The sequence below is a fragment of the Chitinivorax sp. PXF-14 genome (assembly GCF_040812015.1).
Lineage (GTDB): Bacteria > Pseudomonadota > Gammaproteobacteria > Burkholderiales > SCOH01 > JBFNXJ01.
Genome location: NZ_JBFNXJ010000005.1, coordinates 114,422 through 172,092 on the forward strand (window position 1 = coordinate 114,422; position 57,671 = coordinate 172,092).

48 protein-coding genes (2 of these 48 running past the window's edge) are annotated in these 57,671 nt (G+C 64.9%); 18 read left to right on the top strand and 30 right to left on the bottom strand.

Going from position 1 to position 57,671, the window contains the following annotated elements; translation table 11 throughout:
- A protein-coding gene (gene earP, locus ABWL39_RS08265) for an elongation factor P maturation arginine rhamnosyltransferase EarP (RefSeq protein ID WP_367788944.1) crosses the window boundary here: on the bottom strand, positions 1-1,004 show its 5' portion. It extends 127 nt beyond the left edge of the window; 1,004 of the gene's 1,131 nt are visible here — the first part of the coding sequence; the start codon lies at positions 1,002-1,004; the stop codon falls past the left edge of the window.
- 253 nt (positions 1,005-1,257) lie between these two features.
- On the opposite strand from earP, the gene ABWL39_RS08270 reads away from it, so the two are divergent.
- From ABWL39_RS08270 to ABWL39_RS08280, 3 genes are all read left to right on the top strand, one after another.
- Positions 1,258-3,045, top strand: a complete 1,788-nt coding sequence (locus tag ABWL39_RS08270) for a monovalent cation:proton antiporter-2 (CPA2) family protein (RefSeq protein WP_367788946.1) — start codon at positions 1,258-1,260, stop codon at positions 3,043-3,045.
- Positions 3,046-3,143: 98 nt separating this feature from the next.
- On the top strand, positions 3,144-3,845 hold the full coding sequence (locus ABWL39_RS08275; protein WP_367788948.1) for a pirin family protein: 702 nt from the start codon (positions 3,144-3,146) through the stop codon (positions 3,843-3,845).
- 125 nt (positions 3,846-3,970) lie between these two features.
- Entirely contained in the window at positions 3,971-6,010 is a 2,040-nt protein-coding gene (locus ABWL39_RS08280) for an ATP-binding protein (RefSeq protein WP_367788950.1), read from the top strand.
- Here the strand turns inward: ABWL39_RS08280 and ABWL39_RS08285 are convergent.
- Together ABWL39_RS08285 and ABWL39_RS08290 are read right to left on the bottom strand one after the other, a co-directional pair.
- A complete protein-coding gene (locus ABWL39_RS08285) occupies positions 5,985-6,749 on the bottom strand; it encodes a hypothetical protein (RefSeq protein ID WP_367788952.1) in 765 nt (254 codons plus the stop codon). The genes ABWL39_RS08280 and ABWL39_RS08285 overlap by 26 nt on opposite strands.
- Positions 6,750-7,080: 331 nt before the next feature.
- Positions 7,081-7,908 (bottom strand): ferritin-like domain-containing protein, encoded by an 828-nt coding sequence (locus tag ABWL39_RS08290; protein WP_367789302.1) that lies wholly within the window; start codon positions 7,906-7,908, stop codon positions 7,081-7,083.
- A gap of 291 nt (positions 7,909-8,199) precedes the next feature.
- On the opposite strand from ABWL39_RS08290, the gene ABWL39_RS08295 reads away from it, so the two are divergent.
- Positions 8,200-9,282, top strand: coding sequence for a DNA/RNA non-specific endonuclease (locus tag ABWL39_RS08295; RefSeq protein ID WP_367788954.1), 1,083 nt, complete (start codon positions 8,200-8,202; stop codon positions 9,280-9,282).
- Between the two features lie 67 nt (positions 9,283-9,349).
- Here the strand turns inward: ABWL39_RS08295 and ABWL39_RS08300 are convergent, their stop codons facing one another.
- The 6 genes from ABWL39_RS08300 to ABWL39_RS08325 all read right to left on the bottom strand — a co-directional run bounded on the left by ABWL39_RS08300 (position 9,350) and on the right by ABWL39_RS08325 (position 16,646).
- Positions 9,350-10,021 (bottom strand): TetR/AcrR family transcriptional regulator, encoded by a 672-nt coding sequence (locus tag ABWL39_RS08300; RefSeq protein ID WP_367788956.1) that lies wholly within the window; start codon positions 10,019-10,021, stop codon positions 9,350-9,352.
- 241 nt (positions 10,022-10,262) lie between these two features.
- A complete protein-coding gene (locus ABWL39_RS08305; protein ID WP_367788958.1) occupies positions 10,263-11,894 on the bottom strand; it encodes a methyl-accepting chemotaxis protein in 1,632 nt (543 codons plus the stop codon).
- A gap of 246 nt (positions 11,895-12,140) precedes the next feature.
- The gene (locus tag ABWL39_RS08310) at positions 12,141-13,043 is read right to left on the bottom strand and encodes a carbohydrate kinase (protein ID WP_367788960.1); all 903 of its coding nucleotides are present in this window, start codon (positions 13,041-13,043) and stop codon (positions 12,141-12,143) included.
- Between the two features lie 78 nt (positions 13,044-13,121).
- The gene (locus ABWL39_RS08315) at positions 13,122-14,084 is read right to left on the bottom strand and encodes a ribose ABC transporter permease (protein ID WP_367789304.1); all 963 of its coding nucleotides are present in this window, start codon (positions 14,082-14,084) and stop codon (positions 13,122-13,124) included.
- 95 nt (positions 14,085-14,179) lie between these two features.
- The gene (locus ABWL39_RS08320) at positions 14,180-15,676 is read right to left on the bottom strand and encodes a sugar ABC transporter ATP-binding protein (RefSeq protein WP_367789306.1); all 1,497 of its coding nucleotides are present in this window, start codon (positions 15,674-15,676) and stop codon (positions 14,180-14,182) included.
- Positions 15,677-15,764: 88 nt separating this feature from the next.
- A complete protein-coding gene (locus tag ABWL39_RS08325; protein ID WP_367789309.1) occupies positions 15,765-16,646 on the bottom strand; it encodes an ABC transporter substrate-binding protein in 882 nt (293 codons plus the stop codon).
- Between the two features lie 453 nt (positions 16,647-17,099).
- Here ABWL39_RS08325 and ABWL39_RS08330 point away from each other — a divergent pair, with 453 nt between their 5' ends.
- Positions 17,100-18,179, top strand: coding sequence for a LacI family DNA-binding transcriptional regulator (locus ABWL39_RS08330; RefSeq protein WP_367788962.1), 1,080 nt, complete (start codon positions 17,100-17,102; stop codon positions 18,177-18,179).
- A 240-nt stretch (positions 18,180-18,419) separates the two neighbouring features.
- Here the strand turns inward: ABWL39_RS08330 and ABWL39_RS08335 are convergent, their stop codons facing one another.
- On the bottom strand, positions 18,420-19,934 hold the full coding sequence (locus ABWL39_RS08335; RefSeq protein WP_367788964.1) for a methyl-accepting chemotaxis protein: 1,515 nt from the start codon (positions 19,932-19,934) through the stop codon (positions 18,420-18,422).
- A 179-nt stretch (positions 19,935-20,113) separates the two neighbouring features.
- Between ABWL39_RS08335 and ABWL39_RS08340 the strand changes: the two genes are divergently transcribed.
- Positions 20,114-20,842, top strand: a complete 729-nt coding sequence (locus tag ABWL39_RS08340) for a substrate-binding periplasmic protein (protein WP_367788966.1) — start codon at positions 20,114-20,116, stop codon at positions 20,840-20,842.
- A gap of 392 nt (positions 20,843-21,234) precedes the next feature.
- Positions 21,235-21,552 (top strand): hypothetical protein, encoded by a 318-nt coding sequence (locus tag ABWL39_RS08345; RefSeq protein WP_367788968.1) that lies wholly within the window; start codon positions 21,235-21,237, stop codon positions 21,550-21,552.
- Between the two features lie 293 nt (positions 21,553-21,845).
- On the opposite strand, the gene acnB is transcribed toward ABWL39_RS08345, so the two are convergent.
- Positions 21,846-24,434 (bottom strand): bifunctional aconitate hydratase 2/2-methylisocitrate dehydratase, encoded by a 2,589-nt coding sequence (gene acnB, locus ABWL39_RS08350; protein WP_367788970.1) that lies wholly within the window; start codon positions 24,432-24,434, stop codon positions 21,846-21,848.
- Between the two features lie 153 nt (positions 24,435-24,587).
- Here acnB and gcvA point away from each other — a divergent pair, with 153 nt between their 5' ends.
- Together gcvA and ABWL39_RS08360 are read left to right on the top strand one after the other, a co-directional pair.
- Positions 24,588-25,511: a transcriptional regulator GcvA gene (gene gcvA, locus ABWL39_RS08355; RefSeq protein ID WP_367788972.1), complete on the top strand. Its 924-nt coding sequence runs from the start codon at positions 24,588-24,590 to the stop codon at positions 25,509-25,511.
- A gap of 126 nt (positions 25,512-25,637) precedes the next feature.
- Positions 25,638-27,725 (top strand): TonB-dependent receptor plug domain-containing protein, encoded by a 2,088-nt coding sequence (locus tag ABWL39_RS08360; RefSeq protein WP_367788974.1) that lies wholly within the window; start codon positions 25,638-25,640, stop codon positions 27,723-27,725.
- Between the two features lie 41 nt (positions 27,726-27,766).
- On the opposite strand, the gene tehA is transcribed toward ABWL39_RS08360, so the two are convergent.
- The 7 genes from tehA to ABWL39_RS08395 form a co-directional block, all read right to left on the bottom strand.
- The gene (gene tehA / locus ABWL39_RS08365; protein WP_367788976.1) at positions 27,767-28,717 is read right to left on the bottom strand and encodes a dicarboxylate transporter/tellurite-resistance protein TehA; all 951 of its coding nucleotides are present in this window, start codon (positions 28,715-28,717) and stop codon (positions 27,767-27,769) included.
- A 209-nt stretch (positions 28,718-28,926) separates the two neighbouring features.
- A complete protein-coding gene (locus tag ABWL39_RS08370; RefSeq protein ID WP_367788978.1) occupies positions 28,927-29,685 on the bottom strand; it encodes a TonB family protein in 759 nt (252 codons plus the stop codon).
- Entirely contained in the window at positions 29,682-30,068 is a 387-nt protein-coding gene (locus ABWL39_RS08375) for an ExbD/TolR family protein (RefSeq protein ID WP_367788980.1), read from the bottom strand. Before ABWL39_RS08375 ends, ABWL39_RS08370 begins: the two co-directional genes overlap by 4 nt.
- Positions 30,058-30,483: a TonB-system energizer ExbB gene (gene exbB, locus ABWL39_RS08380; protein WP_367788982.1), complete on the bottom strand. Its 426-nt coding sequence runs from the start codon at positions 30,481-30,483 to the stop codon at positions 30,058-30,060. The genes ABWL39_RS08375 and exbB overlap by 11 nt, the downstream gene beginning before the upstream one ends.
- A 33-nt stretch (positions 30,484-30,516) precedes the next feature.
- On the bottom strand, positions 30,517-32,211 hold the full coding sequence (locus tag ABWL39_RS08385; RefSeq protein WP_367788984.1) for a ShlB/FhaC/HecB family hemolysin secretion/activation protein: 1,695 nt from the start codon (positions 32,209-32,211) through the stop codon (positions 30,517-30,519).
- Between the two features lie 88 nt (positions 32,212-32,299).
- Entirely contained in the window at positions 32,300-33,307 is a 1,008-nt protein-coding gene (locus ABWL39_RS08390; protein ID WP_367788986.1) for a substrate-binding domain-containing protein, read from the bottom strand.
- A 63-nt stretch (positions 33,308-33,370) separates the two neighbouring features.
- Entirely contained in the window at positions 33,371-36,727 is a 3,357-nt protein-coding gene (locus ABWL39_RS08395) for a filamentous hemagglutinin N-terminal domain-containing protein (protein ID WP_367788988.1), read from the bottom strand.
- A 562-nt stretch (positions 36,728-37,289) separates the two neighbouring features.
- On the opposite strand from ABWL39_RS08395, the gene acnA reads away from it, so the two are divergent.
- A complete protein-coding gene (acnA, locus tag ABWL39_RS08400; RefSeq protein WP_367788990.1) occupies positions 37,290-40,106 on the top strand; it encodes an aconitate hydratase AcnA in 2,817 nt (938 codons plus the stop codon).
- A gap of 249 nt (positions 40,107-40,355) precedes the next feature.
- Complete coding sequence (locus tag ABWL39_RS08405; RefSeq protein ID WP_367788992.1) at positions 40,356-41,075, top strand: substrate-binding periplasmic protein; 720 nt, start codon at positions 40,356-40,358, stop codon at positions 41,073-41,075.
- Between the two features lie 136 nt (positions 41,076-41,211).
- Here the strand turns inward: ABWL39_RS08405 and ABWL39_RS08410 are convergent, their stop codons facing one another.
- Both ABWL39_RS08410 and ABWL39_RS08415 read right to left on the bottom strand, forming a co-directional pair.
- Positions 41,212-42,258, bottom strand: coding sequence for a DUF4129 domain-containing protein (locus ABWL39_RS08410; RefSeq protein ID WP_367788994.1), 1,047 nt, complete (start codon positions 42,256-42,258; stop codon positions 41,212-41,214).
- Positions 42,255-42,656: an AAA family ATPase gene (locus ABWL39_RS08415; protein WP_367788996.1), complete on the bottom strand. Its 402-nt coding sequence runs from the start codon at positions 42,654-42,656 to the stop codon at positions 42,255-42,257. Before ABWL39_RS08415 ends, ABWL39_RS08410 begins: the two co-directional genes overlap by 4 nt.
- A 358-nt stretch (positions 42,657-43,014) precedes the next feature.
- Between ABWL39_RS08415 and ABWL39_RS08420 the strand changes: the two genes are divergently transcribed.
- Positions 43,015-43,761, top strand: coding sequence for a DUF2189 domain-containing protein (locus tag ABWL39_RS08420; protein ID WP_367788998.1), 747 nt, complete (start codon positions 43,015-43,017; stop codon positions 43,759-43,761).
- Between the two features lie 24 nt (positions 43,762-43,785).
- Here the strand turns inward: ABWL39_RS08420 and ABWL39_RS08425 are convergent, their stop codons facing one another.
- On the bottom strand, positions 43,786-44,460 hold the full coding sequence (locus ABWL39_RS08425) for an META domain-containing protein (RefSeq protein ID WP_367789000.1): 675 nt from the start codon (positions 44,458-44,460) through the stop codon (positions 43,786-43,788).
- 176 nt (positions 44,461-44,636) lie between these two features.
- Here ABWL39_RS08425 and nudK point away from each other — a divergent pair, with 176 nt between their 5' ends.
- Positions 44,637-45,230: a GDP-mannose pyrophosphatase NudK gene (gene nudK / locus ABWL39_RS08430; protein WP_367789002.1), complete on the top strand. Its 594-nt coding sequence runs from the start codon at positions 44,637-44,639 to the stop codon at positions 45,228-45,230.
- A 121-nt stretch (positions 45,231-45,351) separates the two neighbouring features.
- On the opposite strand, the gene ABWL39_RS08435 is transcribed toward nudK, so the two are convergent.
- Together ABWL39_RS08435 and ABWL39_RS08440 are read right to left on the bottom strand one after the other, a co-directional pair.
- A complete protein-coding gene (locus tag ABWL39_RS08435; RefSeq protein WP_367789004.1) occupies positions 45,352-46,020 on the bottom strand; it encodes a hypothetical protein in 669 nt (222 codons plus the stop codon).
- A gap of 16 nt (positions 46,021-46,036) precedes the next feature.
- Entirely contained in the window at positions 46,037-46,528 is a 492-nt protein-coding gene (locus ABWL39_RS08440) for an ester cyclase (RefSeq protein WP_367789006.1), read from the bottom strand.
- Positions 46,529-46,614: 86 nt separating this feature from the next.
- Here ABWL39_RS08440 and ABWL39_RS08445 point away from each other — a divergent pair, with 86 nt between their 5' ends.
- The 3 genes from ABWL39_RS08445 (at position 46,615) to ABWL39_RS08455 (ending at position 49,251) form a co-directional block, all read left to right on the top strand.
- Positions 46,615-47,685: an AraC family transcriptional regulator gene (locus ABWL39_RS08445; protein WP_367789008.1), complete on the top strand. Its 1,071-nt coding sequence runs from the start codon at positions 46,615-46,617 to the stop codon at positions 47,683-47,685.
- A gap of 98 nt (positions 47,686-47,783) precedes the next feature.
- Entirely contained in the window at positions 47,784-48,854 is a 1,071-nt protein-coding gene (locus ABWL39_RS08450) for a M4 family metallopeptidase (protein ID WP_367789010.1), read from the top strand.
- A gap of 49 nt (positions 48,855-48,903) precedes the next feature.
- The gene (locus ABWL39_RS08455) at positions 48,904-49,251 is read left to right on the top strand and encodes a protealysin inhibitor emfourin (RefSeq protein ID WP_367789012.1); all 348 of its coding nucleotides are present in this window, start codon (positions 48,904-48,906) and stop codon (positions 49,249-49,251) included.
- Between the two features lie 7 nt (positions 49,252-49,258).
- On the opposite strand, the gene corA is transcribed toward ABWL39_RS08455, so the two are convergent.
- The 3 genes from corA to ABWL39_RS08470 are packed head-to-tail and all read right to left on the bottom strand — an operon-like array spanning position 49,259 to position 52,630.
- Positions 49,259-50,230, bottom strand: a complete 972-nt coding sequence (gene corA, locus ABWL39_RS08460) for a magnesium/cobalt transporter CorA (RefSeq protein ID WP_367789014.1) — start codon at positions 50,228-50,230, stop codon at positions 49,259-49,261.
- Positions 50,231-50,281: 51 nt separating this feature from the next.
- Positions 50,282-51,412: a YbdK family carboxylate-amine ligase gene (locus tag ABWL39_RS08465; protein ID WP_367789016.1), complete on the bottom strand. Its 1,131-nt coding sequence runs from the start codon at positions 51,410-51,412 to the stop codon at positions 50,282-50,284.
- A 3-nt stretch (positions 51,413-51,415) separates the two neighbouring features.
- Positions 51,416-52,630 carry a cation:proton antiporter gene (locus ABWL39_RS08470; protein WP_367789018.1) on the bottom strand — a complete coding sequence of 405 codons (1,215 nt, stop codon included), beginning with the start codon at positions 52,628-52,630 and terminating at the stop codon, positions 51,416-51,418.
- A 236-nt stretch (positions 52,631-52,866) separates the two neighbouring features.
- Here ABWL39_RS08470 and ABWL39_RS08475 point away from each other — a divergent pair, with 236 nt between their 5' ends.
- Positions 52,867-54,021, top strand: coding sequence for an iron-containing alcohol dehydrogenase (locus tag ABWL39_RS08475; protein WP_367789020.1), 1,155 nt, complete (start codon positions 52,867-52,869; stop codon positions 54,019-54,021).
- Positions 54,022-54,150: 129 nt separating this feature from the next.
- Here the strand turns inward: ABWL39_RS08475 and ABWL39_RS08480 are convergent, their stop codons facing one another.
- The 4 genes from ABWL39_RS08480 to ABWL39_RS08495 all read right to left on the bottom strand — a co-directional run bounded on the left by ABWL39_RS08480 (position 54,151) and on the right by ABWL39_RS08495 (position 56,589).
- The gene (locus ABWL39_RS08480) at positions 54,151-54,609 is read right to left on the bottom strand and encodes a DUF3592 domain-containing protein (protein ID WP_367789022.1); all 459 of its coding nucleotides are present in this window, start codon (positions 54,607-54,609) and stop codon (positions 54,151-54,153) included.
- A 96-nt stretch (positions 54,610-54,705) separates the two neighbouring features.
- Entirely contained in the window at positions 54,706-55,347 is a 642-nt protein-coding gene (locus ABWL39_RS08485; protein ID WP_367789025.1) for an alanyl-tRNA editing protein, read from the bottom strand.
- Between the two features lie 76 nt (positions 55,348-55,423).
- Positions 55,424-56,194, bottom strand: coding sequence for an N-acetylmuramoyl-L-alanine amidase (locus ABWL39_RS08490; protein WP_367789027.1), 771 nt, complete (start codon positions 56,192-56,194; stop codon positions 55,424-55,426).
- Positions 56,195-56,196: 2 nt separating this feature from the next.
- Entirely contained in the window at positions 56,197-56,589 is a 393-nt protein-coding gene (locus tag ABWL39_RS08495) for a lysozyme inhibitor LprI family protein (RefSeq protein ID WP_367789029.1), read from the bottom strand.
- Between the two features lie 391 nt (positions 56,590-56,980).
- Between ABWL39_RS08495 and fusA the strand changes: the two genes are divergently transcribed.
- Positions 56,981-57,671 carry the 5' end (the start) of an elongation factor G gene (fusA, locus tag ABWL39_RS08500; protein ID WP_367789031.1) on the top strand. 1,355 nt of this gene lie beyond the right edge of the window, so only the first 691 of its 2,046 coding nucleotides appear in the window; the start codon lies at positions 56,981-56,983; its stop codon lies beyond the right edge, outside the window.

Below are 57,671 nucleotides of genomic sequence, written 5' to 3' on the forward strand. Positions count from 1 at the left end.
TGGTCGACCTCGCCGTCGCCATTCCACGCATGCCACATGCGCCTGACCGTCTCGGCCTGCCCTGCCGGTAGGGCGGCGCAATAAAGCGCGAGGAATGCATCGAGCTTGGCGCGATGCGCGTCGTCTTCCTGCGGATAGATGTGCCAGACGAAGGGGCGCCCGGCCCACTGCGCGCGCACGAACGAGTCTTCGCCGCGAACGAAGTTGATGTCGCAACACCATAGCAGCCTGTCGTAATCGGGCTGCTCGACAAAGGGCAGGATATGCGCCGTCAACGCCCCGAGCCGCCAGCAGTCACCTGCCTGCGACGGTGCGCCAAAGCGCGCGGCCAGCCGCTCGGCGGCCCTACCTTCCGGGATCAGCGCGCGAACGGGCCGCGGCGAATGGCGCCAGGCATCGAACAGCGCGTCCAGCGCCGGGTTGGCATAGGAGAACAGGGACACACACAGCTCGCCGGCCATCAACGCAGGTACACCCAGGCGCGCCAGGAAGGCTTGCCTGGCGGCGTGGTCGAAGCCGGCACGAGCCCGCTCCAGATCGCCCTCGCACAGCAGGCCGCCGGTGCCGGCCTCGAAGCCGGGGAAGAAGAAATACTTGGTCAGCGGCAGGCGCGGATGGCGCGAGACCATGGCGTGACAGTCGCGCACCCAGGGCTCGGCGCTCAGGTATTCGAGGTTGATCCAGAGCGGTGGCACGCCCCGCGCGGCCATGGCCTCGACGAAACCGGCCGGCAGCTCGCAGGCGAACGCCTCGATCACGACATCACCGGGCTGCCGCGCCGGCAAGGGCTCTGCCCAATGCAGCACCTCGACGCCCTGCACCATCTGCTCGCGCGATTCTGGCGCCACGTCCGGGCAGATGCGCGCGAAGCTCGCCAGATCGTCCACCCACAGCCTGGCCGCAACGCCGTGCTCACGCTCTAGCTGGCGCGCGAGCCGCCAGCACACGCCGATATCGCCGAAGTTGTCGACGACGGCGCAGAAGATGTCCCAGACCGGTTTCATGGCTCGGCACGATAGCACTACCCTCCTGCTGCGAGAAGACATCCGCGCGCCGCGCAGCCCCTGCGACACGGGCACAGTCCTGAGCCGGCCATTCACCAATGCCTTGCGCAGTCATCTGACACGCGCCCGGCCTGCCCAGTTTGCCTGGCTTTCACGCACCAGCCGCGCTCGATGCGCCCATTCGCGCCGGGGCCGCTTACACGGCGCCCCGCTTGCCGTTACACTGCGCCCAGTCCCCCTTTGCTTGCCTGCGATGAATTACCTGAGCCAGACCCTGCTTTTCCTGACGGCCGCCGTGGTGGTGGTGCCGCTGTTTCGCCGACTCGGGCTCGGCGCCGTGCTGGGCTACCTGATCGCCGGCGTCATCATCGGCCCCTGGGGCCTCAAGCTGATCGGCAATGTCGATGCCATCCTGCACCTGTCGGAACTCGGCGTGATCCTGCTGCTGTTCGTGATCGGCCTCGAGCTGCAGCCCTCGCGCCTGTGGGTGTTGCGGCGCCCGGTGTTCGGGCTCGGCGCGGCGCAGGTCGCACTCAGCGGCCTGGCACTCGGCGCGGCCGGCATGTGGCTCGGCCTATCGTGGAAAGCAGCGCTGGTGGCCGGGCTTGGGCTCGCCATGTCGTCGACCGCCTTCGTGCTGCAGACGCTCGCCGAGCGCGAGGAGCTGACCGCGCGCCACGGCCGCGACGCCTTCGCCATCCTGTTGTTCCAGGATCTGTCGGTGATCCCGCTATTGGCGCTGCTGCCGCTGCTGACGCCGATCCGCGAGGTGGACAACAGCAACGACCTGGTCGATGCCGCACGTGCCATCGGCACCGTGCTGGCGGTCGTCATCGGCGGGCGCCACCTGCTGCGGCCGACCTTCAAGATCGTCGCGCGCAGCGGCAGCCGCGAGCTGTTCACCGCCGCGGCCTTGCTGGTGGTGATCGGCAATGCGGCGCTGATGGAATGGGCCGGCCTGTCGATGTCGCTCGGGGCCTTTCTCGCCGGCGTGCTGCTGGCCGACTCCGAATATCGCCACGAGCTCGAAGCCAATATCGAGCCGTTCAAGGGGCTGCTGCTCGGGCTGTTCTTCATGGCGGTCGGCATGTCGGCCAACCTCGGCGTGGTGCGGCATCACCCGCTCGGCATCCTGGCGATCACGCTCGGGCTGATGCTGATCAAGACACTGATCCTGATCGTCGTCGCACGTATCAGCGGCGCCAACCGCGACAGCGCGGTCAAGCTCGGTTTCGCCATGGCCCAGGGCGGCGAATTCGCCTTCGTGCTGTTCGGCGTCGCCGAGCAGTTCAAGATCCTGTCGTCGAACCTCGCCGACGTGCTGGTGGTGGCCGTCACCGCCTCGATGCTGCTGGCGCCCTTCCTGTTCATCGCCTACGACAAGCTACTGGCCCGTATGATCAGCAAGCCCGCCGCGCCAGAATTCGACGCGATCCAGGACGACGGCCGGCCGGTGATCATCGCCGGCTTCGGCCGCTTCGGGCAGATCGTGGCGCGCGTGCTGGCGACGCATCACATCCCCTTCACTGCGCTCGAAAAGAGCCCGCAGCAGGTGGACTTCGTGCGCCGCTTCGGTAACCAGCTGTATTACGGCGACGCCTCGCGCCTCGATCTGCTCGAAGCGGCTGGCGTGGGCCGGGCGCGGCTGTTCGTGCTGGCCATCGACGATGTCGAGGCCTCGATCAAAACTGCCGAGCTGATGCGCCGCCATTTCCCGCAGGTGCCAGTGCTGGCGCGCGCGCGCAACCGTTTTCATGCCTACAAGCTGCTCGATGCCGGCGTGCAGACGTTCTACCGCGAGACATTCGGCTCGAGCCTCGACATGGCGCGCGACGTGCTCGTCGGGCTCGGCTTCGAGAGCGCGCACGCGCGCCGCATCATCCGCACCTTCCGCAAGGCGGACCTGGCGCTGCTCGAACGCCAGCACGCGGTGTACCAGGACGAGAACCTGCTGATCCAGACCTCGCAGCAGGCGATGGAAGAGCTCAAGCACCTGTTCGAAACCGATGCTGCCGCGCAGGAAAATGATTCAAAAAACTGACTGACTCAGACCAATCTCTTCGCTATCAACCGCCATGCGCTTAGGCTAATCTGCTTGCAAGCGCCAATACGTGCGCCGAACTCACTGAGGAACGCAACGTGATCATCATCAGAAAAGCAGAAGAACGTGGCCATGCAAACTTTGGCTGGCTCGACAGCCGCCACAGCTTCTCTTTCGGCAGCTATTACGACAAGCGCTACATGGGCTTCTCGGACCTGCGCGTGATCAACGACGACCGCATCAACGCCGGCTCGGGTTTCGACACGCACCCGCACAGCGATATGGAGATCATCTCCTACGTGCTCGACGGCGCGCTCGCGCACCGCGACTCGGCCGGCAACGGCTCGGTGATCGAGCCGGGTGACGTGCAGCTGATGAGCGCGGGCTGGGGTATCGCGCATAGCGAGTTCAATCACGCGGAACAGGCGCAGACGCACTTCCTGCAGATCTGGATCATGCCCAATCAGCGCGGCACGCGCCCGGGCTACCAGCAGCAGCGCTTCAGCGACGCCGACAAGCGCGGCCGGCTGCAGCTGATCGTGTCGCCCGATGGTGCCGACGGCTCGTTGACCATCCGACAGGACATGCGGCTCTATGCGGCACTGCTCGACGGCGACGAGGCCATCGACTTCCCCCCGGCGCCGGGACGCAAGCTGTGGCTGCAGCTCGCGCGCGGCAGCGCACGCGTCAACGGCCAGATGCTGCAGGCTGGCGACGGCGCCGCGCTCATCGACGAGGCAACCGTGCGGCTCGATGCCGGGCAGGACGCGGAGCTGCTGCTGTTCGACCTGGCCGGCTGAGCTTGCGGCGGCATGGCCGGGCAGCCTATAACCCATAGGGTATGTATTGCCGTCGCTGTGCCGGCCGGTCCCCGCGACAGGCCGGCACAGCGGGTGACACCGCTTTCGGAACAGGCCACCCCGACATGCAAGCGCAAGACGACTCGCCGGAACTGGAAACGCTGCGCGCACGCAACGAGCGGCTGCAGGCGGTGCAGCAGTCGCTATTCCATATCAGCGAGCTAGCCAGCTCCTGCCGGCAGCTCGACACCTTTTTCCCCAAGGTGCACGCCGAGCTTGCGAGCCTGATCTACGCCGAGAATTTTTACATCGCGCTGTACGACAGCCGGCAGCGGGCGCTGCGCTACCCTTATTTCATCGACATCCAGGAAGACCACCCACCGCCGCCGGGCAGCCTGTTTCCGATCGGCGACGAGCGCGATTCGCCGACCGCCGTGGTGATCAAGCGTGGCGCGCCGCTGATGATGAGCCGCGCCGAGGATGAGGCCATGACGCGCGCCGATCTGCTCGGCGGCTCCGGCCCCGTCGCCGAGTACTGGATGGGCATCCCGCTGCGCAACGCTGCCGGCGAGGTCATCGGCGCCGTGGTGGTGCAGACCTACAGCGCCGAGCACATGTACAGCGACGAGGACAAATCGCTGTTCGCGGTGTTCGCGAGCCATATCGCACTGGCGATCGACCGCGTGATGCGCATGGCGACACTGGAACAGGAGGTGGCGGAACGCACCGCCGCGCTCGCCAGCGAGGTGGCGCAACGGAAGCGCGCCGCCACCCTGCAGGCCGCCATGTACCGGATCGCCTCACTGAGCACCGACGACATCTCGCTGCCGGAATTCTTCACCAGCGTGCATCGCGTGATCGCCGAGCTGATGTACGCGCGCAACTGCTATGTCGCGCTTTATGCACCCGAGACGCAGACGGTCAGCTTTCCCTACTATGTCGATGAAAAGGGTGCGCCGACGCGCCCCGGCAGCGACCGCCCGCTCGGACGCGGCATGATCGACTATGTGCTGCGCACCGGCGTCGCCCGGCGCGTCGACCAGGCCGGCTTCCGCGCGCTGCTCGATGCGGGTGAGCTGGCCGATGTGAAAGGCAGCCTGGCATTCCGCCGCTGGCTCGGTTGCCCGCTGCTGATCCACGGCGTGGTGCGCGGGGCGGTGGCCATCCAGAGCTATGACGACGAGCACGACTACAGCGACGAGGACCTGGGCCTGCTCAGCTTCGTCGCCAGCCACATCGCCCGCGCCCTCGAACGGCGCCAGGCGGCGGACCAGCTGCAAGCGGCCAACCGCGAGCTGGCCACGCGCACGGTGAAGCTGGAGGCATCGAATCGCGCGCTGGAAGACACACTGGCCACGCTGGAGATGACGCGTGACGAGCTGGTGCGCAGCGAGCGGCTGGCGTCGCTCGGGGCGATGGTGGCCGGCATCGCGCACGAGCTCAACACGCCGATCGGCAACGCCGTCACCGTGTCGAGCGTGCTCGATGCCACCGCCAAGGCGCTGTCGGGCTCGCTGAACGCGGGCACCATCCGTAAATCCGAGCTGATGACCAGGCTCGCCGACATCGAGCACGCGGCCGAGCTGCTGGCGCGCAATCTCGAACGCGCGCAGGAGCAGATCGCCAGCTTCAAGCAGGTGGCGGTCGACCAGACCAGCGAGAAGCGCCGTCCCTTCGACCTGCTCACGCTGGTCAACGAGATCCTGTTGACGCTGCACCCGACGCTTCGCCGCACGCGCCTCGACATCGGCATCGACGTGGCACCGGGGATCGTGATGGACAGCTACCCAGGGCCGCTCGGGCAGGTGCTGTCGAACCTGATCAACAACGCGGTGCTGCATGCCTTCGATGAAGGCGCACCGGGCCACGTCCAGATCAGCGCCAGCCGGCACAACGGGCAGGTGACGCTGAGCGTGGCCGACAACGGCAAGGGGATACTGGCCGAGCACCTGCCGCGCGTCTTCGACCCGTTCTTCACCACGCGCCTGGGCTCGGGTGGCTGCGGGCTCGGGCTGCACATCGTCTATTCCATCGTCCGCACCGTGCTGGGCGGCAGCGTGCGGGTGGAAAGCACGCCCGGTGCCGGCACGCGCTTTACCTTCGAATTGCCGATCGACGCCCCGGCGGCACAGGCGGCGCTCAGTCCGGCAGCCGCTCGACCCTGAGCCGGATAAGCGACGAGGCCTGGGCACGCCGGTTGTCATGCCCGCCCAAGCCGCTGGTTTGGCTCGCGGCCAGCTGCTCCAGCCCGCCGATGCTGATCCACTCGCCGAGCCGGCCCCGCACCGTGGTCGTGAGCTGCTGCCCCGACACACCGCCCAGCCGGTTCAGCGCCTCCCGGCTCACCGCCAGCTCAAGCGTAATCTGCGCGCCCTGCAGCTGCGGGCGCACATAGAAGCCGGTGCTGGCCTGCACCAGCATCGAGCCAGTCGGCCCCCGCGACGGCACGACACGGCTGGCGCCGAGCTGGATCTCGGCGATGCCGCCATCAACGGCCTGCACGCGCTGGGTGATGCCATCGCGGCTCAGGCTGTCGCGGTCGCGGATTTCCGCCAGCAGCGCGCCGCCGGCACCGCGCTCGTGGATCACCAGCGAGCCGTCGACACCGACACCGCGCTCGCGCAGCCTGGCGTCTTCATCCTGCGTCACGCTGATCATCAGGCGCGCCGGCAGCGTATCGAACTGCAACACCAGCCGCTCCAGCTCCTGCAGGCGGACGGGCGAGGCGCTCAGCACCAGCTGCCCCGCCAGCCCGCTGACGCGCTCGTCGGGCTGCAGCAGCGGGCTGAGCAGGGCGACGATGTCGTCGGCCGAACGGTAGTGGATCGGCAATACATACAGCGTGTCCGCGAAACAGGCTGTCGCGGCCAACAGGGCGATGGCGAAAAGGCGGCGAAGACGCATGGCAAGACGGGCGGAGGGGTCAGCCCTCATCATAGCAGGCCCACCGGCCCGGCAGCAGGCAGGGGACCAGTGCCACGGCCCAGCGAGGCGCAGGGACCGCCAACGCGTCGCACGGCCTCGATCAAGGCTGATCGGGCACTGCCTCGATAACGGGGGTGGGACACCTGGCGAGGTGTGCTGCCGCATGGAGAAAAAGTGGCCGCGTGGGAGCGCGGCCGGAGATGGGGGGGCGGTTCACTGGCGAGATCGAACCGGGCCGGGCCTGCTGCTGCCCTACCCGATCCGGCTAAACAGCATCAGCCGCCCGCCGGCAGCCCGATGCCCTGCGCCGTCAGGCGGCGGCCAGCGACTTGCGGAAGCGGTTCAGGTCACCCACCGTCTTGAACTCCGAGCCGAACAGGCTGGACAGGTTGCGCAGGATGCCGCCGATCACGCGCTCTTCCCATTCCTTGCCGAACTGGATCTGCTTGTCGAGCCAGCGTTCGAGCCAGTCCGGATCGGGCAGGCGGCTCTGGATGGTGTCGTTGGGGAACAGCGATTCGTTCACATGCAGATTGGTCGGGTGCAGCGGCTTGCCAGCACGGCCGCCGGATGCCATCAGCACGCCGATCTTGGCGAAGGCGCGCTTGGCCTCGATGCCGAACTGCTCGATCGAGCGCTTCATGTACTTGAGGTAGGCACCGCCATGGCGCGCCTCGTCGCGCGAAATCGTCTCGTAAATGAACTTGATGACGGGCTCGGTGTGCCATTCCGACGCACGCCGATACCATTGCGTCAGACGCACCTCGCCGCAGAAATGCAGCATCAGCGTCTCCAGCGCCGGCGCGGGGTCGAACTGGAAGCGCACCGCGTGCAGCTCCTCTTCCGTCGGGTAGAGGTCGGGGCGGAAGCGGCGCAGGTATTCCATCAGCACCAGCGCGTGCTTCTGTTCTTCATAGAACCACACCGACATGAAGGCGGAGAAGTCGCTGTCGTTCTGGTTGTCACGCAGGAACATCTCGGTGGCCGGCAAGGCAGACCATTCGGTGATGGCGTTCATCTTGACCGTCTGCGCTTGCTCGTCGGTCAGCTTGGCGGCCTCGAACTGGCCCCAGGGAATGTCTTCTTGCAGGTTCCAGCGCGCCTTTTCAAGGGACAGGAACAGATCGGGATACAGCATCATCTCACTCCACTGGTGTTATCAACCCGGAACTATACCGCGCAAACAAGACAAGCACATGACGCAAATACTTCAAGCAAACGATTGATTAATATCAACAATCCCACGTTCAAGCAGACTGTTCGACAAGCCGTGGGTAGCGGGCGGCCACAGATCGACGCGACCGGACGGCCCTCTTTCCGGCAAGCTGGCCGGCTGCCGCGCCGCGTCGCGCCCCGTGGGCTATAACCCAGATGGGGCGCCCTGCCCCGCCTCACGCCGACCGCCAGTGCGCATGGAGGATAGCCCCAGATGAACCAACGCGAGATACGTACCGTCGTCATTCCGCTGGAAATCACGCTTCACATCGATGGTCCGGGCAACGCCACGGTCAGCGCCGATCTGGCCCCCGGCCTGGCTGCGCCGGCGCTCGCCGCAGCCGCCATCACGCCCAGCGCACCGCCATTCGACGGCGATTATGAAAAGCGCCAGGGTTACGACCCGGATTTTCTCGGCGCGCGCTGGCGTGTGGGCTTGCCGCAGCTGTCGAGCCAGCTCGCGCAACAGGCGGCCAGGCTGATCCACCCCAGGCCCGACAACAGCCACATCCTGCACTACCACCATTTCAGCGTGGTGATGCACGCCGAGCGCCGCTTTGCCGTCTATAGCGCGGCCAACGTCAGTTTCACCCAGCGCTACAGCATGAACCGCCCCCGCGATGTATGGCGCATCGATCCGCGCATCGCCGCCAGCGCCCAGGTGGGCGCCGATTATTACGCGGACAATCAGTTCGATCGCGGGCACCTGAGCCGGCGCGAGGATCTCGAATTCGGCGACACGCCACTGATGGCGCTGCAATCGGCGGCCGACACTAACCATTTCACCAACTGCACGCCGCAGCACAAGCTGTTCAATCAAGGCAAGGCGCTGTGGCAGGGCATCGAGCGCCACATCCTGGAAGACGCCATCCTGAGCGGCCGTTTCAAGGCGCAGGTGATCACCGGCGCGGTGTTCGACAACGCCGACCCGCTCTACCGCCAGCTGCAGTATCCATTGCAGTTCTGGAAAGTCGTCGCCGCGGTCAACGACAAGGGCACGCTGTTTGCCACGGCCTATCTGGCAAGCCAGCGCGACACGATCGCGCAATCGGGGCTGGAGGCCGCGCCCGCGCTGCCGTTCACGCCCTACCGCACGTTTCAGCTGAAGATCGCCGAGGTGGAGCGGCTGACCGGCCTGCGCTTCGTCTGCGGCGCAAAAGACAGCAAGCCGCTGCGCCAGTACGACCCGCTGGAGCACCCGCTGCCGCCAACGGCCAGCGGCAACGCACCGGCACTGGCCGCGGGCGCGGCCCCCGTCTATATCGAGCTCCACAGCCTGGCGGACATCGTCCGCTGAGGCCGGTGGCCGAGCCATGAAAAAGAGCGCCCCGCGGGGCGCTCTTCATGCTCGGGATGTGCGGCACTCAGGCCTTCGGTACATCGCTGCCGGCGAGCAAGTCCTGGTAATCGTAGCGGAAACGCTCGTAGATGGCCTCGAACTGGAGCCGGTACTGGCTCGTCACATACGGCCGCATCGCGATCAGCACCTGCCCGATCGCGCGCTTGCAGGCAGCCTCGGTAATCGGTGTATTGGGCCGCAGCGCCCGCTCGAAGCTGAACCAGTTGTTGCTGATGACCTGGGCATTGAGCACCACGCCGATCAGGTCCTCGCTCGGCCAGTTGAACCAGCCGAGCCCCGACAGCTGATGGTGGATGCGGATCAGCGAGGGCACGATGACATCGCGCTGGAAGTCGTGATGCAACTCGGCGAGCTTTGGGTCGCGCTCGACAAAGCCGGGCAGATCGTAGAACAGGAAGCGGTAGCGCCACAGGGTATCGAACACGGCATCGAGATAGTTCGACAGGAAATCCGAGGTGACTTCCGCTGCCATCGGCGCCTGCAGGCGCTTGCTCATGTAGTCGCGATACTCGGTGAAAATATCGCGGATGATCTCTTCCTTGTTGCGGAAATGGTAATACAGGTTACCCGGGCTGATGCCCAGGTTCGCCGCGATATGGTTGGTGGTGACCAGACGCTCGCTGTGCTCGTTGAAGAGCTGCAAGCCGCTCTGGATGATGCGGTCGCGTGTCTTCATTATCCAACTCTCCCAAGGGGTTATTCGTTTCCGCCGGTGCCAGGAAGCGCGCGCGGCCTGGTGGCTGGCGGCGATTCCCGGGTTTTATTGCATAGCAGCATAGACGAAGGATAAGGGAGTTGCCGGGACTTTGGCTAGGCAAAACGCGCCAAATGACATTCGCATTTTTTGATATATCGCCACCGTCCCGGCCCCCGCGTCGGGCCACTGCAGCAGCGGCTCCGCGGCGGCGCCTGCCGCACTAGACCTCGTATTGCGTCACCGCCTTGCGCATGCGCAGCACCATCTGGTCGAGCACCGCCGCCATCTGCTGTGTTTGTTGCACCGACACCACATTGCGCTCGGTCATCGCGGCAACGCGCTCGACATTCTGCGCCATCACGTTCATCGCGCTGCTTTGTTCGGCCGACGACAGCGAGATGTGGGCCACCCTGGAGATCGCGTGTTCCATCTGCTCGTTGATCCGCTGCAAGGCGCCCTGGGCGTCGCGTACCAGCGTGACGGCATGGCCCACCTGGCCGGCACCGGCACGCATGCCGCTGACGGCACGCTCGGAATCGCGCTGGATCGCCACGATCAGCTTATCGATCTCCTGCGTCGCCTTACCGGTCCGCTCTGCCAGCTTGCGCACCTCGTCCGCCACGACGGCGAAACCGCGCCCCGATTCGCCCGCGCGCGCCGCCTCGATGGCCGCATTGAGCGCGAGCAGATTGGTCTGCTCGGCAATCTCCTTGATCGCGGCGGCAATCGCCCCGACCTCGGCCGAGCTGCGCCCCAGCGCCTCGACCTCTTCCGACGACGCCTTGACGGTTTCCGCCAGGCGCTCGATTTCCCGGCTGGCGCGCTCGGACAGCGTCGCCCCCTCCACCGCCGCCTGGCCGGTCTGCGACACACTATCCGAGGTAGTGCCGGCATTGCTGGCGACTTCCTGCACCGACACGCTGATCTGTTCGACCGCCGCAGCCGTCGAGGCCGTGGCCTCGTTCTGGATCTGCGCAGCCTGATGGATTTCCGACACGCCGCAATTCACCTCGCCGGTGGCCACGTGCACCTGCGATACCGCGTCGCCGATGCCTTGCACCGTCGCCTGTACCGACGACACGAAAGTACCGACCTGCCGCCCGATGGTGCCCACCACGTCGCGCCGCGACAGGTCGAAGCCGGATTTCAGGTTGCCCGACTCCAGCACATCGTCGAGATAGCCGCGCACCTGCCCCAAATCACGCTTGAGCCGTGGGACGAAGCTGAACAGCAGGTAGACACCGAACAGCAGGTTCAGCACCAGCAGCGTGTTGATCGCCGTCGCCCAGTCGGCGTGGCGCCATTGGGCCAGCGCCACGATCGCAGCCGTCAGCATCGGCAGCAGCGCGGCGCAGCTCAGCTGCACATGCAGGGCACCGAGCCAGTTGCGCCAGGCGGCCCGCTTGACAATGACGCGGCCGTTCTCGATGGCAAGCCGACTGTCGCCCTGCTTGATGCGCCGATAGGCGTCGGTCGCCGCCTCGATCTCGTCCCGTGTGGGCCGTGTGCGCACCGACTGGTAGCCGACGATCTGACCGTTTTCGCGCACGGGCGACGCATTCGCCACCACCCAGTAATAGCCGCCGTCCTTGCGCAGGTTCTTGATCACGCCGCGCCATGGCCTGCCGGCCTTGAGCGAGTGCCAGAGGTCGGCAAACGCTTCTTTCGGCATGTCCGGGTGGCGCACCAGATTGTGCGGTTGCCCGACCATTTCTTCCTGCTTGTAGCCGCATATATCGGCAAAAGCCTGGTTGGCTTCGACGATATAGCTTTTCAAATCCGTGCGCGAATAGATGAATACCCCGTCTGGAAGGACGGTTTCAACATTCGTCGGCGTCACCTTGCTGGCCATTCTCGTTCCTCGTTGGTGTGGCTATCTTAATTAGCCATTCATAATATTATTCTCCAGTCAATTCGTTATACTCCTGACCACTGTCCAACAATATATTCACTTGGAACTATTGTCTGGCTCTAATTTTGGTAGTAGGTCAGATGGCCTGATTGGTAGCCGTCCTGGCGAAAAAAATGGAGGCGTGTTCACGCCTCCATGAAGCTTCACCGGTATGGCCAGTGAAAGTGACAGACTTGAGATGCGGGGTCAGGCCGCGAGCAGGCGTTCGACCTCACCCCGCGCCGGCGCATACGCGCCCGCGCGGGTGGCCGCCAGGCCTGCCGTGGCGGCGGCGTAAGCGAGATGCTGGACTTCGCTCGCGGCCGGGCGCGACAGCAGGCTCGCCATCCAGCCGCCGATGGCGGCATCGCCACAGCCGACGGTATCGGCCACCTGCACGCGAAACGCCGGCTGACGCCACCCGTTTCCCTGGTGCAGCAGCGCCATGCCATCCGCCCCGCAGGTCAGCAGGATAGCCGCTTGCGGGGCCATGGCCTGCAGCGCCTGCAGGCCGGCGTCGGGGCTCAGGCCGGGGAACAGGCCACCCAGATCTTCGTCCGATACCTTGATGAAGTCAGCGAGGCCCGCCATGGTGTCGAGAATCGGTCGATAGGCCGGGTCGCGCATCGGCGAGCGGAAATTGGGGTCGAAGGCGATGCGCTTGCCGGCTGCATGTGCCGCCACCGCCTCGGCCACCAGCTTGTCGGCGAGCGGCTGGCGCGCCAGGCTGATGCAGCCGAAATGCACGATCTCCGCATCGCTGCGCCAGCCCGCAGGCAAGCTGCTCGGGTCGAAGTGCAGGTCAGCGCTGTCGCCGCCGACGAAAAAGTACTGCGGCGGATGCTGGGACGGCACCATGGCCAGCAGCGGCGGCTTGTCCAGCTGCTGCAGAAAGCGCATGTCAAGGCCGGCCAGCTGCGTGAGCCGGGCCAGTTCCTGGCCGAACAGGTCGGTGCTGACCGCGCCGGCGTAGGCCGTGGGCACGCCCAACTGAGCCCCGACGCGGGCCACGTTCCAGCAGGCGCCGCCGGCTACGGCCAGCCAGCGGCCGTCGTCCTGGCGAATGAAGTCGGTGAGCGCCTCACCGAATACCACGTAACGAGGGTTCATCTGTCGTATATCTGCTTCGAGTGTACCCGCCACGGCTTGCCGCTGCGGCGGGTGGGTTGTTGGAGTGATCGAGGCGGCTCAGCTCACCCCGCTGTGTTTCTGGCGCCACTTGTCGAGCACCACGGCGAGCACGATGACCACGCCCTTGGCCACATACTGCCAGAACGACGACACGCCGAGGATGGTCAGGCCGTTGTTCATCACGCCGATGATCAGGGCGCCGATCACCGTACCCCAGATCGAGCCGACGCCGCCCATCAGGCTGGTGCCGCCAAGCACCACGGCGGCGATCGCATCGAGCTCGTAACCCGTGCCCCAGTTGCCGTTGGCGCCATACAGGCGGCTTGCCGACATGGCGCCGCCCAAGCCCGCGAACAGGCCGCTGATCGCATACACGAACAGCAGTACCACGCCGACCTTGATGCCGGTCAGCCGGGCCGCCTGCGGATTGCCGCCCACGGCGTAGATGTGCAGGCCGAGCACGGTGCGGCGCAGGATGAACCACGACAGCACCACCACCGCTGCGGCCACCCACACCAGCCAGGGCAGGCCAAGCAGGCTGCCGTTGCCGAGCCATTCGAACGACGGGATGTCGCGGTTCAGCACCGTGGTGCCGTCGGCGAACAGGTAGGCGGCGCCGCGCAGGGCCGTCATCGTGCCGAGCGTGACCACGAAGGGATTGATGCCGAGAAACGCCACCATCGCCCCGTTCAACGCGCCCATGGCGAGCCCCGCCAGCAGGAAGGCAGGCAGGGCCAGCCCCGGCATGTGCTCGGGCAGCGAGGTGAGCATGCCCAGCACCGCCGCGACGGCAAGCACCGAACCGACCGACAGGTCGATGCCCGCGGTGAGGATGACGAAGGTCATGCCCGATGCCAGCACCAGGTTGATCGAGGTCTGGCGCAGGATGTTCATCGTGTTGTCGAGCGTCATGAAGTTCGACGTGCCATCGTCGCTCAGGTAGCGCGTCAGCGCATAGAAGGCGATGTAGAGGACGATCAGCACCGGCAGCATGCCGACACGGCGGAATAGCTGGCCCATGTTTTGTCTCCAGTTGGTCTTGTGTTGGCCGGCTACGCCGGCGGTCTGCCTCATGTCTTGCGGCGCCGCGCTCGCGACGGCCGATGCGTAGGTTCTCATGCTGCCTCCGTATGGGTGGCGAGCATCATGATCGCCTCCTGGTTCACGGCATCGCCGGCGAGCTCGCCGACCAGTACGCCTTCGCGCATCACCGCCACGCGGTGGCTGATGCCCATCACCTCGGGCAGCTCGCTCGAGATGCAGATCACGGCCACGCCTTCGGCCGCCAGCTCATGGATGATGCGATAGATTTCCGCCTTGGCGCCGACATCGACGCCGCGCGTCGGCTCGTCGAGAATCAGCACCCTGGGTTTGATGGCGAGCCAGCGCGCCAGCAAGAGCTTCTGCTGGTTGCCGCCGGACAGGCCGCCGACGATGCCCTCCGGCCCCGGCACCTTGACTGCCAGGCGCCCGATTGCATCCTGCGTCAGCTTGCGCAGCGCCGGGTGATCGAGCACGCCGGCCCGCGCATGCTGCTTGAGCACATTCATCGCGGTATTGGCGGTGGCGGACAGCTGCAGGAACAGCCCCTGCCCCTTGCGGTCCTCCGGCACATAGCCGATGCCGAGGCGGATCGCATCGAGCGGCTCGCGGATGTCCACCTCGCGGCCATCGAGCCGGATCGTGCCGGCCTGCCTGGCGTCGGCGCCGAAGATCATGCGCGCCAGCTCGGTACGCCCGGCGCCGATCAGCCCGGCGAGCCCGAGCACTTCGCCGGCATGCACGCGCAGCGACGCATGCCTGACCTTGGCGCTGCTGAAGCCTTCCACCTCGAGCCGCAGCGGGCCGATGGTGGCGTTGTTCTTGTGCTGATAGAAATCGTCGAGCGGCCGCCCGACCATCATCTGCACGATCTTCTCCGGCGACGACTCGGCGCGCGGCATGCTGCCGACGTAGCCGCCATCGCGCAGCACCGCGATGCGGTCGGCCAGCAGGTTGACCTCGGCCATGCGGTGGCTGATGTAGATGATCGCGATACCCTCCGCGCGCAGCTTGCGGATCACCTCGAACAGGCGCTCCGTCTCGCGGTCGGACAGCGCCGCCGTCGGCTCGTCCATGATCAGCACGCGGCTCTTGTGGATCAGCGCCCGCGCGATCTCCACCTGCTGCTGGTCGGCGATGCACAGCCGGCTCGCGGGCGTAGTGGCCGAAAAGCGTGCGCCGAGGCTCGCCAGCACTTCTTCGGCGCGGCGATTCATCTCGCCCTCGTTGACGCGGCCAAAGCGGCCGCGCGGCTCGGCCCCCATGAAGATGTTCTGCGCCACCGTCATGTTCGCGGCGATGGCGAGTTCCTGGTAGATCAGGTTGATGCCGGCCGCGCGCGCATCGGTGGGCGACTCGATGCGCACCGGGCGGCCGTCCAGCCTGATTTCCCCGGCGTCGGGCTGATACACGCCGGAGAGTATCTTCATCAGCGTGCTCTTGCCCGCGCCGTTTTCGCCCATCAACGCCAGCACCTCGTGGCTGCGGGCAGCGAGCTGCACCTGGTCGAGCGCCCGCGTCGCGCCGAAGCGCTTGCAGATACCCGACATCTCCAACACGATTTGACTCATCATGTTTCCTTGTCGACCGGCCAGCAGCGGGGCGACCGCGCGGGCCCGGGAAATGGGCTGGCGGCATGGGGCCGCCAGCGGCAGGCGATCAGTTCTTGGTCCAGCCCTGATAGCTGGCGATGTTGTCCTTGGTGATCGGCGGCGTCGGCAACAGCAGCGTCGGCTGGGCCGGGCGCTTGCCATTCATGATGTCGTAGCCGACGCGGATCGCTTCGGATGCCATCTTGTAGGGGTTTTGCGCGGTCGACACCGCAAACAGCCCCTTCTTGTCCTTGAGTGCGCTCTCGGCATCGGGCGCACCATCCACCGAGGCGATCAGCTTGAGCTCGGCGCGGCCGGCCTGCTTGACGGCCAGCTCAGCGCCGATCGCGGTCGGGTCATTGATGGCGAACACGCCGTCGATCTTCGGGTGGGCGGTCAGCAGATTGGCCATCACCTCCATCCCGCCATCGCGGCTGCCCTTGGCATCCTGGTTGTCGGACAGCACCTTGATGCCGGGGAACCCCGCCAGCACCTTCTTGCAGCCCTTCACGCGGTCGATCACCGAGGTCACCGGCGGGCCGTTGACGATCACCACATTGCCCTTGCCGCCGAGCTTCTGCGCCAGAAAGCGACACGATTCGGAGCCCGCCATGGCGTTGTCGGACATTACCGTCGCATCGGCGCCTTCCGCCCCCACATCCACCGCCATCACCACGATGCCGGCGGCGCGCGCCTTCTGCAGCGCCGGCGCAATACCCTTCGGGTCGGCCGCGTTGACGAGAATGATGTCCACCTTGTTGGCGATGAAATTCTCGATCTGGCCGACCTGGGTGTTGAGGTCGTACTTGCTCGATACCGTGGTGACCTTGACGTTGGCGCCGGCAATCTTTTTAGCCGAATCTTCCGCGCCGCGGCCGATGGCGACGAAGAACGGGTTGGCCAGGTCCCCCACGGTGACGCCGACGGACTTCAGCGGGCGCGCGGCCATGGCCGGGGCGGCAAGGCCCGTGATGACAGCGGCGGCAAGCAATGTGTAGGCGGTTTTCATGTTGTCTCCTGATATCTGATGAGTAGTCTCGACGCGGACGACGTCTGGCTCGCCACACCGAACTCAACGTAGGCCATCGCACCGATGGCAAAAACTATACACGTGAAAATTTTTAACAACAAGCCTACTCGTGAACATCAGGGATAGGTTATTTAGTTACCTTAAACTTAGCCAAAACTCGCCAACGCTAGGTAGCAAAATTTCACAAAGGCTAGAAAATTTGAGGGGGCCGCCCGCCACAACCATCGACAACATCAAAACTTGACGCTATACAAATCGCCACAACACTGCTACGGCAGGCCATACCAACCAAAGCCAGCCCAGGCTTGAGCGAGGCAATGTCAACTTATTTTCACCTATAATTTGACACGTAAATAATGTAGAATACCGGGCATGAAGACCCCTCCTCCGCCCCCCATGCCCGAGCAGAGCGCCGGCCCTGCCGGCGACGGCAGCCTCGTCACCATGCATGACGTCGCCCAGGCAGCCGGCCTGTCGCGCGCCACCGTATCGAAATACTTCAATGCCGACGACGGCCTCAAGGCCAGCACGCGCGCCAGGATCGAGAAGGCCTGCCGCGAGCTGGGCTATGTGCCGCAGATGCACGCGGTCAGCCTGGTCAAGGGCAAGTCCCACCTGGTGGGGGTAATCGTGCCGGCCATCGGCGAACCCTTCTTCGCCATGATGCTCGAGGTGCTGGAGCGCGAGGCGGCGCGGGTCGGCCTGCAACTGATCATCCAGAGCTCGAACAACGATCCGGCCCGCGAGGCCGCCGCCCTGCTCGCCTTCCGCGCGATGAAGCTGCATGGCGTGATCGTCACCGTGCTCGATGCCGAACAGAACCGGCCGCTGCTCGACAAACTGGAACAGGAGATGCGCATCGTCCACCTCGACAGCTACCTGCACCCGAACTGCCATTACGTCATGAACGACAATGTGCAGAGCATCGGCCTGATGACCGAATACTTCCTCAGCCGCGGGCGGCGGCCCTGCTACCTGGGTGCGCCGAAGATCGCCAACCCGTCGCGCGACGAGCGGCTGGCGGGATATGTGCAGGCGATGGAAAGGGCTGGCGAGACACCGCGCGTGATCCCGGTCGACACGCAGGCCTCGACCTGGGCCTTCGAGGCCTATGCCTACGAGCAGACGCTGAACTGGCTCGGCAGCGGCGAATGGCTCAAGGCCGAGATCGACGGCGTGATCTGCGCCACCGACCGGCTGGCGCTGGGGGTGATGCGCGCCTTCCGCAAGATCGGCAAGGAACCCGGCCGCGACATCTGGATCAGCGGCCACGACGACCTGGGCTTCGCCGAATACATTCAGCCCGGCCTCACCACGCTGCGGCAGGACATCGACAGCATCGGCCGCGCCGCGATCGAATGCCTGCAACTGCCCGACGAGCACTTCAGCGCCGATCGCCCCTATTTCCAGCAGCGCTTTCCTGGGCGGCTGGTATTGCGCGAGTCGGCCTAGGGCTGGGTGACGCTACCCGCAGCGCTGTGCCGCGTTGATGTGCCGGCGGGATGACGTACCGGTGTCGATGAGCAAGCCTGCGCGATGGGGGCTCAGCAGCCCGCCCTGTTCGCGCCGCGAACCCGCCCGCAGGCAGCGCCCATCGGCCAGCCCAGCCGGCTTAGTGCATGGGGCCGGCGCCATGCAAAGACAGCGGCACCCAATAGGGCGACGGCCCCGTAACCGGCGCCCGCCGCCGACTCAGTAACGATACTGCTCCACCGCCGCACGCATCTGCCCGGCCAGGCCATCCAGCTCGTCGGCCGTCGAGGCCGTCTCGTTGGCAGCCTGACTGCCCTGGCGCGCCAGGCTGGCGATATGTTCGACGCGCGTGGCGATCGCGCTGCTGGCGCGGCTGTTGGCCTGCATCGCCTGCGAGATGTCGGCCACCACCTGCAAGGTGCGGTCGGCCGCCTGCTGGATCTGCACCACGGTGTCGCCGACAGTGCGGGCCTGCAACACCCCTTCATCGACACGCGCGACGGCTTTCTGCATTTCCTGGGCGGCACGCATCGATTCATCCTGGGTGCGTGCGATGATCTGCGAGATCTGCGTCGTCGACTGGGCGGTGCGCTCGGCCAGCTTGCGCACCTCGTCCGCCACCACCGAGAAGCCGCGCCCGGCCCCGCCGGCCCGTGCGGCCTCGATGGCCGCGTTGAGCGCCAGCAGATTGGTCTGCTCGGCCACCTCGCGGATCACCAGCAGCACCTGCGAAATCTGCCGGCTCTCGGTCTCCAGCGCCGCGATCTGGCTCGATGCAGCGCCGACGGCCTCGGCGATCTCGTGAATGTTCTTCACGCTGGCGGCGATCACGCTCGCGCCATTGCGCGCCAGCTCGCCCGACTGGCTGGCCAGCTGGTGGGTCTCGGCGGTGTGCGACGACTCGGCCAGCGCATGCGCGCTGTCGGTCAGCCGCCGTGCGGCGTCGCCCATCTTGCGCATATTGGCCTGCATCGCGCCGAGCAGATTGTTGAAGACACCCGCCATGGCGCCCAGTTCGTCCCGCCGCTCGGCCGGCAGGCGGCGCGATAGGTCGAGGTCGCCGGCAATCGCCGCCACGGTGCGCTGCATCGCCTGCAGCTGGGTGACGATGCTCCTGCCGAACAGCCAGGCAGCAATCCCCACCGCCGCCGCGCCCAGCACGATCAGGCTGATCTGCTGCCACACGGCGGCATGCCAGGCCGCCTCGGCGCCCTGCTGCTCATTCCGGGCGTCGCCATCGGCGCGAGCCACCAGTCTGGCGAGCGCGAGCTCGGCCTGCTCGGCGGCCTGAGCCGCCGTCGTCGTGGCGAGCTTGAGCGCGGCCTGGTTATCGCCGCTCTCGGACTTGAGCCGGATCTGCTCGTGAACCTCGCGATAAGCCTTGAACTGGGCGGTAAAGCTGTCGAGCAGCGCGCGGTCGCCCGCCATGTAATGGTGTTGCGCCAGCTTGTGCAATTGCGCGTCGATCGCCTGCTCACGTGCTTCGAGCTGCTTCTGGATCGACTCCATGCGATCGGGGTCGATTTCGAGGATGTGCTGGTAGCCGAGAATGCGCACCTCGTGGAACATCGCCTTCATCTGGTCGATGCCCTGCAGGCGCTCCACCGCGAGCACGGTAACGCTGGCCACGGCCTGGTTGAGCCGGCTCATTTGAAACAGCGATACCGCGCCGACCATCAACGAAGACAACAAGGCAAAAGCAGCAAACAGATAGATCCGGGCACGGATGGTCATGACGGGTGGGGAGCGATAAAAGATTCGTAAATCATAATTTGCTAATATTAAAAACATGTGACATCTCCTCACCGCCTACCGCCTGGGCGCGTCGCCAGAGGCCTGCCTATACTGATGGTACTAACAACTTGTAAATTGATTTCCACATGCGCATACGCCATTCAATCCACGCAGGCCTCGTGCTGATCGGCCTCCTGGCTGGCCCCGCAGGCTGGGCCCGCAGCGCCATGGAAATCGCGGTCGAGGATGATGCCGCGCCTTGGTCGGCCAGGGATGGCACGGGTTTCGCCAACGACGTCGTGACGGCGGCCTATGCGGCGGTCGATACCCCTATCTCGCTCAAGGTCGTGCCCTACTCCCGCTGCAAGGCCCTGGTCGTCAACGCCGTGGTGCCGGCCTGCTTCAGCATGTCGTGGTCGCCCGAGTTGAAGGGTGTCGTGGCGTTCTCGCAAATGCCGATCTTCTCGGTCAGGAGTCAGTTCTTTCAGAGCACGGTCAGGCCCATCGGCGTCGACCACGCGGACCAGCTACCGCCCGGCACGGTGGTCGGGGTCGTGAATGGCTACGAATATCCCGATGCCGTCTACCACTTGCGCGATGAAGGCATCCTGCGTTTCGAGCCGGCGAATTCGGAGCAGATCAACCTGAAGAAACTGGCCATGGGGCGCATCCAGCTGGCGCTGCTCACCGACAATCGGATCAAGCCGAGCGAGGCGCTCATCGCCAGCGCAGGCGTCCGCGGACAGGTGCAATACGCCTTCGATGCCGGCGATATGCCCGCCTATATCGGCTTCAGCCTGCTGCATCCCGCCGGCAGCGAGGCAAAGAAGCTGTTTGATCGTGGTTACAGTGTCATTCGCGCCAACGGCACCCTGAAGCAGATCGAGAAGAAATGGAAAATGAGCTGACGACCTGTTCGCGCCCGCCATACCCGAACCACTCGATCCATCCGAAATGCCTCTCCGCCGTGACCGTATGTGACGTGGCGGCTCGACCGGCAGCAACGGCCGACCACGCCACTGCTGTTCGGCATCGGCTTGCTGGCGATCGCCTGGACGCGGCACGCCACACGGCCAGGTGCGAAGTAAGGAAACGACGGTCAGATTCAAAACATAAACCCGCTGCGTGCGGGTTTTTTGTTGTGCCTTACGGCCCGCAACGGCAAGCCCGGGCCCACCGCCCGCCAGGCGCCCTTGCGCTGGCTATCGCCCGGCAGCAGGCACCACGCGGCCAGTTTCATGCGGGGCATCACATATGGTTAAATTGCCGAGGCCCCGCCCCACCACAAGGAACCACCCCGATGAAATGCTGGATACTTGCCGCCGCCCTGCTCGCCGGCACAGTCATGGCCGATTGCGTGAACAAGTTCGACGATCCGTCCGGCAACAATTACCGGGTCTGCCGTAACGAGCGCACCGGCGAGGTCAACATCGAAGGCTACAACACCAAGGATGGCTCGATGTGGCGCCAGACCATGCGTCGGGACGGCAGCTACTACGGCACCGACAAGGGCCAGCACTTCTACAGCGGCGACCAGCCCTCGGGCTACTACCAGAGCATGGATCCGAAACACCCGATCACCTGCATCGGCAACGGCTCGGCACGCATCTGCAAGTGAGGCCGCGCCGCCCCTGACGGCATCCGCCGCGATGCCGCCACGGCCGCGTCAGGCGGTATCAGCATCCGCATAAAACAGGTGAAACCAGCACCGCCATCGGCAATCAACCGCCACACCAGCGCATCCTGCCGCAATGGGCGAAGCCGTCCGGCGACGTCAAAGACACTCAGCCCAAGCGATGCCATGGCCCCGGGGCTGGGCAACCGCCCAGCCAAGCCTGCCCCTAGCCTTGTCCAACAATGCAAAACGGCCCGCTTGCGCGGGCCGTTTGACTTGCCATTGACCTGGACTGCTTACTTCACGGCCACGGTATCAGCTACGTCCTGATACTCCTTGATCTCGTTGAAGTTCAGGTACTTGTAGACCGAGCCGGCGTTCTGGTTGATCACGCCGATGTTGGCCATGTACTCGTCGTAGGTCGGGATCTTGCCGAGCATCGAGCAAACCGATGCCAGCTCTGCCGAACCGAGGTACACGCGGGTGTCGAGGCCCAGGCGGTTCGGGAAGTTACGGGTCGAGGTCGAGAACGCGGTCGAGCCCTTGCGAACCTGTGCCTGGTTACCCATGCACAGCGAGCAGCCCGGCATTTCCATGCGGGCGCCGGTGCGGCCCAGCACGCCGTAATGGCCTTCTTCGGTCAGCTGCTGCGCGTCCATCTTGGTCGGCGGGGCAACCCACAGGCGAACCGGGATGTCGCTCTTGCCTTCGAGCAGCTTGGAAGCCGCGCGGAAGTGGCCGATGTTGGTCATGCACGAACCGATGAACACTTCGTCGATCTTGTCGCCAGCAACGTCGGACAGGGTCTTCACGTCATCCGGGTCGTTCGGGCAGGCAACGATCGGCTCCTTGATGTCGGCCAGGTCGATTTCGATCACGGCAGCGTATTCGGCATCGGCATCGCCCTTCAGCAGCTGCGGCTTGGCAATCCAGGCCTCCATCGACTTGATGCGGCGCTCCAGGGTGCGCGGATCAGCGTAGCCATTGGCGATCATCCACTTCATCAGCGTGATGTTCGACTTCATGTACTCGATGATTGGCTCTTCATCCAGGTGAACGGTACAACCGGCAGCGGAACGCTCGGCGGATGCATCGGACAGCTCGAACGCCTGTTCGACCTTCAGCTTCGGCAGGCCTTCGATTTCGAGAACGCGGCCGGAGAAGATGTTCTTCTTGCCCTTCTTCTCGACGGTCAGCATGCCAGCCTTGATCGCGTACAGCGGAATCGCGTTGACCAGGTCACGCAGGGTGATGCCAGGCTGCATTTCGCCCTTGAAGCGGACCAGCACCGATTCCGGCATGTCGAGCGGCATCACGCCGGTCGCAGCGGCAAACGCCACCAGGCCGGAGCCGGCCGGGAACGAGATACCGATCGGGAAACGGGTGTGCGAGTCGCCACCGGTGCCCACGGTATCGGGCATCAGCAGGCGGTTCAGCCAGGAGTGGATCACGCCATCGCCCGGGCGCAGCGCAACACCGCCACGGCTGGAGATGAAGGCTGGCAGCTCGTGGTGCATCTTGACGTCAACCGGCTTCGGGTAAGCAGCGGTGTGGCAGAAGGACTGCATCACCAGGTCCGCGGAGAAGCCCAGGCAAGCCAGGTCCTTCAACTCGTCGCGGGTCATCGGGCCGGTGGTGTCTTGCGAGCCAACGGTCGTCATCTTCGGTTCGCAGTAGGTGCCAGGGCGCACGCCCTTGCCTTCCGGCAGGCCACAGGCGCGGCCAACCATCTTCTGCGCCAGCGAGTAACCCTTGCCGGAATCGGCCGGATCGTGCGGCAGGCGGAATTCGGTAGAAGCCGGCAGGCCCAGCACTTCACGCGCCTTGGCGGTCAGGCCACGGCCGATGATCAGCGGAATACGGCCGCCAGCGCGGACTTCGTCGAGCAGCACATCGGACTTCAGGGAGAATTGGGCGATCACTTCGCCGTTCTTCTCGACCTTACCTTGGTACGGGTAGAAGTCGATCACATCGCCCATGTCCATCTTGTTCACATCGACTTCGACCGGCAGCGCGCCAGCATCTTCCATCGTGTTGAAGAAGATCGGGGCGATCTTGGTGCCGAAGCAGAAGCCGCCGAAGCGCTTGTTCGGAACGAAAGGAATGTCGTCGCCGGTGAACCACAGCACCGAGTTGGTAGCGGACTTGCGCGAGGAGCCGGTACCGACCACGTCGCCGACGTAGGCGATCTGGTTGCCCTTGGCTTGCAGGGCGGCCAGTTGCTTGATCGGGCCAACCTTGCCGGCGTCGTCGGCTTCGATGCCCGGACGCGGGTTCTTCAGCATCGCCAGGGCGTGCAGCGGGATGTCGGGGCGCGACCAGGCATCCGGTGCGGGCGACAGGTCGTCGGTATTGGTTTCGCCGGTGACCTTGAATACGGTCAGGGTGATCTTTTCAGCCAGTGCCGGGCGCTTGGTGAACCATTCGGCGTCAGCCCAGGACTGGATCACGGCCTTGGCATTGGCATTACCCTTGTCGGCCAGTTCCTTGACGTCGTGGAAGTAGTCGAACATCAGCAGGGTTTTCTTCAGGCCTTCGGCGGCGATAGCGCCCAGGGCAGCGTCGCCCAGCAGGTCGATCAGCGGCTTGACGTTGTAGCCACCGAGCATGGTGCCGAGCAGCTCGGCAGCCTTTTCGCGGCTGATCAGCGGGCACTTTTCGGTGCCGAAAGCGACGGCGGCCAGATAGGAGGCCTTGACCTTGGCGGCATCGTCCACGCCCGGCGGCACGCGGTTGGTGATCAGGTCGAGCAGGAAGGCTTCTTCACCAGCCGGCGGGTTCTTCAGCAGTTCCACCAGGCCCTCGGTTTGCTGGGCATTCAGGGGAAGAGCGGGAATACCAAGCGCAGCGCGCTCGGCGACGTGTTGGCGGTAGGCTTCAAGCATGACGTTGACCTTTGTCGACAGGTTGATCGAAGGCGGCTTGCCGGCGTGGATGAGTGGGCCGGCCAGCCCTTTTTAGTGGGCTGTAGGTTACGCCGAACGTACGATTGACACAAACGAGTATTTGCCACACCTCATGTGAGATAAAATCACACAATGACCGATCACCTTCCCCCTCTCAATGCGTTGCGAACCTTCGAGGTAGCGGCAAGGCTTGGCAGCTTTTCGGCAGCAGCCGGGGAGCTCTTCGTGACCCACGGTGCTGTGAGCAAACAGATCAAGCAACTCGAGCACTGGCTCGGCGTCAAGCTGTTCGAACGCAGCGGCCGCCGCGTCAAGCTCACCGATGTCGGCTGGCGCTATCTGGTGCAGGTGCAGGATGGCCTCGACATCATCGCCAGCGCCACAGCCCAGCTGATGCAGCCGAACCAGCAACGGCGGCTGGTCATCAACTCCACGCCAACGCTGGCGATGCACTGGCTGCTGCCCTTGCTGCCGCAGTTCCAGCGCCGCTTTCCCGATGTCGACCTGCGCCTCAACACCTCGGATCGCGACATCGGCCGTCTCAATGGCGGCTTCGACATCGCGCTCCGGCGCTGGCCCGGCGACTGGACCGGCTACATCGCCAAGCCCTTTCTCGATGAATGGGAGCTGCCGCTGTGCAGCCCTGCCCTGCTCGAACGCCTGCCGATCAGAACGGCCGCCGACCTGGCCAGCCATACGCTGCTGCACGCCGATACGCGGCCGATCGCCTGGCAGCGCTGGCTCACGCTGGCCGGCGTGCCGGATCTGAAACCGGCACGCACGCAGCAGTTCGATCACTTCTACCTCGCGCTGCAGGCCGCGATGGATGGCCTGGGCGTGGCGCTGGGCCCGCTGCCGATGATGCAGGCCGAGCTCGATGCAGGCAGCCTCGTGGCGCCGCTGTCCGACCCGCGTGTGCCGGTGCGCGGCTATTGCTGGATCGTGCCGCGTGCAATGATGAATGACCCGACCATCGAGGCATTCTGCCAGTGGCTCGAAGAATCCGCGCGTTCGCTCACGCCGGCGGCACGGGCCGTGGTGCCGCGCCAGGCATGAATCGGGCAGGATCAGGGACGGCCTGCGTCGGCCCGGACGGCTGGTAAAGCCAGCCTTTTGTGGCGATACATAATAGAATCACGCCAGAATCCGTCATTCTGCAGCACCACGATCAGGAGTCCCCCGATGCCGTTTCGTCCAACCACGCTGTTCGCCTGCCTGCTGCTTGGCTGGCTTGGCACCGCCACGGCGGCGGAGAGCGACGAGGAAGACCTGGCGCTCGCCTTCGGCGACACGGCATCGATCAGCCTCGCGACGGGCAGCAAGCAGACATTGCGCCGCGCCCCCGCCGTCGCCAGCGTGATCACAGCCGACGAGATCAAGGCGATGGGCGCGACCGACCTCGACGAGGTGCTGGAGACGGTGCCCGGCATGCACGTCACACGCACCCCCGTCGTCTGGCAGCCGATCTACGTCATGCGCGGCATCGCCAGCAGCCCGACCAACCCGCAAATCCTCATGTTGCAGAACGGCGTGCCGATGACCACGCTGTATACCGGCGACAAGGGCAATATGTGGGGCGGGCTGCCGCTCGATAACATCGCACGCATCGAGATCATCCGCGGGCCGGGGTCGGCGCTGTACGGCGCTGACGCCTATGCCGGCGTGATCAACATCATCACCAAGACCGCCGCCGACATCGACGGCACAGAGTTCGGCGTACGCGACGGCGCATTCAGGACGCGCGACGTCTGGCTGCAGCACGGCGGGCAGCTGGGGCCCGTGGCCATGGCGGGTTACCTGCGCTGGGGCAAGACGGACGGCGAACACGAAACGATCGAAGCCGACGCGCAAACCGGCCGCGACAAGGTGTTCGGCACCCATGCAAGCCTGGCGCCGGGCCCGGTATCGACGGGGCGCGATGCGCTCGACGCGGGCCTCGACCTGAGCCTCGACAAATGGCGCCTGCGCGCGGGCTACAAGCTGCGCGACAAGCTGCAGACCGGCGCCGGCGTGGCGTCCTCGCTCGACCCGGACAGCTATGGCAAGAGCCAGCGCATCACCAGCGACCTGTCATGGGCCGACCCGCAGCTTGCTAACGATTGGGGCGCGGGCGCCACGCTGAGCTATCTGTCGTGGATGGAGCGCACCGACGACACCAATCTGATGCTGTCGCCACCGGGCTCGCGGTTTCCGCTCGGCAGCTTTCCCGATGGCTTCATCGGCGGCCCCAACCGCTGGGAGCGGCAGCTGCGCCTGTCCGGGTTCACCACCTACACGGGTTTTGCCGGCCACAGCATCCGACTTGGCGCGGGGCACGACGACCTGAACCTGTACAAGACGACGACCAACAAGAACAACCTGCTGACCCCGCGCGGGCCGCAGCCGACCGGGCCGGTCATCGAGTATTCGGACATCCAGCCGCACATCACGCCGCATCGCCGCAAGAATGACTACGCCTACCTGCAGGACGAATGGCAGCTCGCCCGCGACTGGGCGGTGACAGCCGGCCTGCGCCATGACCGCTATTCCGACTTTGGCGGCACCACCAACCCGCGCGCCGCGCTGGTGTGGGATGCCAGCCTCAACCTGACGGCCAAGCTGCTGTATGGCAAGGCCTTCCGCGCGCCGGCCTTCATCGAGGCCTATGGCATCAACCCGGTCAACAGCGGCAACCCGGGCCTGAAGCCCGAAAGCATCCAGACGCGCGAGCTGGCCCTGGCCTGGCAGGCGCGCAAGAACCTGCAACTGAGCCTGAACCTGTTCCGCTACGACATGAAGGACGTGATCCGCGTCGTCGCCAACCCGGTGGCCGGCACCGGCGGCACCTATCAGAATATCGGCGCCCAGCGCGGCCATGGCGGCGAGCTGGAGGCCGGCTGGGACGTCGACAGCCGGCTGCGCGTCAGCGCGAACTATGCCTACCAGCGCTCGGTCGACATCGGCACCGGCCTGGATGCCGGCTACGCGCCGCACAGCCATTACTACGCGCGCGCCGACTGGCATTTTCTCGACAACTGGCTGCTGAGCGCCCAGGGCAACCGCATCGTCGAGCGCAAACGCATCGCCGGCGACCCGCGCACCGCGGTGCCGGACTACACGACGGCGGACCTGACCCTGCGCGCGCAGGTCACCAAACAGCTCGAAGTCAGCGCGTCGGGCCGCAATCTGTTCGACGCGACCGTGTTCGAGCCGACACCGCCCGGCACCATTCCCGGCGACCTGCCCATGCCCGGTCGCGCCTGGTATGTGCAGGCGGTCTACAAACTCTAGGCCACGCCCAGCCAGGCCTGCCATGCAGTCGCGCCAGTGCATTAAACGGCCGGTTTAATGACAAATCGTCCATTGAGGACGAGTGCGAATGTCTTGAGCGTAAGGTAGCCGATGAAGGCGTTGGCGCACCCAAAAATGGGCAGGGACAGAATACGTGCCGAGGCGACGCCGCTGATCGCAAGCTTCAGGGAGCAGATCGTTGTGGCTGCGATACCGAACGTGTACGACCAGTACGACATGGCGAACGGTTGCTCGCCAAGCCACAGTCTCATTCTCATGCCTAGCAGCAGCTGAAACAGCCCGTAGCCCCACAACATCAGTAGCCAGGGCTCGTGAGCACCGGGCGACAGCATCAGGCAGGCCATCCCGCAGACGACCGGAGGCGCGAACTGAATGCCGATCAAAGGACGCTGTGGTACGGGCAGGGGCTCGGGGCCGAGCATACGCTGGATCATCAGTGATTCGAGAGCGAGCCAGGAGAACACCCCCGCACCGAGGAAAAGCCAGCCCCACGAGGCCAGCCCGAGCCCACCCAGAACCGCAGCGCTGGTGAAGTTGCCCGCCACTGTCGGTAAATATACCGTGGGCACCGTGTCCAGATGGTTGCGCCCACCGCGCCACACCGTGCCGGTGTGCCACAGCGAGAACAGCAGATGTGCCGTCAGCGCAACCGCAGCCAGGCACTCGGTAGCGGTGCGTGAATAGGGCAATATCGCCATCGCAACCAACATGGTGGCAATACACATGAGGGCAGGCGTGCCGCCTTGCACCGGATGCATGGCTTCGGCAAGCGCGGCCTGAGGGTGCCGTAACGCCTGGTACAGATACGTGATAAGCAGCGCAGCCCAGATCAGGGTCGCCAGCAACAGCACCCCTTCGCCGATGACTCTAGGCAATCCCCAGAGCACGGTGGCGGCGCGCCAAGCCTGCCCCATGCCGGCAAGCCCAAGGATCATTCCGAAATAGGAAGCGGGAATACGTGCGGACGACATGAGTATCCGATCAGAGCAAGCGGAGAGCAGAGACTGTGTCGCGAAACGTCAGGAAACGATCTCCTTGCGACAATCAGGGGTAACCCCGCATTTGATGATATCAAAATATAGTTGGCGCAATATTTTGCACTTATCGTCCTTCGACGATTAAGGGCACTCCGTACGACGCAACCGCATTCGTTCCAGCACAAGGGGGCTGCTGACGCAGGCTATTTCGTTTCAACCGAAAACGGAATGTCCAGCGCAATCGTCATCGCCCTTGGCGGCGGATCGTAGGGCATGACGGCGCGCACAGCGCGCATCGCCTGCTCATCCAGCACAGCATTGCCGCTGCTGGCTCTCACCATGAGCGAACCCGGTTCGATGCTGCCGTCAGCCGCCAGCCGGAAAACAACCGTCGGCGCGCCGGTTGCGCCATGTGCCTCAGAGGGATAAGACAACTTCGCCTTGACTGCTTTTTTCAGCGCGGCGAGAAAACGGCGCTGGGCATCGAGCTCCAGATCCTCGTGGCGTATGGTTTGCCGGATGCTATCCTCCGGCGCTGCTCCCGCCGGCCGGGGCGGCTCTGCCGCAGCAGGCGGCGGCAATGCCTCCGCTTCTTCCCTGACCTCACTGGTCTTCACGGGGCTGTCGACAGGAGCGCGCTTCATCGGCTGCTCCGTCTTTGGCGATGGCGGTGACGCCGCTTGTGGTGGGTGCGCCGCTTGCGGAGCTCGTGTCGCGGGCGGAGAAGCGATCTGCTTGCCCGAATGCAATTCCTCCGTTTGCCTCTCGGCAATCATGCCAAATAGCTCGACCACCAGCTTGTTGGGCTGTTGCGGCTTGTGGGCCCAATATTGGACCATGCCAAATGGCGCTGCGAAGAGAAGATGCACAAGGAATGACGCGAGCAGGCCTTTCCTGAATGTCCAAGCTTGCATCATGGCAATTTGGTTGAGCCAGAGGCTCTCTGTCGATTCTTGTTTCACGGCCTTCCGCTCTGCTGTGTCTGGACCGCCACGCGCGAGAACCCGGACTGTTTCAGGGCGTCGGCGACATCGATGAAGCGCTGCAGCTGAACGGTTTTGTCGGCGCGGAGCAGGAACGGCGTGCTCTTAGGAAACGAGGCGGTCGCAACGGGCAATGCTTCGGGAGCGATGGCCTTTCCATCGAGGAATACACGGCCCTGGGCATCGATCTCGATGATGCGGTTACTGTCCTTGTCCAGGGCGCTGCCCGAAGCCTGCGGCAAATGGACCGGAATTCTGCCACTAGCAATAAAGGTAGAGGTCGTCAGCACGATGGTCAACAGCACGAGCATGATGTCGATGAACGGAATCATGTTCATTGATTCGAAGGGCTTATCCTCCACGGGCGATTCTCCATTCGAGCGTCAGTACCCTGGCCCTGCGCAGCAGCGCGTTATAGAGCACCACCGAGATCAGCGCCACGACCAGCCCTACCGCCGTGGCCTTCAATGCCAGCGCCAGGCCGGTCATGATGTGTGTCGCATCGACATTGGCGTTCTGTCCCATGTGATAGAAAGTCAGCATGATGCCGAAAACCGTACCCAGCAGCCCGAGATAAGGCGCGTTGCTTGCCACCGACGCAATCACGAAAAGCCGCCGGGTCAGCACCAGCTCCAGCGAATCGCTGTCACGGATCGATGAGACATCGACCGAGCGATAGAACGACCATCGCTCAAATCCAATTGCTACAACCACGATACTCAGGCAGATCAGCAAACCGATTACCCCATAATCGACGAGCACATTCAACCAGTTCATATTGTCAGTACTTTCTTTTCTGTATTTATCGAATCAAAACACCATGCCAGCCTGAAGCAGGAAGCGCGTGTGGTCGTCCTTCAAGACCGAGGCAGGCCAATTGCCGAGCGCGTATGCCGCCTGGGCGCGGAGGAAAAGGCTGTTCCACGACAGGGTGTAGCCAAGCCCCGCGTCACTCAAATTCACTTTGTTGGTTTTCGTATAGCTGGCGTCGTACAGATTGATATGCCCGGCATCGGCGAACACACTCACCGAGTGCTGAGTACCGGCGAGATTCGGCAGGGCGTAGCGCAACTCGACGTTGGCGAGATAGCCACTGTCGCCGCTCACCGTCTGTTCATAGGATATGACGTCGCGCGTGCCGGAAATCATCAGCTGCTCGCTGCTGTCGAGATTGCGGTTCAGCGCCTGTTGCGCGCTGAGCGTGGCGGATGTCGTCAGCGTCTCGGTCAGGGCAAGGCGGCCGAGCAACGAGATGTTGGCGCGCCCATAGTCGCCAACGGTATTTGCTCCCGCCCTGTTGTTCGCCTTCATGGCCGCCTCGTCGATATCCAGATGCCCCCAGGTCAGGCTGCCGGTGGCGCTGAAATAGGCATCGCGGCCGAACATCTGGCCGTACCGTTCATGCATGAGCCCCAGCGTGGCGGCGTAGGCTTTCTTGGTCGTCACCTGATTTCCGGCATCTGCGGACAGGACTTCGTCGCGCAAGTTGCGGCCAACCAGCCCGAGCGAGGCGGTCAGATTCTGGGCACGGGAACGCTCGATCGGATACGAAAAGCTGGCTTCCACCGAAGACGCAGCACCCTTGGCATCGAGCGGGGTGTAGATGTCGCCCAGTTTGTAAGTGCTGTTGGTCACGGCCAGTTCGCCGCGCAGCCCGCTGGTGCCGAGCGGCGCGGAATAGGCGAGCCGGCCGTTCAGCAGGTTGCCGTTGTCGCTACCCATGCCGGAGAAATCGAGCTTGTCGCCGAGCGCCAGCGGCGAATTGAGCGAGGCGCCCAGGCTGATGCGGTTGCGGCCGGTATAGCGAGAGCCGTAGTTGTCACCCAGCAGATAGCCATTGAAGCGGGCGCCGGGCTGGATCTCGATGTCGAAGTCGGATGTCTCCGGCGCGCTGCCCGGGGCTATGCTGACCTTGGGCAAGCTTGCTCCGGGCAGGCTGCCGACGAGCAGCATGGCGCGTTCGATGTCGTCGCGGGTGACGGCCTTGTCGCCCGCCAGGCCGGCGAAGTAACCGCCGATCAGGGCATCGCGCACCAGGGATTTGTTCTGCAGCGAGACCTTGCCATACTTGCCGGCTACCACGCGAATGATGAGCGTACCGCTGCTGGCATCCTGCTTGGGCACATAGGCACGGGCCACCATGTAGCCGTGGCTCCGGCAGAGTGCGGTGACACGATCGGCAGCAGCTTCAATCTCGGCCATCGTCAGGGCGCGGCCAAGATAGTCGGCAACGGCCGCTTGCAGCTCGGCTTCGCCCAGGAAGTCAGCCCCCTCGAAGCGAAAGGCCTTGACCATCAGCGTCTGCCCGGCGGGCAAGACCAGTGGCGCCGCCTCCTGTTGTTGAATCACCGGCTCGGGGGCCTTGCGCGGTGCCTGTGGAAGTGTGGGCCGGGTTTCCTGCAGCACTTTGCCGGCGTCGACGGGAGGAGGCGTCTGGGCATGGGCAACGACAGAAAGCAGTGTTGGGGCGAGAATGCGGCCAATACGAAAGGTCGAGCTCTTCATTATCGAAAGCAATCGAAAGAAAGGATGTCAATGCGGAGACGAAAGAACCTTCTCCATCGTTTTTAACAAAGGAGAAGGTTTTCTCAAGTTACAGCGACTTATAGCAATTGTTGGTCAGCCAGGTGTTCCAACTGGAACCACCTACACCAAGGTAGGAAAGAAATGCCGTGGCATACGCTTGAGCGGTCGTGCTGGTAACCGTCAACTCAACGTAGGCTTGGGTCGTGTAGTAGTCGGGAAATAACACGTACTGATCCGCGGCATAGGCCGAACCCGCCCATACGGAGCATACCTGCGCATAAGAGACGAAGCCGGCCGTCACCCGGTTGTTGGCAACTGCTTGTAACGTGTAGTCGATGTTGCTGTACTTACAAACCCATTGGCCTGCGCTCAGGAAAGCGGAGCAGTTGGCAGAGACATTGGAACCGGCCGTACCCAGATTGCCATCACCTGGCCACTGATGCATGTTGTTCGTGAACAAGGAATCACGCCCCATGATTTGCCCTGCAGCCACCCCATAAGGCGCGACCGAGGGGTCGCCGACAGCCAGATACGTCACGGCAGGCGAGGAAGGGGAACGCTTCAGCTTTACATAGTTGGGAATCGCAGGGAGGCTGGAGGATGAGCGCACTGCCGATGCACCGGAACCAGCCGCCAACGCAGTAGTCAGGTAGTTGGCCGCACGATAGCTACCGCTCGTGGCGGCATACGCGTTGGGAGATAGAACGAATGCAGGAATTCCTTTTGCATAATTGACAGGGCTGGCGTAGTTCAATTTTTGAGTGACAACGTCTGCCGGCTTAGACGTATCGGCTGAAAAGAAAATGGCGTACTGCGGGCTGTTGCTCGGCACGATCGAGTTATACAAATTTCCCGAAGAATCCTGACATAGCGTGATTTTATAGCCCTGGCTATTTGCATAAGTGGTAGCAAGAGAATTCAGCGGCGCATAGAAGTTCGACGCGACTGCGATGCTAAAGGCTACGCTCCCCGATGAGCCTACGGTATTGCAAGTGGCTGCATATGCCGTGGTCGATGAAATCAAAAAAGCTGCGACACCTGTCGCGCGCCAAAGAATCCGGAAACAGTATTTCATTTTTATTCTCCAAGTGAATAACGTGCATTCCCACATCAATACCACTCATAATTTCTGGGCCGGCTATTTCCCCACTTTTTTCTCCTCATCCAGTTGAAAAATCTTCCCATCCACTTCGATGGTGCGAATATCTACTGAGTATTCCGCTGCGGAGAGCACTATGTTCTGATCAAGGATGTTTGCCATTGGGGATCGAACGGAGGTGTTGTCCGCCAGTGAGGGCTTTGGCGTGGCGGTGCCGAGGGTCTGGGCAACTTGGCTGCTTCCGGTCGTCACGGCAGCCTCTTCGAATACTTTCTGTTTTGCAGCTGCGGCTACCGCTGCTTCGCGTTCTTTTGCAGCGGCTGCGGCTGCGGCTGCCACTGCTTCACGCTCTTTTTCGGCTGCTGCCGCTGCTGCTTCACGTTCTTTTGCTGCCGCTGCTTCACGCTCTTTTTCGGCTGCTGCTGCCGCGGCTTCGCGAGCCGCGGTCACTTGGCCGATGGTGCCGTTGGCGTAGTACTTGGAATCAGCTAACTGACTACCGGTGAGACCAGTAACCTGGTAGGTGCCGCTACCAACTGCCCTGAAGAATGCTTGAGGGTTGGCATCGGCGTTGTAATAGCTGTTCGTAGTCGAGCTGTCGTTCATGAAGCCGACCAAGCCCCCAGAACCGAAGTAAGTGTTATCGTAAGCAGTCGCCGCACCTTTGGCGTAGCTATCGCTTATCGTCGAATACACCGCCTGTCCAATCAGCCCCCCGACCGAGCCATTACCGCTGACATTTCCGTCGGCATGGACACTCGATATTGAAAAATTATTGGCACTCCCGATCAGCCCCCCTGCACCAAGGGTATAAACGCCATCAACGGCCGCCACATGGACATCACCCGTCGCATAGGCATTTCGGAGACTGGCTTTAATACCGGTACCGCTTTCCGCATAGCCCATCAAGCCGCCAACATAGCTGCCACCACCGTTGGCTGAAACGTTGCCCGTTGCAAAGACATTGGTAATTGAAACGCTGCCTGAGTGTGTGGACGATGAGTCGCCGACAATGCCGATCAGGCCTCCGATATATGCGCTTGAGAAATTCGGCGTAACGCGGTATAGGCCTGTTACGTTGCCGGTAGCGTATACATTGTCGATATTTATCCCGGCAAAGCTTGTAACGCCTCCGATTAGCCCACCAAGGTAAGCGCCACCGGTCACGGACCCTGTTGCAAATGAATTGGTCAGACTGTCGGCGCTTGATGATTGGTAATTGCCGATCAGGCCGCCGATTTGAGTGACGTTGTTGATGGTGGCGGGAACGCCATCCGCGTACCTGAAATCCAAGTTGCCAGTAGCATAAGAATTCGCCACGCTGCCGACCATCCAGCCCACCAGCCCGCCGCTGGAGCCGCCACCAGCACGGTAAATACTGCCCATCCGAACGGTGATATTTCCAGTCGCATGGGAATTGCTAATCTCGCCCTCCAAGTGATTGGCGATCCCACTGCCGCTGCCGCCATCAGTGGCATTGGTGATGTTGACCGTCGAATAGCATGAATCGATCTTGCCGCGGAAGTAGCCGACCAGGCCGCCATTGCCCCCACCCAAGGCATCGATGGCACCGGTGCTGTAGAGGTTGCGCAGGGTTCCCTCACCTTCGCCCAGTACCGTGCCCAGTGAGATAGAGCTACTGTTTGTGATATGAACGACTTCCAAGCCCAGGTCGCGGATCATGACGGGCCCGGAATCCGTTCCATTGCCGATCAGGCCGGCACTATATTGCGGATTGTCCATCGTGAAATGGCTGATCTTGTGGCCCAAGCCAGCCAAAGTTCCAGCGAAGAAGTAGACCGGAGCGATGCCATACGTCGTTCCAGCTGCATCCCAATCGCGTGCAATCGCGTAATACCCGCTGACCGTGTCGAAGCTGCCATTTCCCGCCGAATCCGTGTGATCCAGCGCATCGAACTGACTCATGCTGTAAATCAGCGTGTAGTCATTGCCGTTGATCGTTAGGCCTTTGGTATTCGCACTGTTGGTGAAGGTGACGCTGCCATAGATGCCGCCACTGGTGTCCCGCTTGGCCACCGGCTTGCCGGTGGCGTCGAGTACCGCGCCGCTGTAGCTCGCCTTGGTCCGGATGTTGTAATCGTTGCCGTAGTTCATCACCAGCCCGGCACTGGCGCCGTTGATGGTGATGGCATTATTGATGTTGATGTCGTGCACCGCCGTCAGCGTCAGGCTGTTGTTGCTTGACCAGGTGACGGCATCGTTGATGTTGAGGTCGCCGTTGCTACCGTGGCTCCCCGAGGCAGATTGAATCGTGGTGCTGCCCTGGGTGTCGAGGTAGTTGCTCAGGAAGGCGCCGGTCATGTCGCCGCCGCTGGAGGCAATGGTGAAGTCCACCGGCTTGATGAGCCATTTTCCGTTCTTGCTGTCACTCGATTTGGTCAGCAGGCGCGCGCTGTCGGCAACCTTGACCTTGTCGCCGCTGGTTTCGATGAAACCGCCATTACCGCCGGTTGGCGCACTGGCGTCCAGCGTGCCGTCCACGCTGGTCGTGCCGCCGTGGGCGTAGAGTTCGACTCGCCCCGTCAGGTCGTCGATGGTGCGTGCCCGGACGATGCCGCTGTTGTTCACCTGCGCGCCGAGCAGGTCGTCTGCCGCCTTGGCGGTAAGCAGCACCGTGCCACCGTCGGCGTAGATGGCTTGTTTGTTCTCGACCAGGGCGTTAAGCGTACCTTCGTCGAGGGTGACGTTGAGCAGCGAGTCGCCGTTGAAGTTGAGCGTGATCTTGTTGCCTGCGCTCAGGACGACGGTGCCCTTTGTGGCAGAGATGACGCCCTGGTTCGATACCTTGTCGCCGAGCAGGGTGACGTAGCCACCCTCTTTGGCGGTCAGGGTGCCGAGGTTGATGACGGAGCCGTTGCCGTTGCCCTGGAAGACGTAGTTGCCGGCGTTGAAGTCTGCATCGCTGATGTTGCGTGTGCTGGCAACAAGGCTGCCGACGTTGACGCTGCTGCCTTTACCGAAGAGGACGCCGGCAGAGTTGACGATGAAGACCTGACCGTTGGCGTTGAGGGCGCCATCGATGACGCTTCGTTCATTACCAATGACACGGTTGAGGGTGACGGCGGAGACGTTGGGCTGGTTGAAGTTGACCGTTTCGTTGCCGGCAACGGAGAAGCCTTGCCAGTTGATGGCGGCTTTCTGGGTGCTCTGGTTGATGCTGGTGGTGTTGCCGGCCTGGCTGATCGTTGCGGTGCCGCTCGTTACCGTGCCGCCCGTGGGGGCGGCGAGCGCCAGCGTCGGGGCGAGCAAGACTGCCGCCAGCAGGCGCTTGCTGCCTTTGCCCCGCCCCTTGGCCGATTCCGGTACGGCTATCCAGGCGGATTGGAAATCACTCCAAACTAGACGATAGCAGTGGTTCAGCGACGGGCGTTTCATAGGGGGCTCCAAAAGACGGCGACGGTTGGCGGTGTAGCGGGCTTTCAGTGTTGGGACGGGCCCGACCACAGGTGCGGAGAGCGGTACTCCTTGCGCTCGCAAAACGTGACAGAAGCAGCAATCGCTATATTTACTAGTATATAACGATTGTCAGCCTTGACGCGAATCAAGACCATAGACGGTTTGTGGGTATTTACAAGGAAAAACGTTCATTTCAGGCCAATCACTCATAAGTCGAGCATGACAAAATGATAATCGCTATATATTTCTGTAAATTTAAAATACTGATCTTAGCCTGAGCCAGACCCGCAGATTCTTCGTGAGTATTTACAAAGAGAAGCGTGTCTGCCGGGCCGATTATTCATAAGACGGCAGCAACGTCTTGGCTACTCACACCTAGCCGCACCAGGGCGGATACGGCTGGCCGCCCGGCCCGCCACGGCGCATGGCGCTCACCTGGCAGCCCGCCATGGCAGCGTCCATAATGAACCACGCCCATCCCGTGCCGGGACCGTCGGGCAGCCGGTTTCATCTCCCCTTCTCCCTTCCCGCTGGAGCTGCCATGAGCCACAACCTGTTCAACACTCGCCAGACGCTGTCCCTGCCGTCCGGCAAATCGCTGACCTACTACGCCCTGCCCGCGCTCGAACAAGCCGGCGTCGGGCCGGTGTCGACGCTGCCGGTGTCGATTCGCATCGTGCTCGAATCGGTGCTGCGCAACTGCGATGGCAAGAAGGTCAGCGAGGAGCACATCCGCCAGCTCGCCAACTGGAAGCCGACCGCGGCGCGCTTGGACGAGATTCCCTTCGTCGTCGCCCGCGTGGTGCTGCAGGATTTCACCGGCGTGCCGCTCTTGGCCGACCTGGCGGCGATGCGCAACGTCGCGGACAAGATGGGCCGCGACGCGAAGCTGATCGAGCCGCTGGTGCCGGTCGACCTGGTCGTCGATCACTCGGTGCAGATCGACTACTACGGCAACAGCAGCGCGTTGCGCATGAACATGGAGCTCGAGTTCCAGCGCAACGGCGAGCGTTACCAGTTCATGAAATGGGGCATGCAGGCCTTCGACACCTTCAAGGTGGTGCCGCCCGGCATCGGCATCGTGCACCAGGTGAACCTCGAATACCTGTTCCGCGGCATCCAGCAGCGTGACGGCGTGGCCTTCCCCGACACGCTGGTCGGCACCGACAGCCACACCACGATGATCAACGGCGTCGGCGTGGTCGGCTGGGGCGTCGGCGGCATCGAGGCCGAGGCCGGCATGCTGGGCCAGCCGGTGTATTTCCTCACACCGGATGTGGTCGGCGTCGAGCTCAGGGGCAAGCTGCGCGAGGGCATCACCGCGACCGACCTGGTGCTGACGGTGACCGAACTGCTGCGGCGCGAGAAGGTCGTCGGCAAGTTCGTGGAATTCTACGGCGAGGGCGCCGCCAGCCTGTCGGTGGTCGACCGCGCCACAATCGGCAATATGGCGCCCGAATACGGCGCCACCATGGGCTTCTTCCCGGTCGACGAGAAGACGGTCGACTACCTCAAGGGCACCGGCCGCAGCGATGACGAGGTCGCGGCGTTCGAGACCTACTTCAAGGCGCAGGGCCTGTTCGGCATGCCCCGCGCGGGCGAGATCCACTACACCAAATCGCTGACGCTCGACCTGGCGTCCATCGTGCCCTCGCTGGCCGGCCCCAAGCGGCCGCAGGACCGCACCGAGCTGCCGCGGATGAAGGACAGCTTCAACACCCTGTTCAGCAAGCCGGTGGCGGAAAACGGCTTCGGCAAGGCAGCAGCCGAGCTGGGCCGGCGCCATGCCGTGCGCCAGGCCGCAGCACAAGGCGGCGACAACCAGCATCTCAACCTCGGCCACCCGGCGCGCAACGTGGTCGAGATGGTGGACAACCGGCCCTCGCCGGATCATGTCGCGGGCCACACGACAGCAGCCGACCTGGGCCATGGCGACGTGCTGATCGCCGCCATCACCAGCTGTACCAACACCTCGAACCCCGGCGTGCTGATCGGCGCCGGCCTGCTGGCCAAAAAGGCGGTGGAAAAGGGCCTGAGCGTCAATCCACGGGTCAAGACCAGCTTCGGCCCCGGCTCGCGCGTGGTGCCCGCCTACCTGAATGAAACCGGCCTGCAGCCCTACCTCGACCAGCTCGGCTTCAATATCGCGGCCTTCGGCTGCACCACCTGCATCGGCAATGCGGGCGACCTCGCCCCCGAGTTCAACGACTGCATCGTCGAGAACGACCTCGTGTGTACCGCCGTGCTGTCGGGTAACCGCAATTTCGAGGCGCGCATCCACCCCAACATCCGCGCCAACTTCCTTGCCAGCCCGCCGCTCGTCGTCGCCTTCGCGATCGCCGGCCGCGCCAATATCGACATGGAGACCGAGCCGCTCGGCACCGGCAAGGACGGCCAGCCCGTCTACCTGCGCGACATCTGGCCCGCTAGCGACGAAATCCAGGCGCTGATGTCGCACGCGATGAACCCGGCCGTATTCCGCAAGCTCTATGGCAACTTCACCGAGGGCCACGACCTGTGGAACGCCATCCCGGCGCCCGCCGGGCAGGTCTACACCTGGCCGAAATCGACCTACATCGCCCGACCGCCATTCTTCGACGACTTCGGCATGAAGCCGGGCAGCATCGGCGACATCCGCGGCGCGAAAGCCTTGCTGATCCTGGGCGACTCGGTGACGACCGACCACATCAGCCCGGCGGGCTCGTTCAAGGAAAGCACGCCGGCCGGGCGCTACCTGGTCGCCGCAGGCGTGCAGAAGCCCGATTTCAATTCCTACGGCTCGCGCCGCGGCAATCACGACGTGATGGTGCGCGGCACCTTCGCCAACGTGCGGGTGAAGAACCTGATGCTGCCACCAAAAGCAGACGGCACGCGCGTCGAGGGCGGCTACACCCTGCTGGATGGCCAGCAGACCACGGTGTACGAGGCGGCAATGGCCTATATCGGGCGCGGCACGCCGACCATCGTGTTCGCCGGCGAGGAATACGGCACCGGCTCCAGCCGCGACTGGGCAGCCAAAGGCACGCAGCTGCTCGGCATCAGGGCGGTCTGCGCGCGCAGCTTCGAGCGCATTCATCGCTCCAATCTGGTCGGCATGGGCGTGCTGCCGCTGCAGTTCAAGGGCGAGGACAACATCGAAGGGCTCGGCCTCATCGGCGACGAGACCTTCGACGTACTCGGCGTCACCGATGCCCTCAAGCCGCAGCAGGACCTGACGCTACGCATCAGCCGGCCGGATGGCAGCACCCGCGACGTGCCGGTGCTGTGCCGCATCGACACGCCGATCGAGGTCGACTACTACCAGCACGGCGGCATCCTGCCCTATGTGCTGCGCGAGCTGCTGGCCGGTGGCAGCTGACGCGGCACGCGGCAAGGCTCAGCCAGTCATGCGCAAATTGGCATGGCCGCAGGCGGGAAGGCGGGCCACCATGGCCCGGCGCCCATCCCCAGTGGGCGTGGACTGAGGCAAGCGGCAGCACGCAGTTCTTGACGTGGACCAGCCAGGAAAATATATTTTCCTGGTAATGTTCAGGCTCCTGAGGCACACCGGCACGATCGCCGGCGGGTTTGCCGAGGGGATCCACTCACAGAACAACCGGGCTGCCCGATGTCGAGATTCACCCTGTCCACACTGGCCCTGACGATGCTGGCGTCGGCCGCCACGGCGGCTGAGCTGCCGCTGTACCTGATGGAAGTGCCGCCGCTGACGATCAATTCGCCCGACCGCAAGGGTATCGTCGGCGACGTCGTGCTTGAAGCGATGAAACGCGCCGGCATCGAGCCCAGGCTGATCGTCGAACCCAGCCCGCGCGCGATGGCCAATGTCCAGAACAAGGACAACGCGCTCATCATCCCGCTCGCACGCCTCAAGGAACGCGAGGACAAATACACCTGGATCGCCCCGGTTGCGCGCGTCAGCCGTGCCTTCTTCAGCCTCGGGCAACGTGCGGACAGCTTCGACGACGCGCGGCAGCAATTTCACGCGATCGCCGTATCGCGCGGCAGCGCCGGGCTCGATATCCTGCTCGAACATGGTTTTAGCCGCGATCAGATCGTCGTGGTCAACCAGGGCCTCTCCGCGCCCCGGATGCTGCTGGCCGGCCGGGTCGACGCCTGGTACAACCTGGTGCTCGAATCCCAGGTGCTGTTCAAGCAACTCGGCAAGCCGACAGCCCCGATGGGTGCCCCGCTCGGCTCCAGCGACCAGTACCTGGCCTGCTCGAAAACCTGCGACGAGCGCGTGGTGGCAAGGCTCGCCGAGGAAATCCGCGCCATGCAGGCGGACGGCAGCGCCCGCCGGATCGCAGCGCGCTACGACGACGACTAAGCTGATCGCGTCGCCGTCAGCCGCGTGCAGGGTAGGCCGGGATGCGCCACAGCCGGTCAACAAGAGTATTGGCGTTGAACTGGTGTCCGGATTCGCACGAATGCCCGTGCCGCCGCGCCCCCCGAGAGCCACGCCGCTATTCACCCGCCTTGCGGAACAACTCTGCGTATAGCTCACGCATTCTCGCCAGCTGACGGGCATCGGGCTCGGCTACGCCATAGCGGAAACGCTCGAACAGCAAGGTCAGCTCTGTCGCAGCCGCCTGCATCGGGCGCCGGCTGGAGACTGCCTGGCTCAGGAACTCGCGGGTATTCGCCGTCTTGGCGCGGGGTGCATCGTGCAAGGCAAAAAGCCGCTCCATTGCGCGATAAAACTGGATTGCGCCACGGCGCCCCGCCGCATGTCGCTTGAGCCTGGCGATGTACAGGTAATCGAATCGCGTCCGCAGCCAGGCAGCCGTCCGTATGTCACGGAACATGGCCACCATGCCCGCAGCCAGCAGAATGAGCAACAGCGCGAACAGCGACCGGAGTATCGCCTCCAGGTTGTCCTTCAGCCACTGCCCCATGCGCTTCAGCTGATCGGCGAGCGTCGCGGAGACAGAGGCCCACGCTGGCTCGAGCGTGTCGCTGATGTCCGCCATGCGACGGATCGCGCTGGACTGCCATACGGGCATCCCTTTTTTCGTGGCGGCCTCGCGCATCCCGCCTGGCGTCGGCCATCCTCTCCACGGGGAAAGCGCCTCATCCCATTCGTTCCCGCCATCCCGCTGCGATGCATTGCCGTCGCCGCTGCCTGCCCCACCCTGCCGTGAAGCGTCGGCGAAATCCGACTCGTCGAGCCTGCCCAACACACTCTTCTGGCCGTATTTCGATGCGAGATAGGGCCAGCTGGCTTGCGGGGTAAGCGCATACAACAAGCCCGCCAGGGCCAGAATCATGACCGTGGCGACGGTGGCCGCCGCCCCCTGGCCCGCCAGCCCGGTGTCTTTCAGGCTGCCGGCCCGAACATGCTGCGCCCGGCGGCCGATCTGCTCCGACACCAGCGTAAACACCACGGCGACCACGTAGGGCACGAGGTAGAACAGCATGGTCCAGTCGGCGCGATCATGCGAGGCCGCAAAAATCACCATGACGACGGACACCAGCCGTCCCATGTGCAACTGCCGGCGTGTCGTCGTCACGCAGTTCTGCGCGCCCTTGGCGAGCGCCAGCGTTCCCCGCGGGCTACGCCGAGCCGCAGATCGGCATGGTCGCGGGTCGCGGCGGCAATGGCGGTGATGTAGCGCGCCACATCGGCGTGAATGTGGACGGCCTTCACGGCCTCCCGCGCGGCAAGGATGTCGCGTTCACCGATGACGGCGGCCAGGGTATAGATTGGATGGGTCTGCGCCTGCGCCGCCAGTATCCGCAACTCCTCGTCCTGCGTCGGGTAGCCGACGTGCAGACGGGCGAAGAATCGGTTCCCCATGGCAATATCTGGCAGCGGCACCAGGCCGTGCGGACGCGCGAAGACTAGCTTGGCGCAGGTGCCGACGGCAAAATCGACGCATATTATGCCGGATTGGAAATCGCGGCTCACCAGACAATCGCGCCCTTTGGCGACCGAGGGGCCGCTCAACGTCCCCGTTCTCTTCGCGCCGGGCCCACTTTAAGTCGGCACACTCTAATTCGGCCCGCTGCGGGCAGACAGCCACCGGCAGGCCGGCACCCCGGCTTGCCAAACGCGGACGGCAGCGGTCGCCAAGCTGTGCTACGTTGCATGAAGCTGCATGCGGCCCACCGCGCCAGCCGCACCGCGAGCGGCAGAAACGGCAACCGTCCTGGCCGCCTGGCGTATCATTGCCCACCCGCTCACGGTGTCGGCCAGCCGCTTGACCCGCGTCAATGGCGCGCCGCCGCAACCTTGCCACGATAACGTTTTGACCGATAGGCGCACCATGACCACTTCGCCGCTACGCCCCCTTGCCGTCCCTCCGCTGGCGCCCCGCGCCTGGCTGGTGGCGGGTTGGCGCAGCTATCTCGCCCAGCCGGCGGTCAGCTCGGCCTATGCGGCGCTGTTCGTACTGGCCGGCCTGTTTGGCAGTGCCATGGCGTGGCGTTTCGATCTGCTGCCGATGCTCTACCCGCTGGCGATGAGCTTCATGCTGGTGGGGCCGGTGGCGGCGACCGGGTTTTACCGCCTGTCCGCCGCGCGGCGCGCGGGGCAGCGCCCCGGCCTGGGCGAGGCGCTGCAGGCGTGGCGCGGGCATGCGGAGTTGTGGGTGCTGGCGATCTTCAGCGGCTTCCTGTGGCTGATCTGGATGACCGATGCGGCGATTCTCTACGGCCTGTACTTCGGCTCGTCCCACCCCGGGCTGTTGCCGCAGTTCGGCTTCGAGCGCACCTGGCCGGCCTTCTCCGTGTTCGCCACGCTGATGTGGCTGCTGGTGGGCCTGATCATCTTTTCGGTCAACGCACTGTCGGTGCCCTTGCTGTTCGAGTCGCGGCTGAGCCTGCCGCTGGCCGTGGGCTGCAGCGTGCGGGCGATATTCGGCAACCCGCTGGCGATGTTCGGCTGGGCCATCGTGCTGACGCTGGTGGTGCTGGTGTCATTCATCGTGCCGCTGCTGTTTCTCGTCACGCTGCCGGTGCTCGCCTACGGCAGCGAGGCATGCTACCGCGACATCTATCCGCCGCCGGCATGAGCGCCCGCAGGCCGGTAATCGCCGCTAGCGCAGCGCGGTGGCCTGCAAAATGGCCGTGGTCGCGCCCTCGGCGTCGATCAGCGTGAGCAGGTCGCCGTCGATGCGGTAGCGTGCCGTCCGTTCCAGCGCATGGGTGAACGCGGTTTCGGTGTCCATGCCGTTGACGCAAGCCATCATGGTAGTAGCAACATGGGCGAAGCGCAGGCTGTCGGCCTCTTGCTCGTAGCCGCCGAGCATGCGGTTGCAGCCGGCAAAGCCGTGCATGCGCTGCTCCTTGCTGGCCAGCACCAGGTGTGGCTCACGCTGACCCGAGGCGGGCAGGAAAGGCTGGCCGCCGACCTCGCGCAGACGCCAGTAGGTATCCTTCAAGCGCCAAGCTGCCTGCGTGTCGCGGCTTTCGCCGATGGCGGCGCGGCACTCGACCGGGTCGCCCTTGCCGCGCGTCCAGCGCAGTTCATCCTCCTTGCCGCGCAGGCTGTACCGGCTGTTGCCGTAATGAAAGCCGGACCCGGCCGGTCGCGCGGGCAGCACCACGTCGCGCCCGCCCGGCAGGCGCAAGGTGGCGTGCTGGCCGTCAACGGCGAACAGCACCTGGATATTGGGCGGCTGCGCGCAGCGGTAGTCCACCAATTTGCCTTCCTGCGCCTGGGCGGCCGTGGCGGCGGCCATGGCAAGCAGCGCCATCAGCTTGATCGTCATGATGCATCCCTCCTGTAGCTCGCTTTGCAGTCTAGCAGCCAGCCCGGCTTGAGCAATGACAGCCAGCCGGACGGACGCGCGACAACCGGCCGCCCGGCCGCGCAGCACATCGCCACATGATCACAATGCCGCTTGCATTATCATGGCAGCCGTCGCCATCGTTTTCCGGACCACCCATGCCGCATAACCCCGCCAAACCCGACGTCGAGATCCGCGACGTGCAGCTGCTTTCCGACAACTGGTATTTCCTGCGCAAGTACACCATCGATTACCGCCGCAGCGACGGCAGCTGGCAGCGCCAGATGCGCGAGGTGTACGACCGCGGCAACGGCGCCACCATCCTGCTCTACAACCGCGAGCGCCAGTCGGTGGTGTTGATCCGCCAGTTCCGCCTGCCGACCTATCTCAACGACTACCACGGCATGCTGATCGAGACCTGCGCTGGCCTGCTCGACGCCGACGACCCGGAAACCTGCATCCGTCGCGAGACCGAGGAGGAAACCGGCTACCGCGTGCGCCATGTGCGCAAGGTGTTCGAGTCGTTCATGAGCCCGGGCGCGGTCACCGAGCGCATCCACTTCTTCGTGGGGGAATACGAGCCTACGGACAAGGTCGAGTCCGGCGGCGGCATCGAGCACGAAGGCGAGGACATCGAGGTGCTCGAACTCAAGCTGGACGAGGCGCTGGCGATGATCGAGCGCGGCGAGATCGTCGACGGCAAGACCATCATGCTGCTGCAGTACGCCAAGCTGCACGGGCTGCTGGGCTGAGCCGGGCGCCCGGGCTCAGCCTGCGGGCCAACACCGGCGCGGCCTGTAGCCTGGCTGCAGGCCGCGCCCATGGCTCACTCCGGCGATGCGGCGAGAGTCGGGCAAAGCTGGGCGGTGGCGTTCATAACGCCAGCCCGTCGCGCTGGTCGGCGGTGCAGGCGCGGCGTTCGAGCCAGGCCGCGATGCCGGCGGCGGACAGATACGAGGCAAACAGCGACACGGCCATCGCCGTGGTCGTCGGTGGCGGCGGCGCGACGATCGCGTACACCTGCGTCGCCACCAGCAGCAGCGTCAACAGCCAGGCTGCCCGCGCCTCGCGCCGTGTCGGCCGCGCCACGGCCAGGTAGCCGAGCAGGCCCAGCACCAGCAGCGACAGCTCGAGCCCGTTGGCGAACGCCGGATAGTTCCACAGGCTGGTGCCGAGCCGCGGCTCGGCACCGTGCAGCGTCATGTCAGGGCGATGGATGATCACATCGAGGAACCAGTGCGACAGCACGGTGAGGCTGACGATGAAGGCCGCGCGCCGGTTCTGCAGGCAGCGCATCGTGACGAAATAGGCGAGCACCGCCCAGCCCGCGTTGCCGAGCAAACTGTGGGTGAAGGGCACGTATTCGATGACCAGCGGGTTGCTGGGCAGCGAGAAATCGAGCGACACGCGCTCGATGCCGAACAGCAGCAGCACGTCGAGCACGATGTCGACGGCCTGCGCCGCCAGCAGCACGGCCCACCACGGCAGGCGCGGCGCCAGTGTCTTGGCGGCGAAGCTCGCCGAGTAATGTCCCGCCAGCATGGTGTCTCCCTTGTGATTATTTGAGCTGCTTCAGGCCGCGCAGCATTCTCAACAATAGCAGCAGGCTTGCCGGCCGGCGCAGGCTGACGCCGCGCAGCAGCTGCCTGAGCAGCGTCAGCGCGTCGAAATACACGCGCTCGCAGACGAGCCGCTCGCCCTCGAAGATAAAGAAGGCCGTCATGCGGCACACGAAGGTCTGGCCGGTGGCCGGCAGCCCGTGGTAGGCGCCGTGCTGCGTGCCGGACAGCGTGAATTCGACGACGACCGCATCGTCGGTATGGCGCAGCGAGATCAGCTCGTTGCGCTGATCCGGGAAGGCCCGGCGCGAGTCGCGGTAATAGCCGTTGACGGCGTCGTGGCCGTCGTACACCTCTCCGGTGGCGACGATTTCGTAATGCGGATGCGGAAAGGTCGATAACACGCTCTCGAAATCGAGCAAGTTCTCATCGGCCATGTGGGCGCGCACGATGGCTTCGCGCCGGTTGCGCAGATCGATCTGGATGGTCATGGTCAGTCCCGCCCGCAGCTTGCGGGCAGCCTCGGTAATTGGTCAAAATGGGCCTGCAGCCCGACAACGCCCGCATTCTCGGATAGATGACCGATACCGTATTGACGACACCGACAAGCCGATTGACCGCAGCGACACGCTACGGTGTCGCGATGCACTACGTGCGCCTGCTGCTCGACTACGCGGCCGAACGCGGCCTCGCCGCCGAGCGGCTGTGGCTCGCGGTGGGTGCAGACCCGGCATTGCTCGGCGACGCCGATGGCCGGCTCGATTTCGACACCTTTCTCAAGCTCTGCGGCTGGCTTGCCCAGGAACTCGACGACCCCTCGCTGGGCCTGCACCTGGGCCAGTCGATCAAGCCCGGCTACTACGGCCCGCACGGCTTCAGCCTGATCAGCTGCGGCAACGCGCGCGAGCTGATGCGGCGCTCGATGCGCTATTCCTCGCTGGTACTCGATGCCTATCGCAACGAAATCAAGCAGGATGGCGATACCATCGTGCGCTACTGGCGCAGCAATCTGCCGCTGACGCATGAAGACGGCCGCCGCATCGACGAGCAGAGCATGGCGGCCTGGATCACCCTCGCCCGCTGGATGCTCGGCGACGACAGCATCGCGCCGGACTGGGTATCGTTCCGCCACCCGGCGCCGGCCGGGCTGGCCGCCTACGAGGCGCTGTTCCGCTGCCCGCTGCGCTTTGCCGCCGAGGATACGGCCGTGGCCTTTCCGGCGCGCTATCTCGACCGCGCCCTCCCGCAGGCCAATGCCCAGGTGGCGCAGATGATGGACGCGCTGTGCGCGCAGCTGCTGCAGCGCCTGCAGGCCGAGCGCAGCCCGGCCTGGCTGGCCGATTGCGAGCGCACCATCGTGCGCTCGTTCGAAGGCCAGGTGCCCGAGCTCGCCGGCATTGCCGCCGCCATCGGCATGGCACCGCGCGAGCTGCGCCACCGTCTGGCCGAGCACGGCCTGAATTTCCGCGAGCTGGCCGACCGGCTGCGCCACGAGCTGGCGCGGGACTACCTGGCCAAGCCCGCCCTGAGCCTGGTCGACATCGCCTATCTGCTGGGCTTCTCCGAACAGAGCGCTTTCCAGCGCGCCTTCAAACGCTGGGCGGGCTGCACGCCGGGCGAATACCGCCGCAACGGTGGCAACGCATAGCGATTCCAGAATATGTAAGTGATTCGTTAGTCTGGCCGCAATATGCTGATCTGGATAGCAAATCCCCGGCCATGCCTATCATCACAGGAGGTCGCATCATGTGCACACGTGTTCATCGCCACTCCATCTTCTGCATCCTGCCGCCCCATATCCTGCGGGCCATCGCCACGAACTCGGCGCAACAGCCAGAACGCGAGGCCGCGCTGAGAACCCTGTCGCTCGACAGCACCTTCCGCAGCCTGCGTCTTGCCGGCGGCATCCCCACCGGCCGGCCGCACATCGCCCGCCTGGGCGCGGAGGAAGGCAGCAAGCAGCGCACCATCTACAGCGCCAACGGCCACCAGGACCTGCCCGGCGAAATCATGCGCAAGGAAGGCAGTACGCCGAGCAGCGACGTGGCCGCCAACGAAGCCTATGACGGCTTGGGCTCGACCTATGACTTCTACTGGGAAAACTTCGCCCGCCATTCGATCGACGATGAAGGCATGCCGCTGAACGCCACCATCCACTATGGCAGCAAGTACAACAACGCCTTCTGGAACGGCGAACAGATGGTGTTCGGCGACGGCGACGGCGCCATCTTCGAACGCTTCACCAAGTGTCTCGATGTCATCGGCCATGAGCTGACGCACGGCGTGACGCAGGACGAAGCCGGCCTGATCTACCAGTTCCAGCCCGGCGCGCTCAACGAGTCGGTGTCGGACGTGTTCGGCTCGCTGATCAAGCAGTTCCAGCTCAAGCAGACCGCCGACAAGGCCGACTGGCTGATCGGTGCGGGGCTGTTCACCAGCCGCATCCAAGGCAAGGCGCTGCGCTCGATGGCGGCACCGGGCACGGCCTATGACGACCCGACGCTGGGCAAGGACCCGCAACCCGCTCACATGCGCAACCTGGTGCGCACCTTCGAGGACAACGGCGGCGTGCACATCAATTCGGGCATCCCCAATCACGCCTTCTACCTTGCCGCCACCAAGCTCGGTGGCTACGCTTGGGAAAAGGCCGGCCGCATCTGGTACGAAACACTGAAGGACGCGCGCCTGCGGCCGAATGCCGGTTTCTCGCGCTTCGCCAAGCTGACCGTATCGGTTGCCGGCCGCCTCTACGGCGCAACCAGCTCCGAAGCCAAGGCTGTCGGTGATGCATGGAAGGAAGTTGGCGTCAGGACCTGATGCCGGGCGCCGCCGCGGCCACCACCGCGGCGGCCTCACGGGAGGGAAGATGGGAAGCGATACGGACAAGCCCTGCCAACTAGCGCTCTCGCTGGCTGAAAAAGGCGGCCTGGCCTTCATCCCAGGCTTGAACAATGTCGTCACCCGCCTGTCCGGCGACCAGCTCGACGCGGCCGGGCGCGTGGCCCTGCTGGCCGCCGTCGAAGCGGCGGGGCTCGCCGAGCTGCCCGCGCGCGCGCCGATCCCAGGCAAGGGGGCGGACTACAAGACCTATGCGCTCGACGTGGAGCTCAACGGACGGCAGCTGAAGGTCGAGTTCAACGATCTGACCCTGACGCCGCCGCTGGCCCACCTGCTCGAACTCATCCGCAGTCTGGCGGCCGCGCACAGCAGTTGAGCCTTCGCTACAGCCACCCGGCCTGCTTGAAGCGGCGCCACAGCAGCACATCCAGCACCATCATCAGCAGCACGGCAGCCGGGTAGCCGTAGGCCCATTTGAGCTCGGGCATCTTGTCGAAATTCATGCCGTAGATGCCGGCGATCATCGTCGGCACCGCGAACAGCGCGCCCCAGGCGGCGAGCTTCTTGGTGATGGCCGAATCGTCGAGCGAGATCATCGACAGGTTGACCTGGATCGCAGTGTTGAGCATGTCGCGGATCGCCTCGATGTGCTTCGAGATGCGTTCGAGGTGGTCGTATACGTCGCGGTAGTATTCCTGCAGCTTGACGCAGACCTGCGGCACGCGGCCGCCATAGAGCCGCGAGGTGGCCTCCAGCAGGGGCGCGACGCTGTGCTGCACGGTCATCAGCTTGCGCTTGAGGTCGTACAGCTCCTCGATGTTGACGCGCGTCGAGGAGCCCTTGCTGAAGATGCGCGCCTCGATGCGTTCGAGCTGTTCTTCGAGCTTGTCGATGATCGGGAAGTAGCGGTCGACCACCGCATCCATCAGCGCGTACAGCACGAAGCCCGAGCCGTGCAGCAGCAGGTGCGGCTCGCGTTCGCAGCGCGTACGCACATTGAGGAAGCCCAGGTTGGAGCGGCTGCGCACCGACAGCACGTAGTTGGGGCCGGCAAACACGCAGACTTCGCCGACGCTGATCTCGCCCGCGTCGTCCATCTCCAGCAGGTGCAGCACGACGAACAGCATATTGCCGTATTCCTCGATCTTGGGCCGCTGGTGGCCCTTGCGCGCATCCTCCACGGCGAGCTCGTGCAGGCCGAACTCCTCGCGCATCTCTTCGAGCTCGTAGGGCTCCGGGTCGCGCAGCGCGACCCAGACGAAACAGTAAGGCTGGCCGACGTAGTCGCTGATATCGGGCTTGCGGATGTCGGCGAGCTTGTTGCCGTCCTGATAGGCGGCACAGTTGATGAGCATGGTGGCGGGTTTCCTGGCTGAATCGCCGCCATCATATGACGGCGGCTGCCGTCATACCACCCACTCGGTATTCGCGCTGCGCCAGGCCTCGCACTGCAGGCGCACCACGTCGCTCAGCGACTGGCTCGTGGCGAAGCGCTCGCGCAGCCAGGCGGCATCGGTCGCCATGCGCACCGCCCGACCGCGCAGGTAGGCGAGCGCATCGACGGTGCCGAGCTCCCGCGCCGTCTCCGACAGCCTGTCGAACGTCGCCAGCAAGTCCTGCCGCAGCTCGGGCCTGGCCAGCGTCTCGACGTCGCAGAGCGTGCCCGCCAGGCCGAAGCGGCAAGCCTGGAAGCGGTTGAAGGCATAGGTCTGGTAGGTGTCGGGGTGCGGCGCGATCTCGGGGTGCGCGAGGAAGTAGCCGGCCAGCGTGCGGGCATAGGCAGCGATCGCCACGGCCGTTTCGAGCTGCAGCGGCGTGTCGCACACGCGGATTTCCACCGTGCCGTATTCGGGTTTGGGGCGGATGTCCCAGTAGAAGTCCTTCATGCTGGCGACGATGCCATAACCGCTCATCTTGCCGAAGTAGTCTTCGAATGCCTGCCACGACGCCACCATCGGCATGCAGCCCGACAGCGGAAAGGCGTTGATGCTGGTGAGCCGCGACGAATGGAACAGCGTGTCGACCCCCTGGTAGAACGGCGACGAGCACGACAGCGCGATGAAGTGCGGCATGTAGCGCGCCAGCAGGTGGGTCAGCCTCACCGCCGCATCGCCGTCGGGCACGCCGATGTGGATGTGCTGGCCGTAGACGGTGAACTGCTTGGCCAGGTAGCCGTAAAGCTCGGATACCAGCAGATAGCGCTCTTTCGGGTAGATCGCGCGGTCCGCCCAGTGCTGGAACGGGTGCGCGCCGCCGCCGCCGATGCCGAGGTTGAGCTTGTCGGCGGCGCCCAGCACGATGTCGCGGATGGCGATCAGCTCGGCCAGCATCTCGCGGTGGCTCTCGTGCACCCCGGAGGCGATCTCGAGCATGCTCTCGGTGATCTCGGGCTTGATGTCATAGCCCTTGTTGCGGCGCTCGATCAGCGCCAGCAGGTCGCGCGCGCCACGCGTCAGGTTGTAGTCGCGCCGATTGACGATCTGCAGCTCGAGCTCGATGCCGAACGTCAGTGGTTTGGATGGCTTGAAATCGAGCATGGCTTACCTCCCCCCGGGCAACTCGTCGCTGAGCACCAGCGCCCGCCGCATCACCAGCGGCCCGAGCAGCTCGACGAAGACCAGGGCCGACACCATCATCGCCGACAGCTGCGGGCCGAAATTCGGGTAGTCGCCCGCCGCGCTGAGCAGCACGATCGTCACCACGCCCGAAAGCGGGAACAGGCTCAGCCCGAGGCACGCCCCCTTGCGCCAGCTGATGCCGTTGAAGCGCGCCAGGGCGGTGGTCAGCGTCACAGCCACCAGGCTGCGCAGGGCGACGAAAGCCAGCGCCAGCCACCAGTATTCGCTCAGGTAGTAAAGCGTGAGCTGCGCTCCGGCATACACGAACAGCATCACGCACAACAAGGTGTCGAGCGGGTGGATGTCGGCCTCGGCCAAGGGCAGCCTGGCACGGCCGCTCTGCGTGGCGACGCCGAGAAACAGCAGCGCGATCAGCGACGACACGCCGAGCATGCTGCCCAGCGCCACCAGCAGCGCCACCACGGCCAGCACGAAGGCGGCCAGCAGGCCGCGCCGGTCCGGCAGGTAGGGCAGCACGGCAGCCATCACATGGGCCCCGGCCCAGCCCAGCAGCACCGCGCCGAACAGGCGGTAGAGCGGCGACAGCAGCCACTGCGCCCAGTCAGCCTGGTTTTCCAGGTGCCACCACGAAGTGCCGATGGTGAACAGCACGATGGCCAGCGCGTTGCCGATCGCAGTCAGGTGCAGCATGCGCTCGGTCACCTGCCCCTCGGCGCGCAGCTCGCGCACCAACATCAGCGCGATGGCGGGCGAGGTCGTCATGCCGAGCACGGCGACCATGGCGGCCGGCGGGCCGTCAAAACCAAGATAGCGCAGGCCGCAGAACAGCGCGGCGAACACAGCGCCGCCAGTGAGCACGCCGGTCGCCAGCAGCCAGCGTTCGCGCAGCAGCCAGGCCAGGTCGATGCGCCGGCCCAGCTCGAACAGGATCAGGCCGAGCGCGATGTCGACGACGAAACGCAGGTCGGCCAGCGCGCCGAAATCGAGCAGATTGATGCCCGCGGGCCCGACCAGCAGCCCGGTCAGCATATAGCCGGTCAACAGAGGCAGATGCAGCAGCCGGTGGCTCAGGGCCGCGCCGAGCACGCCGGCGGCAAGCAGGATGCCGACGCCGAACACGCCGACCTCGGCCGGGCTTGGCCGCCAGCTCAACACCGGTAACAAATCGAAAGGCATGACTTCACCCCCAAGGCTGTTGTTGGTTTCATGGTGGGATGAACGCATCGGCCCAGCGGCGGGGCCCGTTCTGCTTGTGCGGCTGAAAGCCGCTACCAGGGCGGATTGAAGAGGCGTGTCGTGGTGGTTGACGTCCCTGATCTTTAGTTTGAACCCCATCGCGGCGATTTAGTTCCACCCACGCGGCGCGGCGCGCTTTCGGCTAAGCTGCAGGCTGCCCGCCACGAGAACCCGCCATGCAATTCGAATTCGCCACGGCTACCCGCATCGTATTCGGCAGCGGCCAGGCCGCCGAGCTGCCCGCCATCGCCGCCGGGCTTGGGCGCCGCGTCATGCTCGCCACCGGCAGCCGCCCCGAGCGCCACGCCGGGCTCGCGGCCGCGCTGGTGGCGCAGGGCCTGGCCGTCACGCCGTTCGCGGTCAGCGGCGAGCCGACCACCGATGTGGCCGAGCACGGCGTGAGGCTGGCGCGCGATGCCCGGTGCGACATGGTGATCGGCATCGGCGGCGGCAGCGTCCTCGATGTCGGCAAGGTGATCGCCGCCATGCTCAGCAACGGCGGCGCGCTGTTCGACTACCTCGAGGTGATCGGCCGCGCCCAGCCGCTCGCCTGCCCGGCCGTGCCCTACATCGCCGTGCCGACCACCGCCGGCACCGGCGCCGAAGTCACGCGCAACGCGGTGCTCGGCTCGCCGGCCCATGGCGTCAAGGTGAGCATGCGCAGCCCGCACATGCTGCCGCGGCTGGCCTTGATCGACCCCGAACTGATGCGCTCGATGCCGCCCGCGCTAACGGCCAGCAGCGGGCTCGATGCGCTGACCCACGTGATCGAGCCCTTCCTGTGCAAGCAGCCCAACCCGCTGACCGACGCGCTGTGCCGCGATGCGATCGTGCGCGCCGCGCGGGCGCTGCCGGCCGCCTACCGCGACGGCGACGACCTGGCCGCGCGCGAGGACATGGCCGTGGTCGGCCTGTTCGGCGGCCTGGCGCTTGCCAACGCGAAGCTCGGCGCGGTACATGGCTTTGCCGGCCCCTTGGGCGGCATGATCGACGCGCCGCACGGCCTGCTGTGCGCGCGGCTGTTGCCCGTCGTGCTCGATACCAACCTAGCGGCGCTGCGGGCACGTGCGCCGGACAGCCCGGTGCTAGCCCGCTTTGGGGAGCTGGCGCGCCTCGTCAGCGGGGATGCCACGGCAGAGGCCGACGCTTGCGTGGCCTGGGCACACGCGCTGTGTCGCGAGCTGCAGGTGCCCGCGCTGTCCTCGTTCGGCCTCGCCCCGGCACGCATCCCCGAGGCCGTCGCCAAGGCGCGCCAGGCCAGCAGCATGAAGGGCAACCCGATCGTGCTCGACGACGACGAGCTCACTCGCCTGCTCGAACGCGCCTGCTGAGCCGTATCCGTCCCGGCACCCAGGCCTGCCGGATTGCGTCCCCGGTACGGCGGCCCGCAGCCGGGCGCCCATGGCCCGAGCGGCCCGCTCCGCCCCGGCCTTGAGCACGGCACGGCGGGCGACAGCCGCTCACACGGCGCGGCTGACGATCTGGTACACGATCTCTCCCACCAGCGCGAACGCGGGCGACAGCAGCAGGCTCGACCAGGCGTAGCCCGATGCGCCCGGCAGCAGCACCGACAGCGCGGGCTGGTCCGGGTGATGGCGCACGGCCACGCTGCTGTGCAGCGGAAAGCGCGCCACCAGCCGGCGCGAGAACGCGAGCCCGGGTGCGGAGCCGAAATGCACACGCCAGCCAGTATAGGCCTTGCCGCCAACCTGGTAGCGGTATTCGATCTCCATCATCCACCGGCTGGATACCTTGCTGCCGTTCGTCAGCGGCGAGAAAACCTGCACCCTGGAACGCGTCATGGTCCCCGTTGCGGTCGGCCAGCCGGCACTGCGATAGGCGCGCGACAGCGACAGCAGCGCAAAGGCGAGCGGCACGATGGCAAACACGGCGATGAGAATGACTTCGGCGATGGGCATGGTCAGGATTGGAGGTGGTTAGTCAGCGTGGGGGCGCCCCGCCCGAGGCGGGCCGGCGTATCGGCGGGGACCAACGCGGCGAGCGGCATGGCAAGGTCAATCGCACAGGTAGATGTCCACCCGCTCCTTGCCGCGCCCGATATTGTTGCGCTTGAGCCGGATCGCGCCGATCTCGCCGGTGTCCTTCACATGCGTGCCGCCACAGGGCACGCGCGAGAAGCCGTCGATCTCCCAGTAGCGGCGCTCGTTCGCCTCGTCCTCGAAGGCGCTGCGCACCTCGCGCTTCGATGCGATGATCGCGTTTGCCTCGTCGGCGATGGCGGGCAGCAGCGGTGAAATGCTCTGCGGCCAGGCGAAATCGATGCGCGCCTTGTCCTCGGCGATATGCGCGCCGATCTTTTCGACGCCGGGCAGCGTGCGGCCGATCAGCTCGAGCACCAGCTCCGCCGCGAAATGCAGCCGCATCAGCCGATAGCGGCGCGCCCAGTCGATCTCGACCTCGACGGACTGGCCCGGCGCCAGCCCATGGTCATCCGGCAGGGTGTAGACGATGTCCCGTCCGCGCTTGTGCGCCGCCAGTACCGGCAAGCCGGCGATGCTGCCGCGATCGCCCTCCTGCCCGCCCGAGAAGGCGAAGAAGATGGTCGAAGCGAGCCACACCTGCGTGCCCGCGACATCGCTGACGGTGGTGCCGAGCCGGGTCTGATACGGGTCGAGCCAGAATTGCTTGTGCGTCATGAGCTATCCTGCGTGTGGAATCGAAGCGCGGTGGCAGGCCACACACCTTGCCTGCAGCCGCTTCCAGGCCAGCCTGCTAGGGCCGGGCGGCGTCCGCCGGCGGGCTCGCCGCCGCGTGGCCCTGCCCGAGGTAGGCGCGCACCGCGTCAACGATGGCCTGGCACATGGCGTCCTGATTGTGCGCCTGCGATACATAGCGCTCGTCGTCCGGATCGACGATCACCCCCACTTCGAGCAGCACGGCGGGCACGCGGGTCTTGTGCAGCACCACGAGATCGTCGAAACGGTAGATGCCGAGCCGCTCGTTCAGCCATTCGCGCCGTTCACCCGCGATGTCTTCCGCGTGGTGCGGTGTCGGCGGGCGCCCCAGGCCGAGCAGGGCCTGGCCGAGTTGCTCGGCGAAGCGGTAGGCATCGGGGAAGGCCGGGTTGGCTTTCGACACGAAGATCGAATAGCCGCCGATCGGGCGCGTGGTCTGGTAGGCAGCCCCGCTCGCCAGCTCGATCTTCTTCAGATAGGCCAGCTGAGCCGAGTCGTGGTGGATCGCCAGGAACAACGCCGGCTGCTCGTCGTTGGCGATCGTGGCGCGGTCGGTCAGGCTCAGCGACTGGCCGGGCTCGCGCGTCAGCCTGACGGTGAACGAGGCCGCGCGTAGCGCATCGGCTAGCTTGGCGGCGAAATGGTCGTTGTAGACCACCTCGTACACGCCGCGCACGCCCAGCGCGCCCTGCTGCCTGGGCGTGTGGCCCGGGTCGAGCATGATGGTGGCGCCATCGCCGGCCAGCGCAGGCTGCAGCCCAAGCCAGGCCAGCAGCGCGATCAGCCCGCGGAGCTTGCCGCGGCCCATGCTCAGCTCCAGCTCTTGCTGCCGATCATGTCGTCGCGGCAGGTGCCGGACTTGCACTCGCGCAGGCGGTCGCGCAGGTATTCGCTGCGCTTGCGGTTGACGTCGTAGTTGCAATCGACGTTGATCGTGCCTGCCGTCGGCTGGCAGGTCTGATCGCGGTATTTCATCCAGTCGCGCTGCACGCTCAGCAGTTGCTTCTTCGTGCCCTCCTTGATCGCGCCGCGCAGCTCGTTGTAGACGCTGTTGAGCTCCTTGTCGGATTTGAGGAACAGCTTGCTGTAGCAGTAGGTCAGGTCGTAGCTGGTGGTGTATTTGTCGCACTCGCCTTGCGCCTGCGCGCCGTGAAAGGCGATAGCCAGCATGCCGGCGAGAACGCTACCGATCAGTCGTTTCATGTCGATTCCTTGTCGTTGAGTGAAGAAATTTGTCGCCAGCCGCGGCACCCGGTACGGCAGCAGGGTCAGCCACGCGTCGAGATTGTCGCCGATGCCGGGCCTACCCGGCATCGGGCCGAGCCGCAGCTCACGCCTGGTGAACTCGATACGGCCATAACGGTGACAACGGTCGCCCGGCAGCGGGTGCAGCGCCCGACCGCCAGCCGCACGAGTCCGCACAGATCGACACGCGGCCCTGCAGGAAAGCGGCATGCCAGCCATCGAGCATGGATGCGGAGGCGGAACCCGGCATAGGCGAATGATAGCAGCAAGCCAGCTGCCATTCAGGCGTGGCTTGGCGCTTATGCAGCCGTCCAACTATATTGGAACCACAGCACACAGGGAGCTAGCCATGGCCTCATACACGGTGGATGCCATCCGGTCGGTCGCGCTCGTCGGCCATTTCGATACCGGCAAGACCACGCTGACGGAGGCGCTGCTGTACCGCGCCGGCGCCATCGGCAGCCCGGGCACGGTGGAGCGTGGCGACACCGTGTGCGATTTCGACCCGCTGGAGAAGGACTACCGCCACTCGCTGAGCTTGGCGCTGGTCAATTTCAGCCACCAGGGCGCGGAAGTCCGCCTGATCGACACCCCGGGCTACCCCGACTTCATCGGCAACTCGATCTGCGCGCTGGCGGCGGCCGATACGGCGCTGATCGTGGTCAACGCCACCAACGGCATCGAGCTCACCACCACGCGCATGATGGACTGGGCCGCCCGGCGCCAGCTCTGCCGCATGATCGTGATCAACAAGATCGACGCCGAGCGCGTCGACCTGCCCAGCCTGCTCGACGAGCTGCGCGAGGCCTTCGGCAAGGAGGTGCTGCCGATCAACCTGCCCGCCGACCACGCCAACCGCGTGGTCGACTGCTTTTTCAACCCCGGCGGCGAGGCCGACTTCTCGTCGGTGGCCGAGGCGCACCGCGCGCTCGTCGACCAGGTGGTGGAGGTCGACGAGGAGCTGATGGCGCTCTACCTCGAACAGGGCGAGGTGGCGCCCGAGCAGCTGCATGCGCCGTTCGAGCGGGCGCTGCGCGAGG

Coding starts and splice junctions, on each gene's coding strand:
- ABWL39_RS08270 (WP_367788946.1), top strand. CDS start 1,258: ATGAATTACCTGAGCCAGACCCTGCTTTTCCTGACGGCCGCCGTGGTG.
- ABWL39_RS08280 (WP_367788950.1), top strand. CDS start 3,971: ATGCAAGCGCAAGACGACTCGCCGGAACTGGAAACGCTGCGCGCACGC.
- ABWL39_RS08285 (WP_367788952.1), bottom strand. CDS start 6,749: ATGCGTCTTCGCCGCCTTTTCGCCATCGCCCTGTTGGCCGCGACAGCC.
- ABWL39_RS08290 (WP_367789302.1), bottom strand. CDS start 7,908: ATGCTGTATCCCGATCTGTTCCTGTCCCTTGAAAAGGCGCGCTGGAAC.
- ABWL39_RS08295 (WP_367788954.1), top strand. CDS start 8,200: ATGAACCAACGCGAGATACGTACCGTCGTCATTCCGCTGGAAATCACG.
- ABWL39_RS08300 (WP_367788956.1), bottom strand. CDS start 10,021: ATGAAGACACGCGACCGCATCATCCAGAGCGGCTTGCAGCTCTTCAAC.
- ABWL39_RS08305 (WP_367788958.1), bottom strand. CDS start 11,894: ATGGCCAGCAAGGTGACGCCGACGAATGTTGAAACCGTCCTTCCAGAC.
- ABWL39_RS08310 (WP_367788960.1), bottom strand. CDS start 13,043: ATGAACCCTCGTTACGTGGTATTCGGTGAGGCGCTCACCGACTTCATT.
- ABWL39_RS08315 (WP_367789304.1), bottom strand. CDS start 14,084: ATGGGCCAGCTATTCCGCCGTGTCGGCATGCTGCCGGTGCTGATCGTC.
- ABWL39_RS08320 (WP_367789306.1), bottom strand. CDS start 15,676: ATGAGTCAAATCGTGTTGGAGATGTCGGGTATCTGCAAGCGCTTCGGC.
- ABWL39_RS08325 (WP_367789309.1), bottom strand. CDS start 16,646: ATGGCCGCGCGCCCGCTGAAGTCCGTCGGCGTCACCGTGGGGGACCTG.
- ABWL39_RS08330 (WP_367788962.1), top strand. CDS start 17,100: ATGAAGACCCCTCCTCCGCCCCCCATGCCCGAGCAGAGCGCCGGCCCT.
- ABWL39_RS08335 (WP_367788964.1), bottom strand. CDS start 19,934: ATGACCATCCGTGCCCGGATCTATCTGTTTGCTGCTTTTGCCTTGTTG.
- ABWL39_RS08345 (WP_367788968.1), top strand. CDS start 21,235: ATGAAATGCTGGATACTTGCCGCCGCCCTGCTCGCCGGCACAGTCATG.
- acnB (WP_367788970.1), bottom strand. CDS start 24,434: ATGCTTGAAGCCTACCGCCAACACGTCGCCGAGCGCGCTGCGCTTGGT.
- gcvA (WP_367788972.1), top strand. CDS start 24,588: ATGACCGATCACCTTCCCCCTCTCAATGCGTTGCGAACCTTCGAGGTA.
- ABWL39_RS08360 (WP_367788974.1), top strand. CDS start 25,638: ATGCCGTTTCGTCCAACCACGCTGTTCGCCTGCCTGCTGCTTGGCTGG.
- tehA (WP_367788976.1), bottom strand. CDS start 28,717: ATGTCGTCCGCACGTATTCCCGCTTCCTATTTCGGAATGATCCTTGGG.
- exbB (WP_367788982.1), bottom strand. CDS start 30,483: ATGAACTGGTTGAATGTGCTCGTCGATTATGGGGTAATCGGTTTGCTG.
- ABWL39_RS08385 (WP_367788984.1), bottom strand. CDS start 32,211: ATGAAGAGCTCGACCTTTCGTATTGGCCGCATTCTCGCCCCAACACTG.
- ABWL39_RS08390 (WP_367788986.1), bottom strand. CDS start 33,307: ATGAAATACTGTTTCCGGATTCTTTGGCGCGCGACAGGTGTCGCAGCT.
- ABWL39_RS08395 (WP_367788988.1), bottom strand. CDS start 36,727: ATGAAACGCCCGTCGCTGAACCACTGCTATCGTCTAGTTTGGAGTGAT.
- acnA (WP_367788990.1), top strand. CDS start 37,290: ATGAGCCACAACCTGTTCAACACTCGCCAGACGCTGTCCCTGCCGTCC.
- ABWL39_RS08405 (WP_367788992.1), top strand. CDS start 40,356: ATGTCGAGATTCACCCTGTCCACACTGGCCCTGACGATGCTGGCGTCG.
- ABWL39_RS08420 (WP_367788998.1), top strand. CDS start 43,015: ATGACCACTTCGCCGCTACGCCCCCTTGCCGTCCCTCCGCTGGCGCCC.
- ABWL39_RS08425 (WP_367789000.1), bottom strand. CDS start 44,460: ATGACGATCAAGCTGATGGCGCTGCTTGCCATGGCCGCCGCCACGGCC.
- nudK (WP_367789002.1), top strand. CDS start 44,637: ATGCCGCATAACCCCGCCAAACCCGACGTCGAGATCCGCGACGTGCAG.
- ABWL39_RS08435 (WP_367789004.1), bottom strand. CDS start 46,020: ATGCTGGCGGGACATTACTCGGCGAGCTTCGCCGCCAAGACACTGGCG.
- ABWL39_RS08440 (WP_367789006.1), bottom strand. CDS start 46,528: ATGACCATCCAGATCGATCTGCGCAACCGGCGCGAAGCCATCGTGCGC.
- ABWL39_RS08445 (WP_367789008.1), top strand. CDS start 46,615: ATGACCGATACCGTATTGACGACACCGACAAGCCGATTGACCGCAGCG.
- ABWL39_RS08450 (WP_367789010.1), top strand. CDS start 47,784: ATGTGCACACGTGTTCATCGCCACTCCATCTTCTGCATCCTGCCGCCC.
- ABWL39_RS08455 (WP_367789012.1), top strand. CDS start 48,904: ATGGGAAGCGATACGGACAAGCCCTGCCAACTAGCGCTCTCGCTGGCT.
- corA (WP_367789014.1), bottom strand. CDS start 50,230: ATGCTCATCAACTGTGCCGCCTATCAGGACGGCAACAAGCTCGCCGAC.
- ABWL39_RS08465 (WP_367789016.1), bottom strand. CDS start 51,412: ATGCTCGATTTCAAGCCATCCAAACCACTGACGTTCGGCATCGAGCTC.
- ABWL39_RS08470 (WP_367789018.1), bottom strand. CDS start 52,630: ATGCCTTTCGATTTGTTACCGGTGTTGAGCTGGCGGCCAAGCCCGGCC.
- ABWL39_RS08475 (WP_367789020.1), top strand. CDS start 52,867: ATGCAATTCGAATTCGCCACGGCTACCCGCATCGTATTCGGCAGCGGC.
- ABWL39_RS08480 (WP_367789022.1), bottom strand. CDS start 54,609: ATGCCCATCGCCGAAGTCATTCTCATCGCCGTGTTTGCCATCGTGCCG.
- ABWL39_RS08485 (WP_367789025.1), bottom strand. CDS start 55,347: ATGACGCACAAGCAATTCTGGCTCGACCCGTATCAGACCCGGCTCGGC.
- ABWL39_RS08490 (WP_367789027.1), bottom strand. CDS start 56,194: ATGGGCCGCGGCAAGCTCCGCGGGCTGATCGCGCTGCTGGCCTGGCTT.
- ABWL39_RS08495 (WP_367789029.1), bottom strand. CDS start 56,589: ATGAAACGACTGATCGGTAGCGTTCTCGCCGGCATGCTGGCTATCGCC.